The organism is Flavobacterium cellulosilyticum (assembly GCF_004349355.1).
GTDB lineage: Bacteria > Bacteroidota > Bacteroidia > Flavobacteriales > Flavobacteriaceae > Flavobacterium > Flavobacterium cellulosilyticum.
Window position 1 is genome coordinate 57,672 of the sequence record NZ_SMFK01000010.1, and the last position, 57,671, is coordinate 115,342.

The following is a 57,671-nucleotide window of genomic DNA, read 5'->3' on the forward strand; positions in this document are numbered from 1 at the left end:
TATACTAGTAATTCCTTGGTCAGTTTTAGAAAGTTTATTGTGAATTTTAATGGATTTAAATTTTACAAGAGATTTGTCAAGTAGGAATTGATAGATATGTTCGTCTTTTTTGACCCAAATAGAATGGTTGTCAATTTCAAAATCTCCTACAGATCTGGTATATCCTTTTATTTTACTTACATATTCCCAACGATTTGATTTTTTTTCAAACAATGAAAAGCCACTATAATTGGAACCAATCATAAAATTTGGTCGGTTTGGAATTTTTTTAAATATCCAATAACCTAAATTGTCTAATGTTTTTTGAGATTTTCCTCCCTCTATTATCATTGCCCCTCGGTTATGAGAACAAATTAATTCTTCGTCAATAACTTGTATGTTCCAGGCTTGCCCAGTTGTTCCTTCGACTAATTTAAATTCACTTTCTTTAAAGGGAATATCCCATGCATGGTAAAACACTCCTTGGTTTGTTGCAACGTATAGATTGCCTTTGAAAATAACAGAAGCATATACGGAGCTTAAGCCATAGGTCGAGCCAAAATAGGAGAAAGGTGAATTTTCATTAATAAACGCGATTCCGTTATCAAGTCCAAGCCAAAGATTCTTTTTGTTATCGACATAGGATGTGAGTATCGTATTATTTTGCAGTCCTTTTTTTTGATTAATATGTTGAATTATTTTTCCTTCTTGATCGCAAATAATGATTCCATTTAAAACAGAATTTAATGCAATGTTTTTTTTATTAATTGCTACGCCTCCTAAACCACTATTCTTTTTTATGAAAGTATTTGCATCGGTATTCCAAGCAGTTAATTTGTTGTTGCTATAAATAAATAATCCTTTGTCTAGTGTCGAAATCAAAAGTTTGTTCTCTGGCAAGGCAAACATTCCCCATACTTCGGTACTGTTTAATGTACGGGTATCATCAAGTATATGTAGCTTTCCTTCATTGTATTCGATTAGTCCTTTTGCAATGTCTTGAAAATAGATTTTATTTTCTACCTGAAATGAAAATTGAAAACGAGAGAAAGGATTAATAATCTTTATTTTATTGTTTTTGTACACATACGCTTTCTCAAAACCCTGAAAAATAACTTCGCCGTTGTAGATGTGAATTTTCCAAATAATGTCATTCACTTTGTTTTTATTGAGTAAGAATTTAGCAAGGGAGTGATACACTAACTTCCCCTTTGAATTGGCTAAGAAATAACCAAATTCTTGATACCCACTTACAAATATTTTTCCAGATTTGTCAACTTTTACATCTCTAACAACGGTAGGAAATGGAAATGTATAATTGTTCCACCCAGAGCCATCAAATTGAAATAAGCCATTATTATTTGCAAAATATAAATTTCCATTGGCGTCTTGGTCAATATTCCAATTTTGAGTTCCCCCATTATAATCGGTTTGTTTATAGTTTCTAATTTCTGGTAATCCAATTTTTTTTACCTGAGAATTCGCGTAATAACTACCTATAAAAAGCAAAAAACAGCTAAGGATTTGTCGTGTTAATGATTTCATAAATTTTTTTTAATAAAAGAGATAACTTAAAAATATTTGTTAAATATAGTTTAACAAATTACAATTATATAAATGTAGTGTTCTTTTTTGATGGGTAAATGATCTATGTAAAAAATAAAAATAGTTAAAATGTTTAAAATAAACACATTAAAACTTACATGATGGGTTTTTGTAATTTTAATAAAAAGTCTTTGATGAGTTTTTGTATAGTATAATAATTATCAATAATGAAATTATATCTTTAATATTGCAAGTAATTACTAATTTAATTAACCAAAAATTCAGAAAAATGAAATTAACAAAATCGTTTATTTTTTGTTTATTGTCTGTTCTATTCTCAGTTTATGCACAAGCGCAAGATGTTGTCATAAACGGAAAAGTCATTGACCAGAGCGGATTACCCATTCCAGGAGCTACCATTTTAATAAATGGAACTACTAACTCTACAATAACAGATTTGGATGGGAATTATCAAATAAAGGCTGCTTCTAGCGGTACTTTAGTGTTTAGTTATGTTGGATACACTTCGGCTCAGGAAGCTATTAAAGGTAGAAAACGTATTGAGGTAAAATTAAAACCTTCAACTGAAGCTCTTGAGGAGGTAGTAGTTGTAGGTTACGGAACTCAAAAGAAAAGTGTCAATACTGGAGCTATTTCTAGTGTTAAAGCAAAAGATTTAGAAAAAATTCCTAATGGTCGTATTGAACAAGCCTTACAAGGTAGAGTTTCTGGGGTTATGGTATCTGCTCAGTCAGGTCAACCTGGAGCAGCTTCTACTGTAAGGGTTAGGGGAATTACTACTTTTGATACTTATGGAGGTAACAATCCGCTTTGGGTTGTAGATGGTGTAATCATAGATTCTGGCGGAATTGGTTTTGTAAATCAATCTGATATCGAATCGATGGAGGTACTTAAAGATGCTGCTTCCTTAGCTATTTATGGAGCGCGTGCTGCATCAGGAGTTATAATTGTTACCACAAAAAAAGGTAAATCGGGTAAATTTAGTATCAGTTATACTGGATTTACAGGTGTTTCTGCTCCTGAAAAAACCCTTAAATTACTTAACGCCACTCAATATGGTGCAATTATGAATGAAAAAGCGGGTGCTGCGGGCCAGGCTATTCCTTATACAAACTTGAGTGCTTTAGGTACGGGAACCGATTGGCAAAAAGAAATTTTCAGTAATGACGCCATGCGTACCAGTCACGAATTAAGTTTGAGTGGTGGTAATGAAGTTTCTACGTTTTTTGCTTCATTTGGTATTTCGGATCAACAAGGTATTGTTTCAAAAGAAATATCCAATTTTGGTAAAAAGAATATCCGTTTGAACTCTACTCACAAATTGTCTAAAATGTTTACTGTTGGTCAAACCTTTGGCTTTACACATCAAAAAGGAGTAGGATTAGGGAATACTAATAGTGAATTTGGAGGTCCTTTGAGTTCTGCAATCAACCTTGATCCAACAACACCTTTGGTTGTTACTGATCCTATTGCAGCAAATGCGGCTATTTATGCCAATAATCCTGATGCATTTAGAGATGCTAATGGAAATCCTTACGGAATATCTTCTGTTGTAGGACAAGAAATGACTAATCCTGTAGCTTATGTTAAAACAAGATTAGGGAATTACAATTGGTCTGACGACTTTGTAGGTAATGCTTACTTAGAGTTTTCGCCTATTAAGGATTTAAAATTCAGATCTACTGTTGGCTTGAAAAGAGCTTTTTGGGGTGATGAATCGTTTACACCACAATATTTCTTAAGTTCAACTGTTAAAGCCACACAAAACAGTTTGAGCAGAAATACCAATCAAACTTATGCTTGGAATGTTGAAAATACCGCTTCCTATTCAAAAACTTTAGGGGATCACAATTTTACTTTGTTATTAGGTCAAGGGGCTTATGCTGATAATAACACTACTGGGACCTATGTTTTGTATCAAGATATTCCAACGAATAACTACCAAGAGGCTTCATTCAATTTTTCTATTCCTAATGCTAAGAAATTAGGTACTTCATATACTTCACAGCAACATAGGGTGACGTCATTATTTAGTCGTTTGAATTATGATTATAAAGAAAAATATTTGTTAACAGGTATAATTCGTCGTGATGGTTCAACCAATTTTGGTGGAAATAATAAGTATGGATTTTTTCCTTCATTTTCTACGGGTTGGGTTGTTTCTAAAGAAGGTTTCTGGAAAGATAACGATGTCGTAAACACTTTGAAATTTAGAGCAGGTTACGGAGTAACGGGTAATGATGCCATTGCGGCAAATGGGTATTTAGCTCTTATTGGAGGTGGAAGAAATTATACTTTCGGTAGTACTGGTTCAGTGGTCACTACAGGATACAGTCCTGATGCCCCAGCAAACCCAGACTTAAAATGGGAAGAAACTTCACAATTGAACATTGGTTTTGATGCTAAAATATTTAATGATTTTAATTTAACAGTCGAATATTACGATAAGAAAACAACAGGAATTTTACAGTATGTTGATTTACCAGGATATTTAGGAGCCAATGGAAGTCCGTTAGGAAACGTTGCTAATATGGGTAATAAAGGAGTTGAATTTGAATTGGGTTACCGTAAAAATTTCGGAAAATTAAATTTTTCTGCCAATGCGAATGCATCCTATCTTAAAAATGAAGTTACTTATTTAGGACAAGGAAAAAGTTTTATTGATGGTAATGCAACATTTCAATCAATGGAGGGTAGTGTAACTAGAACTCTTGTAGGACAGTCTTACAACTCTTTTTATGGATATAAAACTGCTGGAGTATTCCAAAACCTTGCAGAAGTTAATGCCTATAAAAATACTGCTGGTGCATTAATTCAGCCAAATGCGTTACCGGGTGATTTCCGTTGGACAGATACTAATGGTGATGGAGCTATTACAGATAATGACAAACAAATCTTAGGCAGCCCTCTTCCAAAATATACTTTTGGTTTCACTATTAATTTAGAATATAAAGGTTTCGATTTTATGGCTTTTGCTCAAGGAGCAGCTGGGAATCAAATCTTTCAAGGACTACGTCGATTAGATATTTTGAATGCCAATTACCAAGTAAAAGCCTTAAGTCGTTGGACGGGTGAAGGAACTTCTAATGATTATCCTAGACTCACAAATTCAGATGGAAATGGAAACTTTTCGAAAATGTCTGATTTCTATTTAGAAAACGGAGATTATTTGCGTCTAAAAGTGGTTTCTTTTGGTTATTCTTTACCAGAAAATTTAATCACTAAAATTAAAGCTTCAAAAGTAAGGCTCTTTGTTACAGCTGAAAATTTACTGACATTGACCAAGTACACAGGATATGATCCTGAAATTGGAGGTAATGTTTTTGGAATAGATAAGGGGTACTATCCTCAAGCAAGAACTTTTATGGTAGGAGCTAATGTTCAATTTTAATTTTAAAAAAATGAAAAATATAAAAATTAAGTCTTTATTTATTGCAACAGTAGTGATATTTACTACGATGTCTTGTAGCAATGAATTTCTAGAAGTAGCACCAAAAGGAACGAATCTAGAATCCAATTATTATACCAATGAAACACAGGCTTTTGCAGGAGTTGTAGCTGTTTATGATGTGATGAGAAAAAATTCTGGAGGGTTTGACAATATGATTACGATGATGAACGCAGGCTCAGATGATAATTATGCTGGTGGAGGAAATGCTACTGATGGCGCTGGAATTCAAGGATTCTCTAATTATACAATTAGTCCTTTTAATGTTCCTACAACTTTTTGGAGTGATCATTATAAAGGGATTTATAGAGCCAATTATTTGCTTACTAAATTACCTGCAATTCCTATGAGTGCCGATTTAATGGCGAGATATACGGCAGAATGTAAAGCATTGAGAGCTAATTATTATTTTAATTTAGTGAGAATGTTCAAAAACGTTCCCTTAATATTGACTCCTCTCTCTGTTTCAGAATATTATTCAGTGAAACAAGCTACTCAAGCGGAAGTTTATACTCAAATAGAAAAAGACCTTAGTGAAGCAATTACAGTATTACCAGCGACTGTTCCTGCAGCAGACGCGGGTCGTTTTACAATTGGAGCTGCTAAAGCTTTACTTGGAAAAGTGTATTTGTATGACCCGGCTGGAAAAAAAGCATTAGCAGCAACCGAATTGGCAGCTGTAAACGGAACTCCAGGTGGAACAAGTCAATACGGATATAAATTGTTGTCAAATTACAGTGATCTTTGGATTGTCGACAATAAATTTAATACCGAATCTATTCTAGATGTGGCTCATACCAATGTATCTAGTTCTGGATGGGGTAACTGGGGTAGTGATTCTGACGAGGGAGACACGGTTAATGTGATGTGCGGACCAAGAACTTATACCAAAATTGGTGCTTCTGCTCCAGATCTTCCATCGGGTTGGAGTTTTAATATATTCACACAAAATTTTTATGATGTAATCAAAACTGATCCAAGATTTGGAGCTACTGTTTTAGATTTGAAAGCATTGAGTGCAGCGAATCAAGCAAGTTATATAGCAGGTTACCAAGATACAGGGTATTTCTTAAATAAATTTATTCCTAGAAAATCCGATGTAACTAAGGGTACAGGAGAGCCAGTCTTGAATTATAGACAAAATTCGTATGTTATTCGATTAGCAGATACTTATTTGATGGAAGCAGAAGCATTAGGAGGAACTGGAACTAGAGCACAAGCCTTATTGGATGCCGTTCGAGCTAGAGTTGGTTTGGCAAGTACACCTGTTTCTATCGCTGCCATTAAAGCAGAAAGAAGGTTAGAATTAGCTGGCGAAGGACATCGTTTCTTTGATTTGGTACGATGGGGTGACGCAACAGCAGCCTTAGCAAGCAGAGGTTTTAAAGCAGGTAAAAATGAAGTTTTCCCAATTCCTTACTCAGAATTGCAAAACACTTTGTTGGTTCAAAATCCTGGGTATACTAATTAATAATAATATTAATAATATGAAAAATATAAAATTAATTTTCAGCTTTGTTTTGTTACTAGCTGTTACAATAAGTTGTAGTATTCCAGACGGAATCGATCAAGATACTTCTTTTTTGAATACTGCAGTTTCAGGAAACATTTCTAAAATTTTTGACATTAGTACGGATAATTCAGGAATAGTGAAAATAACACCAACTGGCGAAGGGGTAACTTCATATACAGTCAATTATGGACATGGCACTGGTGCTGCAGCTTCTGCTGTGGTTGTTCCGGGAGCAAGCACTTCGCATGTGTATCCAGAAGGATCTTATACTGTTTCGATTGTTGCTACTGATATTGCTGGACATAAAACAACCTCTACAGCACCATTAGTCGTTACCTATAGAGCTCCAGAAAATGTAACGATAACTATTTCAGGAGAAATGAAAGTGAAAGCAGTAGCATTATATGCTAAATCATTTTTGGTGTATTATGGTGATGTGGCGAATGAAGTTGGTACTCCAATGGCTATAGGTCAAGAATTGCCAGCACATATTTATCCTGCTTCAGGATCAACTCCATATACACTTAAAGTAGAAGCTTTGAGTGGAGGTGTAGCAAAAACTGCTGCAACTAAAACATTATTTGATTTGCCAATTGATTTTGAAACTGCCGATGTAGATTTCTTTGGGACTTTTGATGATATTGGACAACAGTTATTTTCTACTGTCGATAACCCTAGTAAAACAGGAATTAATACTAGTGCTAAAGTTGGAAAATATACCAATGGTCACGCTTCTTGGAGTGGAACGTATAGCCCATTAAATATTCCGATAAATTTTGCTTACGGAAAAAAAATCAAAGTGATGGTATATAATCCAAGTGCTGCTAATATTGGGAAAAAATTGAATATTGAATTAGAGGCAGCTATAGGAGGAACTCCTGCAAATGGTGTTGCAATTGTAAAAATGCCATTTACAACCTCAGGTGCTTGGGAAGAATTAACATTCGATTTCAGTGGTATTTCAGGTATTCCAGCAGGAACTAAATTTGGTCAACTCGTGTTGCGTTTTAATGATTCGCAGAATGGGTCTCAGGAAGTTTTCTATGTGGATAATTTCAAACTAACTAATTAATATAGATATGAAAACAAATATAAAATACATAATTGGTGCTTTTTTCTTGCTCTTTTTTCTTGTTACAAGCTGCACAGAAGAAACGTACTCTCTAGGAGAATTAAAAGCTCCAACGAATATTGTGATCAATACAGAAGTTGTTGGTAAGGATGCTACTCATCCTAATGGAAATGGTACTGGACAAGTAAAGATCAGCATTACAGGAGACAATATACTTGGAAGTAAAATTGATTATGACGCTAACAATGCTGTTGAATGGGTTATACTTCCTAGTAATTCAGTTACAAAAACTTTTGATTCGGCTACTGGTATAAATACATATAAAGTGACTGTTGTAGTTTCAGGAATTGGTGGCACATCGACAAACCTTACTAAAGATATTACAGTACGATATGATTTTACACCAGATCCAGTAATTGTTACTAATGTAACAAACAATTCCTCTAAAAGCTGGGTTGTAGATAAAAGTGTAGCTGGACATTTAGGCGTTGGGCCTTGGAGTGGTTCGGTAACGCCAGAATGGTATGCTGCCGCTATCAATGAAAAAGCAGCTTGTTGCAATTGTCTATACACTACAAAATTCACATTTGCTAAAGTGGCAGCTACGGGAACTTATACTCTTACAGTTGCTTCACCTGATGGTATTTTCACCAAGACCGGTGCTTTAGCAGGTGGACTTCCGGGTATTCCAGCTACAGGTGATGAAGGCTGTTATCCTTATGCTGGCGGGACATCAGATTTTGTTTTTTCGGGTTCATCAACGGGTATTGCAGCATCTACGCCTTCGACTCAAGTAGCCATAAAATTATCGGGCACTAACACTTTTATTGGATATGGTGCCACGCTAAAAGCGTATGAAATCATGGTTGTTACACCTACATATATGTATCTAAGAGTACAAGGTACCGAAACAGGAAATGCTTGGTATTTGAAACTAAAACCAGCACTATAAATTTTTTTAAGAAGACCCAGAATACTATTTTGGTTCTGGGTCTTTTTTTTCTTAATTAAAAATAATATTCAAATGATACAAAACACCAATGTCACTAAATTAAATACTTGGCGAACGACTATCTTGTTGAGTTCTTTAATCGTTTTTGCTTTTGGTTTGATTTCTTGTAGCTCAGACGGTGGTTCAGGGGGAGGATCAACGGTAACAACACCTTCTAATCTTGTGCTTACTGCACAAGTTTTTGGTACAAGTACACAGAATCCAAATGGTGATGGTAGCGGAACAGTGAATTTTAATTTTAACGCTACAAATGCAACATCCTATAAAATTGCACTTGGAGATGGTGTTACTCAGGATGTCTCTAGTGGAGTGTACTCCTATACTTATACCACATCGGGTACAACTAATTTTAAGGTATTTGTTTCTGCTTATAATGGAGCCAATTTTATTAGCACATCTATTACTATAAATGTATATGTTGCTCCGACAACTGTTTGGTCAGATGAATTTAACATCGATGGAGCACCCAATAATTCTAAATGGGGATACGATGTAGGTGGAGGTGGTTGGGGAAACAATGAAGCCCAAAATTACACCAATAGAGCCGATAATGTTATCATTCAAGGAGGCGTATTGAAAATTATTATTAAAAAAGAAAACTATCAAGGGAGTAATTATACTTCTGCAAGGCTGCTTACCAAAGGTAAATTTTCTTTTAAATATGGTAAAGTCGAAATGAGAGCAAAATTACCATCAGGTGGAGGAACTTGGCCCGCTTTATGGATGTTGGGAGACAATATTAGCACTACTCCTTGGCCAGCTTGTGGTGAAATCGACATGATGGAACATGTGGGAAATCAACTTAATAAAATTTTTGGCACCCTACATTATACCGGTCATTCTGGAGGCAATGCCGATTCTACAACTCTAACTGTATCTACAGCTACAACCGATTTTCATATTTATAGTATTGACTGGAGAGCGGATGCCATTAAATTTTATGTAGACAATCAATTGTTTAAAACTTTTGTAAATACATCTAGTTTGCCTTTTAATCAGAATTTTTTCCTGATTTTTAATTGTGCTATAGGTGGAGACTTTGGTGGGGCAATTGATCCAAACTTTGCGTCATCTACTTTCGAAATTGATTACGTTAGAGTATATAATTAATAGGTTTTGGTTAGTTGGGTTTTCATTAATTGCTTCCTTTTTATCATGAGGAAGCAATGGTGAAAACTTTCATCTAATACGATGATTAATTGAAAATAATTGATTGGTATTATAGTCCATTTATTTCGAATATTAATATTAAAAATAATTCTAAAATGAAATATATATTGACTTTAATTACAGCATTGACTCTTTTTTTTGGAAATGCACAATCCTTAAAGTTGATGACGTATAACGTACGATTAGATATTGATGGTGATGGTGAAAATGATTGGACGCATCGAAAAGATTTTTTTTCTGAGCAAATGCAATTTTACGAACCAGACATTTTTGGAGTTCAAGAATCGAAACCGAATCAAGTAAATGATATAGCTATAGCCCTTCCTCAATATGACAACATCGGAATCGGAAGAGAGGGTAATGGAAAAGGAGAGTCTTCATCTATATATTATAAAAAGGAACGTTTTAAAGTTTTAGAAACCAATACATTTTGGCTTTCAGAAACACCCGATAAAATATCCAGAGGTTGGGATGCCGCTTTCAATAGAGTGTGTACTTATGGATTATTTAAAGATGTAAAAACAAAAAAAATATTTTGGGTTTTTAACACCCATTTGGATCATATAGGAGAATTGGCCAGAACAAACGGAATTCAACTCATTCTTTCAAAAATGGAAGCCTTAAACACCAAAAAATATCCTGTTGTTTTTATGGGTGACTTTAATTCTAAACCTACAGATGATAGAATTGTTGCGCTAAAAAAAGAGATGAACGATACACGTGATATTTCGAAAGTAAAACCTTTTGGTCCATCTGGCACCTTCAATGGATTTAAACATAATGAAGCTGTTACTGACTTGATAGATTATATTTTTATTTCAAAAAACAGTAGTCTTCAAGTTAATAAATATGCTGTTTTAAGTGACTCCAAAGAGTTGAGATATCCATCGGATCATTTGCCAGTTTATGTTGAAATTAGTTATAAATAAAACAGAAATGAACAATATACAATCAATAATGAAAATTTTACTTTTAGCGATACTAACGAGCTTTGCGACGAATTGCTCTTCTTCAAATAATGCTTCAGAACCAACTCCAACACCGACACCAGTTCCTACCAATGAAGTCGATTTTTGGTTGACAAAAGGAGATCAATCAGTATTGCTTCAAAAGCAATCAAGTGTTATTGTCTTTGGCACTACTTACAATGCTTATCCAAGTATTGAAGTGGATGATACGCAAAGTTTTCAAACCGTTGATGGCTTTGGATTTACCTTGACAGGTGGAAGTGCACAAGTAATCAATCAAATGACGACTGCAAAAAAACAAGAATTATTAAAGGAATTATTTGGTTCTGAAAGCAATGCCATATCCGTAAGTTATCTAAGGTTAAGTATTGCTGCATCCGATTTAGATGCCACTACTTTTTCTTATGACGATATGCCAAGTGGGCAAACGGATGTTAAATTGACTAATTTTAGTATGAGTCCTGATATGACTCATTTAATTCCAATTTTGAAAGAAATTTTACTGATCAACCCCAATATAAAATTTTTGGCAGTGCCTTGGTCAGCACCCGTGTGGATGAAAGACAATAATAGTACTATTGGAGGAAGTTTACAACCCCAATATTATGCTGCGTACGCACAGTATTTTGTAAAATACATTCAGAAAATGAAAACAGAAGGAATTGCCATTGATGCAATTTGTCCGCAAAACGAACCGCTACATGGTGGAAATAATCCAAGTATGGTAATGACGGCCTCGCAACAAGCCACTTTTATAAAAAATAGCCTAGGTCCAGCATTTCAAACAGCAAATATTAAAACCAAAATAATTATTTATGACCATAATTGTGATCGGCCAGATTACCCCATTTCAGTTTTAAGCGATACTGATGCCAATCCTTATATAGATGGTTCAGCCTTTCATTTGTATGGTGGTGATATTGGTGTCTTATCAACAGTTCACAATACGTTTCCAAATAAAAATGTGTATTTCACAGAACAATGGACTTCTTCGGTCGGTAGTTTTAGTGAGGATTTAAAATGGCATTCCAAAAATGTAGTTATCGGTTCTATGCGCAATTGGAGTAAAGTTGCATTGGAATGGAATTTAGCTAATGATTCCTCTTTTGGTCCTCATACTACAGGCGGTTGTACTCAATGTAAAGGAGCAATTACCATCAATAGCTCGGAAAGTTTTGTTAGAAATGTGGCTTATTACATTATAGCTCACGCCTCAAAATTTGTTCCATCTGGATCCACAAGAATTGCTAGCACGACCCAAGGGAATATTAATAGTGTGGCTTTTAAAACGCCAAACGGAAAGATAACCGTTCTAGTTGTCAATGACGGAAACGCTAGTGCAATATTCAATATAAAATATAATGGACGATGGTTCAATACTTCATTAGACGGAGGAGCAGTTGGAACCTATGTCTTTTAAGAACCAAGAAAAATAAATTAGCAAACCATAAAAGCATTACAAATTATGGAAGCAAAATTTTTTCAATAACACTAATAAACTATCCCAAAAGATAATACACTATTTGTGGGTGTTTTTATGGAAAAAAAACCAAGTATAATTAAGCGTTCAAGCTTGAATGTATAAAATAAGTAGTAGAAAAACAGGAATACTTAATTGTACTGAAACAAATAAAATAACATATAATTTTATCATTAATAAAAAATTAAAATAACATGAAAGCTACAATCTTTTCCCTGATGCTACTAATCACAACTAGTGCATTCTCTCAACAAAAAAAGAAAACAATACCGATACCTTTTTCTACAAAAGACAAAGTAGTTCATGTTTATACCTCCGCTGACAGCACTAGTTTAAGATTAACAAACACAGACAATTTGAAATTTTCAGTGTTAAAGCAACCTATGGAAACTCAAACTTGTGTATTTGTGGATCCAAACAAAACCTATCAAACTTTTTTAGGAATTGGAGGAGCCATTACAGATGCTAGTGCTGAAGTTTTTGCAAAATTATCAGTAGAAAAGCAACAAGAAGTACTTAATGCATATTTTAGTAAAGACAAAGGAATTGGTTATACATTGATTAGAACAACTATTCACAGCAGTGATTTTGGTCCGAGTAGTTATACTTATATTACTGAGGGGGATAAGGAATTGAAATCTTTTAACATCGAACATGACAAAAAATATAGAATTCCATTAATAAAAAAAGCAATGGAAACCGCAGCTGGAAAAGCAATTTTGTACGCCACTCCTTGGAGTCCGCCAGCTTTTATGAAAGACAATAAAGATATGCTCCATGGCGGTAAATTATTGCCGGAATTCTATCAAACTTGGGCAAATTATTATGTAAAGTTTATTAACGCCTATGAAAAAGCAGGAATTCCGATTTGGGGATTAACGATTCAAAATGAACCAATGGCTCTTCAAATATGGGAGTCTTGCATTTATACTGCCGAAGAGGAACGTGATTTTCTTAAAAACTATCTTGGACCTACTTTAAAAAAGGCTGGACTTGGAGATAAAAAAATAACTGTTTGGGATCATAATAGAGACCTTATGACGCAACGAGCAAGTGTTATTCTGGATGATCCAGAAGCCAATAAATATGTGTGGGGAGTTGGTTTTCATTGGTATGAAAACTGGAGTGGAGGAGAACCAATGTTCGGAAATGTGGATGTAGTTCATAAGATGTATCCTGATAAAAATTTGCTATTTACGGAAGGATGTAACGAGCGATTTAATGCTGAAAAATACCAACTATGGAAAAATGGAGAACGTTATGGTAAATCAATGATTAATGATTTCAATAATGGAACTGTGGGTTGGACGGATTGGAATATACTTTTGGATGAAAATGGAGGGCCAAATCATGTGGGTAATTTTTGTTTTGCACCCATTCATGGAGATTTAAAAACAGGGGAATTAATCTATACGCCGTCGTATTATTTCATTGGTCATTTTTCCAAATTTATCGATAAAAACGCCAAAAGAATTAGCAGTGTTTCAAGTCGCAGCAATTTAATTTCTACCTCATTTATAAATCCAAACGGGAAAGTGGTTACCGTTGTTATGAATCTGAGTGGTAAAAAAGTAACTTATTCTTTATGTGTAGGTACTAATGCGACTGAGGTTTCTATATTGCCTCATGCTATTCAAACGCTTGTGTATTAAGTTTTATAATAAATCATGAAAAGACATCTTTATATATTCCTTTTTTTTCTTTCACTTTCCTCTTTTGGTCAGGGTTTTTTACATAGAAATGGACAAAAAATAGTGAATGGAAGCGGGTATAATGTTATTCTAAGAGGGTTAGGATTAGGTGGGTGGATGATTCAAGAAGGCTATATGCTAAAAACTGCCGATTCAACAAACATTGGACCACAGCATGTAATCAAACAAAAAATAACAGAATTAATTGGAGCCAAAAACACCGAAGAATTCTACAACGCTTATAAATCAAATGGAATAACGAAAAAAGATATTGACTCTCTAGCCGCTTGGGGATTTAATTCCATTCGATTACCAATGCATTTTAATCTCTACACTTTGCCCATCGAACTAGAGAAGGATTTAAGTCAAAACACTTGGCTAGAAGAGGGATTCAAAATGACAGATGATTTATTGAATTGGTGCGCTGCAAATAAAATATATTTAATTTTAGACTTGCACGGAGCTCCAGGAGGTCAAGGACGCGACGCCAATATATCGGATTATGACCCTTTAAAACCTTCCCTATGGGAAAGTACTGCCAATCAGGATAAAATGGTAGCACTGTGGGTAAAAATTGCATTGCGTTATAAAGACAGCCCTTGGATTGGAGGGTATGACATCATCAATGAACCCAACTGGAACTTTGATGGGAAAAATAAAAATGGTTGTGATGAAACTTCAAATGCCCCTTTGTGGGAGTTGCAAACTCGAATTACAAAAGCCATTCGAGAAGTTGATGCGAATCATTTAATTTTTATTGAAGGAAATTGCTGGGGTAACAACTATAACGGAATGCCACCACTTTGGGATGAAAATATAGCCTTGAGTTTTCATAAATATTGGAATCCAAATAACACAGAATCCATACAGAAATTCATGGATATGAGAACCCAATACAATGTGCCAATTTGGTTGGGAGAAACAGGAGAGAACTCAAATGTATGGTTTAAGGACGTAATATCATTAGCCGAATCCAATAACATTGGTTGGGCATTTTGGCCAATGAAAAAAATCGATAATATTGCTGGAATAACGTCAGTTGCAACAACACCCGAATACGAAAAACTACTTCAATATTGGAAAAAAGGAGGGGAGAAACCTAGCTCGGATTTCGCAAAAGCAGCCTTAACGCAAATAGCAGAAAATTACAAATTAGAAAATGTTACCATAAAACGGGATGTAATTGATGCTATGTTTAGACAAGTTCAAACTACTGAAACCAAAATGTATAAAAAACATTCATTGCCCGGAATTATTTTTGCTACCGAATATGATTTAGGTCAAAATGGTTACGCTTATTTTGATAATGTGGTTGCGAATTATAATGGAACGGCATTTACTAAATGGAACAAAGGCGCTGCTATGCGAAATGATGGAGTTGATATTAAATCGTGTAATGATACCATTACCAATGGGTTTAATGTCTGTTTTATAGATGACAATGAATGGCTGCAATTTACTATTGATTTAAATTCTGATAACGAATTTGATGTCGATATAAGGTATTCAAATGCAGTTGCTGGAGGTAAATTGTATTTGGAAGATGAAAACGGAAAAATTTCAAAAACTATTTCGATTCCTTTTTCGGCTGATGCAATAGTATGGAAAACTGTAACTTTAAAAAATGTGGCTTTAAAACAAGGAATTAATAAAGTGAAGGTTCATTTCAAAAAAGGGAATTTTGATTTAAATTATTTGGAATTCAAGAATGCGCAGGTAAAAGGACCGAAAAAATAGATAATTGATTTGTAAGAGTATAATTAGACAATAAGAAACTACACCTAACACATATGAAAAAAATAGTAACTACAACACTTTTATTAACATTCTTTTTTGCCTTTTCACAACAAAAAACAATAGATCAAAAAGTGGATGCTTTACTAAAGCTAATGACACTTGAAGAAAAAATAGGACAACTTAATCAATACAATGATGACTTGAAAGCTACTGGTCCAATAACGGTTGACAATGACAAAGCCAGTCAAATCCGTAAGGGACAAGTGGGTTCATTGTTGAATTGTCTTGGAACAGAACGTACAAGGAGTTGGCAAAATATCGCCATGGAATCTCGTTTAAAAATCCCGTTGTTATTTGGTCAAGACGTAATTCATGGTTTTAAAACAACATTTCCCATACCGCTGGGAGAAGCTGCAAGTTGGGATTTGGCAGCCATAGAACAAAGCGCAAGAATTGCCGCTATCGAAGCTTCGGCTTCTGGAATTCATTGGACATTTGCGCCTATGGTTGATATTTCCCGTGATCCTCGTTGGGGACGCGTAATGGAAGGAGCTGGTGAAGATCCGTATTTAGGTTCTAAAATCGCTTATGCAAGAGTAAAAGGTTTTCAAGGAAATAAATTGGGAGAAACCGATGCTGTTATGGCTTGCGTCAAACATTTTGCAGCTTATGGTGCAGCTGTTGGAGGAAGGGATTACAATTCGGTAGACATGAGCGAAAGGATGCTTTGGGAAGTTTATCTTCCTCCGTTCAAAGCCGCTCTTGATGCGGGTGCTGCTACTTTTATGAATTCTTTTAATGACTTGAATGGAATTCCTGCCACAGGAAATAAATATTTACAAAGGGACATTTTAAAAGGGAAATGGGGTTTTAAAGGATTTGTGGTTTCGGATTGGGGTTCCATTGGCGAAATGCAAAATCACGGTTATGCAAAAGACGGAAAAGAAGCAGCATATCTTGCTATCACTGCCGGAAGCGACATGGATATGGAAAGCAGATGCTACAAAAATAATTTGGAAGCTTTATTAAAAGAAAAAAGGATAGACATAAAATTAGTTGATGATGCTGTTAAAAGAATTTTGCGAAAGAAATTTGAGTTAGGATTATTTGATGATCCTTACCGTTTTTGCAATCCAGAACGAGAAAAAGCGGCGCTAAATAATCCTGAACATACAAAAGCAGCAAGAGAAATAGGAGCGAAAAGCATCGTTTTATTAAAAAACGAAAACAATTTATTACCTCTTTCAAAGAATATTAAAAGGATAGCTTTTATTGGACCTTTGGTTAAAGAATACAAACAAAATATGGGTTTTTGGGATGTAGATTTACCTGGAGTTGATTATGATAAATTGGTGGTTTCACAATGGGATGGTTTACAAAATAAAATAGGAAAAGACACTAAATTACTTTATGCTAAAGGTTGTGAAATCGAAGGTGATAATAAAGAGGGTTTTGCTGAAGCCATAGAAATGGCCAAACAAGCCGATGTTGTAATTATGAGTATTGGAGAAAAAAGAGACATGAGTGGGGAGGCTAAAAGTCGAAGTGATATACATATTCCAGGTGTTCAGGAAGAATTAGTAAAAGCCATTCAAGCCACGGGGAAACCAGTAGTTGTTTTGATCAACACGGGACGACCACTGATTTTTAATTATACTGCGGATAATGTGCCTGCTATACTTTATACATGGTGGTTGGGAACCGAAGCAGGAAACTCAATCGCCGATGTTTTATTTGGTGATGTGAATCCAAGTGCAAAATTACCAATGACTTTCCCTAGGGAAGTAGGTCAAATCCCAATTTATTATAATCATTTCAATACAGGAAGGCCGGCGAAAAACGATATGGATTTAAATTATACTTCTTCATATATTGATTTGTCAAATAGTCCGAAATTCCCTTTTGGTTATGGATTAAGTTACACATCTTTTAACTATTCCGATTTGAAATTATCTAAAAAGAAGATGAAAAATAATGAGACCATGGAAGTTAGGGTAAATATTACCAATACAGGAAAGTATTCCGGTGACGAAGTGGTACAATTGTATTTGCGAGATAAAGTTGGATCTGTAGTTAGACCCATAAAAGAATTAAAAGGCTTCGAAAAAATTAAACTAAATGTAGGGGAAACAAAAACAGTGAAATTTGTGATTGACAACCAAAAATTATCTTTTTACAATGATAAATTAGAATTCATTTCAGAACCGGGAGATTTTGATTTGATGATTGGTTCTTCTTCTGAAGATATTCGTTTGAACGACAGCTTCGAATTAGTAAATTAACTTTTTTGGATAAATAGTTACAATTGCTATGGAAAGAATAAGAACATCCTGCTTTTTGCAATAAACTATTTATGAGTATAGGAATATAAAATAGTCCATTTGCCTCGAATTTTCACTGTTTTTATATTGAATTCCAGAAAATATGATTTCAAGAGATCAATCTGGATCTCCCACCCTGAGTGTGTTTATGGTTTTTTAAGTAAATTTGAAATATGCCTATTTTGAATTTTTAGATAACATTTTATTAGTAATATTCCCGTTTTTTTTGTTTTTTTACTAGCACTAATTGCTAATGTTTTTAATCGAGTTACAACCTTCTATAGAAGAAAGCATTTTCTGTTTTAAAAGATTTTACGAAAAAAATAAAGGTGGATAGTTAATTTAATCAATATAAAAATGAACATTAAAGTTAGAATACTGTTTTTGTTGTTATTGTTTTCATTTGTTGGATGCAAAGTAAAGGATAAGCCATATTGGGAGGATATTCAGAAATTCAAAACAATTGATCAGCAAAATAGTCCAATCCAACAAAGAATTTTGTTTATAGGGAGTTCCTCTTTTACTTATTGGAAAGATGTTCAAGAATATTTCCCTAATCATTCCATAACAAATAGGGCTTTCGGAGGTTCAACCTTGTTGAATTTAATTGAATATAAGAATGACATTTTAAATCCATATCATCCCAAACAAATAGTAATCTATTGTGGGGAAAATGACATTGCTAATGACGATAAAGTTACAGGGGAAACTGTATATAATAGGTTTCTGGTGCTTTTTGAAATAATTAAACATAAATATCCAGATGTATTTGTTGCTTATGTTTCCATGAAACCAAGCCCATCCCGTTGGCATTTGAAAGATAAGATGATGGATGGGAATCGCAGAATCGAGACATTTTTAAAAAGCGAAAAGAATACTGTTTTTATCAATATCTGGGATAAAATGTTGGATGAAAAAGGAAAGCCTATGGGCATTATTTTTTTAAAAGACAGCTTGCATATGAATCCAAAAGGGTATGAAATTTGGAAAAAAGAAATAGCCCCAAATTTGAAATTTTAAATAATTAAAATTTGTAAAACTAGCATTTGAATTTGTTCCTTTGTTTGCTGTAAGAGTTTTGGGATAGTATTATTTATTAAAGTAAGTTTCAGATCACTATTTTTAGCTTTGCTAATAATTTTTATTTAGGATCTTTAAACAAATCAACTCTACTATTTCAGAACATAATTGGCAGAAAAAGTCACAATTCCCATCCATCCTTCACCCACTTTCTCGCCGTAAGTTATTACGTTTATTGCACTACCAAAACCTATTGAAGCCACTACATTCCATTTACTGGAGATAGGATATTGATAACCTGCATTTGCCCAAGGTTGCAACACTAAATTGTATGTTGTTCCTGTTGTTGGGTTTGAAGTTTGTAAACCATATTTCCATTTTGTCCACATATTCCAAGTATCTAAAGTTAGTCCTACAAAAGGTTGCCCTATTCCCCAAGTTGAAAAATATTTAACCACTCGAACACTTCCACCAAATCCTTTTGCTACTTCATTATCATTTTATCCTCTAAAATCCTGTCGGTTGGCAAAATTCCCACCCACACGAAATCGTAGTGCGCAATCTTCTTTCAGGAACACATTGGACGTTATCATTGGCATAAAACCAACTGGTTACCATTGTAATTCTGTACCAATTTCTATTTTTTTGTTGGTTTTAATTTCATCAGACTGTGAGTAAGAATACATTGAAATAAGTAATAATCCAACAAAAATCAGTTGGTTGTGTTTCATTGTGTTTCTATTTAAATTTATAAATGAAAGACACTTTCTTAGCCAAGAAAAAATCTGCCTCTCATCATAACAAAAACAGATTCAAAATTATTATTATTTATTGTTTAAGAAGCAATTTTCTTACCAAAATTGACCAAAATATGGGGTTCTATAAATCCTACTTGCGTGGCTACTTGTTTCCCTGTTTAAAAATTTATACTAATGTTGGCTCGTTTAAAACGCTTGCTTTTTCAATATTCCATTCGCCTTCAATCATTCTGTGTACAAAACAGGCATCTGCTTGGTTGAGTAATTCGGTTCTTTGTTCTTCAGTAATATCGCCTTCAATAGCGATTGTCACATTAACTGTTGTTGAAAGTTTTCCGTTTTCACCACGTTTCACTACTTGACCTAATTCGGCTTCTACGTTTCCAATTTCCCAACCGTTTTTGCGTGCAATAAAACGTACGGTTGCCACTTTACACATTCCAATACTTGATAAAATTAAGTCTTCGGGTGAAAATCCTAAATCAGTTCCTTTGCTTGCTATAGGTTCGTCTCCAATAATGCTGTGTCTTCCGTTGCTGATAATGGTTTGGTATCCTGTTGGTAGATTTTTGAGTTTAATGTTTGTAGCCATAATAGATCGCTGTTTATTGTGTTTAAATTATTTTTATATTGATATAGTCGAAGTAAAATGGATTTCCTGACAAAAAGAATGCGATTTTTACTTTTTAGGTTCTACAGTTCAAATTGTTAAAGATTTTTTTTTAAAACCATTAAGCAAATCAAGTTTTATTAAGGAATCATTTAAAACTTAATTTTCTTATCCCGAAGCTTCGGGACTTAAATACCTTAATGGTTTAATTTCTTTTTTAAAATTGTTTTTGATTTTCTAATTTCATACAAATACTATAAAGAATCACCTTTTATAAAAAATCAAAAATTAATTGTCAGGATGGTTTAATTGCTCCGTCTAAAAGATAGTTGTAGCTTTATAAAAAAAACAATCCATGGAAAAAACATATTATGACCCAGCAGACCTTAAAAAATTTGGAAAAATAACTGATTGGAATAAAGAATTAGGGGATACATTTTTTGAATATTACGGAAAAGTTTTCGAAGAAGGAAGTTTGACTGCTCGCGAAAAATCATTGATTGCCTTAGCAGTTTCCCACACAATTCAATGTCCGTATTGCATAGATGCTTATACTGGCGATGGCTTGAAGCGTGGTATTACCAAAGAAGAAATGATGGAAGCCGTTCACGTAGCAGCAGCCATTCGAAGTGGTGCAACACTTGTACACGGAGTTCAAATGATGAACAAATACGACAAATTATCAATGTAGTTTAAAATAAATTATGCTTTTAAAATCTTTACACGCACAACACAGCGCACTTTCTAAAACAGAGCGACAATTGGAAATTCTGTCCAACGGAATTTTCAAAGATGGTTATCTGCCCACTTTTGCCGACAAAATAAAATCGGTTGGTCAGTTTCCACTGCGTCCTAAAAAAATTGAAATTCTGCAACTCAACGTAGGGTATATGTGCAACCAAGTTTGTGCGCATTGCCACGTGGATGCTGGACCAGACCGTAAAGAAATTATGACTGTCGAGACAATGCAACATTGTCTTGACGTCATTAAAAACACAGGGGTACATACACTTGATTTGACGGGTGGCGCTCCCGAAATGAATCCTAATTTTCGTTGGTTTGTTGAAGAAGCATCCAAATTGGGAGTTCAAGATTTTATTGTCCGCTCCAATTTGACCATTATTTTAGCCAATAAAAAATACCACGATTTACCAGCGTTTTTTGCCAAACATAATATCCACGTTATTTCGTCTTTGCCTTATTATAAAAGAGAAAAAACAGACAAACAACGAGGCGATGGTGTTTTTGATAAATCTATCAAGGCATTGCAAATGCTAAACGAAGTGGGTTATGGAATGCCAAATAGTAACTTGAAACTCGACTTGGTTTACAATCCATCAGGTGCATTTTTACCAACGGATCAAAAAGCATTGGAACACGATTTTAAAATTGCTTTAAAAGAAGATTTCAATATTGATTTTCACAATTTATTTGCCATTACCAATTTACCCATCAGTCGATTTTTAGATTATTTGATCAATTCGGATAATTACGAAGACTATATGTATTCGCTAGTCGAAGCCTTCAACCCGAAGGCGGTCGACAATGTCATGTGTACCAATACCATTTCTGTGAGTTACGATGGCTGGTTGTACGATTGCGATTTTAATCAAATGTTGGGATTAAAAGTGGCCGTATCTGATAATCATATTTCTAAATTCAATGAAGAAATTTTGTCCAATAGAAACATTTTAATCTCTCAACATTGCTACGGTTGCACAGCTGGAGCAGGAAGTAGTTGCCAAGGTACAGTAGCTTAAATAATAATTTGGGCGTTCCCCAAGGGTCGGGCTTTTCGTTGCAATCTTTTTTGAGAAGAAAAATCTCAAAAAAGGATTTTCACTTCAAACGAAGTTCACTGAACTCCTATTTAAATAAATGTTTAGTGAAGTAATCCCTAACGCAAAAAAAAATAAAAATGAACATTGAAACGATAAAAGAAACCACAAAATTTTTAATCCAAAAAGGATTTCATTTCCCAGATGTTGGCATTGTGCTTGGCACCGGATTAGGACAATTAGTCAATCATATCAAAATAGAAGCAGAAGTCGATTATGCTGACATCCCCAATTTTCCAGTCTCTACCGTCGAATTTCATTCGGGTAAACTACTATTTGGCACATTAGAAAACAAAAAAGTAGTCGTAATGCAAGGACGTTTTCATCTTTATGAAGGCTATTCTTTGCAAGAAATTACATTTCCAATTCGGGTTTTAAAAGCACTCGGAATTCAGACGTTATTAATTTCAAACGCCGCTGGAGCAATCAATCTAAATTTCAAAAAAGGCGATTTAATGTTGATTGAAGATCATATTAATTTACAAGGCGGTTCGCCATTGGCATTCAAAAATGTATCCGAATTTGGAGAACGTTTTACCGATATGAGTGAACCTTATGATTTGAATTTACGTCATTCGATAATTGAAATTGCAAAAGCCCAAAACATTATATTACACAAAGGAGTTTACGCTGCCGTTGTTGGTCCACAACTGGAAACCAAAGCAGAATATCGTTATCTCAAAATAATTGGCGCAGATGCCGTAGGAATGAGCACCGTGCCCGAAGTTATTGTTGCGAACCATTTAGGTTTAGCCGTATTGGCTGTTTCTGTATTGACTGATGAATGCAATCCTGATGATTTAAAACCGGTAAACATTTCCGAAATTATTGCTTTAGCTGGGCAAGCCGAACCCAAAATGATTTCCTTATTTAAAGAATTACTAAAAGAATAATTATGAGCTATTTAAATGCCACAAACGATTTATACAAACAAGCGGCGCTAACTCCCGATGTTGGATTATGCTGTACCACAACTCCAATTTGGAAATTTCCAGGTCTTGAAATCCCCATCATCATGCAAGAAATGAATTATGGATGTGGAAGTACGATTTCAGCACAGGATTTAATCAACAACCCAAAAGTATTGTATGTGGGTGTTGGTGGCGGAATGGAATTACTACAATTTTCTTATTTCTCACGTCAAAAAGGAGGTGTTATTGGCGTGGATGTCGTTGATGAAATGTTGGAAGCTTCTCGCAAAAACTTCATTGAAGCCGAAGAACAAAACGAATGGTTCAAAAGTGAGTTTGTGGAGTTAAGAAAAGGCGATGCTTTGAAACTACCCATAGAAGATGCAAGTATTGATATTGCGGCTCAAAACTGTCTTTTTAATATTTTTAAAGCCGAAGATTTAAAGAAAGCGTTACAAGAAATGTATCGTGTTCTCAAACCACACGGGCGTTTGGTAATGAGTGATCCCACTTGTGAACAACCTATGAATGAAGCGTTGCGAAACGACGACCATTTGCGTGCATTGTGTTTGAGTGGGAGTATTCCAATTGCGGATTATATCCAAGCTTTGACTGATGTTGGATTTGGCACCATTGAAATTCGTGGTCGTCGTCCCTACCGAATTTTAGATACCGAAAATTATCCAACCGATGAACTTATTTATATCGAAAGCATAGAAGTTTGTGCCATCAAAGATCCAATGCCAGCTGATGGTGCTTGTGTTTTTACAGGAAAAGCAGCTATTTTCTTTGGAAAAGACGACTATTTTGATGATAAAAAAGGACACGTTTTGATGCGAAATCAACCTTTAGCTGTATGTGATAAAACGGCAGCCGCTTTAGCAAGTCTTAACCGAAATGATATTTTTATTAGCGAAAGTACGTTTCATTATAATGGTGGCGGTTGTTGTTAGGAAATTTTAATATTTAGAAAGTGCGATTGACAAGTCGCACTTTTTTATTTACAACAATCATTCTTCTCTTGAATGGAAGGACAAGCCGCAGTACGATAACTGCAAAATACAAGGCAATCGCCTTCTAATGGGCGTAAAGCCGTTTTGCAATTTTCGCATTCGTAGAAGAACTGACATGCTTCCGTTGGCATTGTTTCTTCTTTTTTATGACCACATTCTGGACAAGTTATCGTAGATATTAATTGTGTTTTCATCTTTTTATTTACCCCATTTAATTTGAACTATTTTCAATAAAAAGATAAGTTAAAAAACAGCAACGACCAATAACACATTGGGATTCCTGAACTTGGTTTGGGCAATATACAAATATTTAATTTCTACGAGGTATGCTCCGGTAGGAGCAAAATATTGGCATAAAAAGTCAACGCAATCCAATCCTAATGTCCCGAAGGGACTAAACCTGAGCAGTTTTATATAATAAGAAAAGGTTTTATCGGACAACAATTATTTATAATATTTTTTAATGATTGTTAAAGCGGGCTTTCCTTGAGGTGTAAAATCTATATATCTCCTTTCTTTATAGTAATCATCAGCAAACCATTTCCAAGCAAAACCACCTTTATACCAGGGTTTATTTTCAAAGGATTGAAATAAGGATTCATAGGAATTAGCTTGTGCTTGGTTGTTTTCTATCGCATTTGTTTCCGTCCAAGGTTCGTCTGCACAATTATTGGAGTTGCGATATCCAAATTCAGTAAAAACAACATTTTTTTTGTATTTCTTTTGAATCAATTCTATTTTTAAAATGTGTTTTTTCCAACTCAAATTGAGTTCTTCAACTGAAGGGGTTTCTGATTTTGACAATGGAAAGTAGGCATCAATTCCAATAAAATCCAATTCATTCCAAAATGGTATTTTATCAAATTCATCCCAATTGGCAGCATAAGTTAATTTACCCGAATAGACTTTTCTTATTTTCTGGATGAGTTGCAACCAATATTGGGGTCTTTTAAGAATAGGATTTTCCAATTCTGTACCAAAACAAAATATTGCTATCTTCTGGGATTCGGCTATTTGGGCGAAATTTAAAATGTATTTTTCGTATGCTGTTTCCCATTTTTGCCAATCGGATTCCGTTTTAAAATCTAAATGCCCCGTAAACGTATTATGATTTATCCATAAATGAGGTTTGAGCATTAGCTTAAAATTATTGGCATGCGCTTGCTGTATACACTCTTTTATTCCTTCTGATGTTTCTCCCCACCATTGCCTACCATTATCATAATTAATAGTTATTTCATCTGTATTTACAAAAGCATACGGAATAAGAGATATCGAATTGATATTGTTGTCTTTCAACTCTTCAAAAGTTTTGCTTTTTAGTTCTTTAATTGGTGCAACCAAATTCATTCCTTTATAAGTAATAGTATTGGTAGATGAAGCGATTTTAGCTGGAATTAAGTTTTTAAAAACGGCATAACTACTCATTATCAAAAGTAGAATTGGAATTAAAAAGTATTTTAAATTTTTAAACATAAAGGTACTTCTAGATTTGTTGTGAATATAATTTTCTGGTACTTCTGGATTTGTTGTGAGTATGCTTTTTTAATGGTTTAAATGTTTTTTCACCTAAATTGTTTTAGGTTTTTCACACAAATATCTTTAAAACCAACATAAGTAATTAATAGTTGTAATTTTCTAAATGGCTTTCCGAACTGTATTCGATAAAAAAAAGTTTGCAGGTATTCAATTGTAATGTTAAAATTTGTTGTAAAACCTGTTTAATTGCTTAGACTCCACCAAAATCGCCTCTATACCAATATAGTTACAAAAAGATATTAATCGCAATAAAATTTAAAACTTTTTCAAATGCACTTAAAATTATCGTGCAAATTTTTAATGTGTTTACTTGGATGAATGTCTTTGGCCTAATTGTTTGCAACAGTTTGCGTTATTACTTTTGCTTTTTTGCTTTTCATAAAAACTTTTGCAATTTGGATTAACGCCAAAACAAGAAATAAAGTAGCAAATAGTGGATTGAGATACTTACTCATTTCAATATTATTTTCTACCAAAAAGTATTTCGCTGTGTGAGCAAAAAGCAGCATTCCTATCAAGGTTCCTATCATTGCTCCCATAATAAAAATTCTATTGTCATTGCAACGAGGATCTAATTTATTGGTTCGGAATAGGTAAATATAAATTCCAGACCAATACGGCCACTGAATAAAGTTTAAACTATTCAAGAGTAATCCTAGAATGAATGGGAATTGAGCCAATAGCAATTGCGACAAACTAAAGTTTTTATCGCTGCCAATATTTGTAATGAAATAAATCGCAATTCCTAAAAAAAAAGTATGGTAAAAACATCAATAAATACTAATAATTTCTTTTGCTTTACCAACCATTTTGCTCCGAAACTCACAGCTCTTAATACAAAAAACTCGATGAATACAATTCCTGAAATAAAGGAGACTGTTGCCCAATTACCTTGCTCTAACAATAGTTGTAAGCTTATTACATTGATGTAGCCCAAAGGTAATGCCCCCATCAAACTGATAAGAAATCCTAAAAGAAAAGGACTTTTTTGGGGTACAATCTTATCTAAAATTTTCATTTATAAAATGGCTTTTAAGGAATTGGTTCAATTTATATTGTCGGTTACTAATTATCTTGTTTGTATTAGATTCAAAAAAGGAATAACTCTTTTGAAGATTTTAATTCCATCTGTTAAACTGGATAAATAGACTACCGATTATTTAATTCCTGACAAAAAAAATAAAAAAATGACTGTCCGCTATTTGTAATAACTCTTTTTTATAGGCGTAAATTTAGCTGTCTTGTCAGAAATAACAAAATCATATTGTATGTATAAGGCACTGATAATCATTAAAATGACAGCTACTTTTCGACACAAAAAAACACCTCGATTTCTAGAAGTGTTTCTGTTTCAATACTAAATATTTAATATAATTTAAGAATTATTTATTTCTTCCAAAATTTTATTCTTTCTTTCTTTGGCTAGTTTTTCCTTGGTTTTAGAATTACCATTAAACCAATTACTTATTATTTTATCAATAAATTTAGATTGGTGTTCATAAGCTTGACAAGTTTTACACATTGATTTGTGTACTTTCAATTGCATTTTTTCTATTGTTGTTAATGGTTTAAATAGCTGTTTGTCTATCAACTCCGTAGTTTTTTTACAAGAATTCACCATCATATTCATTATTTTTTGCATAAGCATTTCTTTAAAATTTTAAAGGATTATTATACCCATTTCATTTCTAAACAATTTTTTAAAAGTAATTTTGCTCTGTGTACTATCTGCCAATAATTGGACGTTGTAATTTCTAATTCCTGACAAATTTCATCTGCTTTTTTATCTGTTAAATATTTAGAAGTCACAGCAAACTTCCATTTTTGAGGCAAATCATCCATACAGTCCTGCATAACGATGTTGAATTCTGGATTGTCTAATAATTCTTCTTCCTGATTCCAAATAGGATTCATGTCGTTATTTTTCCAACCTCCATTTTCGTTAAACATTCCATCAGAAAGTTCGTAACCGCTATTTTCAGAAATACTAAAGGTTTTTTTTGTGGTCTTGGCACTCAAACGATAATAATCAATCACTTTATTATTTAATATAGAAAACAACCAAGTTTTAGGTTGGCTTTTTCCTTGAAAAGTATCTATTTTATTAAAAGCGGCCAAAAATGTTTCCTGAACCAAATCTTCGGCAGTTTCCTTTGATGAGGTCTTATATAATGCCCAAGAAAAAAGTTCATCGCTAAATTGGTTTACCCAACTTTCAACTATTTTTTTTGAATCTTCTTTAATCTCCTTCATTAACATCTTTTTTAATTTGTGTCTAACAAATATAGTTTATTAATTTATTCTTAAATTGTAAAGTAACTGACATATAAGTTGATAAAAGTATACTTACTTTGTATATAATTAATATACAGAATTATGAAAACGAAAATTTTAAAATATTCAATATTACTTTTAGGTTTATGCAGTTGTAATTCAAATGGACAAACAAAAAAACTGTCCACACAACCTAAACCTGGAAAAGCTATAGCAGTATTTGCCGAAGGTTGTTTTTGGTGCAGTGAGCACATCTTTGAGGCTGTGGCTGGAGTTCAAGATGCAGTTTCGGGATACTCTGGTGGAAACACCAAAAATCCGTCTTATGAACAAGTTGGAAGCGAGACAACAGGTCACGCGGAGTCAGTTTTGGTTTACTACGATCCCAATGTGGTTAGTTACAGCCAGCTGGTCGATGCGTTTTTTGCGTCTCAAGATCCAACAACTCCTAATCAGCAAGGACCAGACAGAGGTTCTTCTTATCGATCAATTGCTTTTTATAGAAATGATGTTGAAAAGAAAATTATCAAAGACAAAATTTTGGAACTAGAAAATAAAAAAGTTTTTTCGAAACCTATTGTTACAGAAGTTTTGCCTTTGTCTGATTTTTATCAGGCGGAAGACTATCATCAAGATTATATTAAAAAGCATGCAAACGGAGAAAATCCGTATGTGACAAATGTATCCATTCCTAGATACGAACTTTTTAAAAAAACATATAAAGGAAAGTTAAAACATTAATCTTAAAAACAAAAAAAATGAAATTTTATATAAAATTAGCAACCATTCCAGTATTGTTTATCACAATTATTGCCTGTATGGGCTCTAAAAAAAAGGAAAGTAATGTAAGTGTACCTAATAGTATTCAAGAAGGATTGTCACTTACGGATACTTCGCTTAAAAAAGTGGTTAAAAGTGATGCTCAATGGAAAAAAGAACTTACACCAAATCAATATTTTATACTAAGAGAGAAAGGTACAGAACCTCCTTTTAAAAATGAATATAATGATAATCATCAAGTGGGTAATTATTTTTGTGCGGGTTGTAAATTGCCCCTTTTTTCTTCTAAGACAAAATTTAATTCTGGAACAGGTTGGCCTAGTTTCTATGCTCCAATAAATAAAAATAGGGTTCAAGAAGTGGTTGATAGAAGCTATGGAACCGTAAGAGGTGAAATAGTTTGCGCTAGGTGCCATGGGCATTTAGGTCATGTTTTTGACGATGGTCCAGCTCCAACAGGATTAAGGTATTGCTTGGATTCTGGGGCGTTATTATTTATGAAAACGAAATAACCTTAAAATTATAAGTTTTTTCAATAGGTCATATTTTTATAAAAGCAGTAAATCATTTGTGATATTACTGCTTTTATATTTATAATAGAAATTGAAACGCGTTATTTTAATTATATCGCGTTTTGGTTTTTATAATTAGTGTTGCTCATTTAATTTTTTTTACAGAGTAAGCAACTTTCTTTTAGCTGATTTGATGTTTTTTTGATTTATCAAAATAATGCCTTTTCATTTCATAAAATAACATTCCATAAACGAGTATATATTCGATAAATAATAAATAAAAATTCTCCTTGAACACCGTATTGGAGTAAGCACTATAGCTCAAAATTGCAGTTAAACTCCAAACTATTGGATATTTAAATTTTGTAAAAATACCAATCAAAACCAAGTTGATGATATACCAAGGATGAACGGTTGTAGATGAAAAGAAATAGACACTTAATACCAGTAAAAAACTATTCAATAAATCAGGCGTGGTTCTGTTATTTCCTTTGAATGCTTGATAAATAATAAAAATAACAATTAGAATAGGCATAATTCTGCCTGATATTTGAATGATATTGTAACCTGTAATCCAAAATCCAATTTCGCGAATAAGGTAATATATACTAGCATTAAACTCAAAATTAGTGAACCACAAACCAATGGTTTCTGTATAATTAGTAATAAATTCTGAAGAAAGAAAAGGTAAGAATAGCAATGCATTTACTCCAATAACAAGTGCATAAAAAACAATACTTTTTTTCCAACCCAATTTTTGAAAAAATAAAGGCAGCAATAATAAAGGCAATAGTTTAGTTGAAATGGATACGGCTAAAACTACGGCCGCTGTTTTCCATTTGTTTTTATGCAATAAATACATACTACAAACCAAAAAGAACAACATCACACCTTCAAAATGAAGGTTCCCCGTAAGTTCAATAATCACCAACGGATTTAATAAATACCAAAAAACACGGTGTTTTTCTAATCCTATTCTTTCCAATAATTTATTTCCAAAATAAAGCGTTCCAAAATCAGCTGCTACAATAATTATTCGGAGAATAACAGCTGCACCCATAATGGAATGATTGCTCAAAAAACCTGCAATTATAAAAAATAATTGATTGATTGGCGGATAATTGGAGTAATGAGATGCGCTTAAACTTCCCATTCCATTAACTAATTCTTGAGCTTGTGAGAGAGTGAAATCTGGATTTGAAATTAAATCTTTTGGCAAATACAAATACGGATTCAGTCCTTCTAAAATCAATCTTCCGTCCCAAATAAACCTGAAATAATCTTGGGATAAATTAGGCAAAGCAACTATGAAAATTAATCGAAAAGATAGTGCAGCTCCAATTAGAAAATTAAAATTAGCCTTTTGTAATTTGATTAATTGAAATGTCAAAAAAAACAAAAAACTGTAGGAAACGACCAGAGAAACAAATTCGGTTCGTTCCAGTTCATAACCTATAAAGCCATAAACAAGAATACTTATAATAAGAATGATGTATGATTTTCTGGTATTTGAAACTGTAAAACTCATTTGGAATCAGTAATGGATTTTACGAATACAAAGCCGAAACCAAAAAACAACATCAAATGAATAGGATACAATCCAAAATCATTTAATTTGTAACCACTGTACAATCCGAAAAGGAAATACAATACAAGAATGCCTTCGATAATGGTGTTTTTTGATATTTTTTTAGAGATATAGATATTGTCTTTCCATTTCTCTTTTAAATCTTCAATATTGAATTTGGGCGTTCTAATAAATTCACTTTTCTTTCCCCACAATCCTTCTAATACTGCAATTGTATTGTGAAAAGAAAATCCCATTGCAATGGTATAAAAGGTAAAAAACAAGCCAATGTATTTCAGGAAATTCTTAAATCCACCACCTTGAATGTTTTTGAAAGCAACCCAATAACTGATAAAAAACAGAATGGAAGTAATGACAAAAAATATCAGAACATCAAAAAGCAGTGCCAAATTTGGATTGTTTTTTTTAATGAATAAAATAGGGACACTTAAAACCGCCATTATGAAAACAGAAAGAAACATTGAACTATTTAGCAAATGAAAAATACCGTGAATTTTGGTTTTTAAAGGGATTGCTTTTGATGTAATGACTCTCCAGTTCATTTTTCTGAAATTTTCAGCTCCTCCTTTGTTCCAACGAAATTGTTGTGTCCGTGCGGCACTTAATAGTACTGGGAGTTCCGCTGGAGTTTCTACATTTTCTAAATATTTGAATTTCCAGTTTTTTAATTGTGCTCTGTAACTTAAATCCAAATCTTCGGTGAGGGTATCGCTTTCCCAGTTTCCGGCATCGATGATGCATTCTTTTCGCCAAACCCCTGCTGTTCCATTAAAGTTGATGAAATGGGATTGTGAACTGCGACCAACTTGTTCCAAAGTAAAATGCGCATCCAGAGCAAATGCCTGAATTTTTGTCAAAATGGAATAATCTCTGTTCAAATGTCCCCAACGTGTTTGTACAACACCTATTTTTTTATCTTTAAAATAGGGAATAGTTTGAAAAAGCCATTCTTTTTGAGGTACAAAATCGGCATCAAAAATGGCAATGAATTCTCCTTTTGCGATCATTAATCCTTCTTTTAAGGCTCCCGCTTTAAAACCACTTCGGTTGGTTCTCGTAATGAGTTTGATGTCTAAACCTGATTTATATAGGTCATCAATTATTTTTTTTGTTTCAATAATACTGTCATCGGTGCTATCGTCAAGTACCTGAATTTCTAATTTTCCCCTTGGATATTCGAGTTTTGCAATGGTTGTAAGCAATCGTTCTACCACATATTTTTCATTGAAAATAGGGAGTTGAATGGTTATAAAAGGAATTTCATCTGCATTTGTAAAATCGAATTTAGGGGAATTATCAATTTGTTTTTTACTTTTTAAATAGTTAATAAGCAAATTAAATTGAGCCAATCCGTAGAAAAAAATCAATAGAATAGCAAAGCTATAGAGAAAGAGCACAATGTATGAGAGTACTATCATTTTATTTAAAAGCGTATTTAAAAATCCAACCAATTATTTTTATTCCAGCCATAATAGTTCCTTTTACAGTTCCGGAAACTTTAGAAACACCAATTCTGTTTTTATAACGAACAGGAATTTCCATGTAAGAAATCCGTTTTTTTAAAACCTTTAATTGCATTTCAACTGTCCAACCGTACGTTTTGTCTTGCATTTTCAAATCTAAAAGAGTGGAATATTTTATCGCACGAAACGGGCCTAGATCGGTAAATTTAGAATTAAAAAACAATTTCATTAAGAAAGTAGCCAATCTATTTCCGAAAACTTGTTGTGGAGTCATTGACCCACTTTCTCGAAGATTTGAATCTCTTGTTCCAACAACAAAATCTACATTTTGATCGAGAATTGGAGCGATAATTTTTGTTAATTCTTCTGGAAAATCTGAATAATCCCCATCTAGAAAAACTATAATATCGGGTTTTATTATTTGACGTGAAATGTATTCCATTCCTTTGAGACAAGCAAAACCATATCCTTTTCTATTTTCGAAAAGTACAGTAGCTCCATTTTCAAAAGCTATTATAGCCGTATTATCAGTTGAATTGTTATTGACTATAATAATCTCAGAAACTATTTTCGGGATTTCTCGAATAACATTTGCTATGGCTTTTTCTTCGTTATAGGCCGGAATGATTACTTTTATAATTGGCATTTAATTTTTATTTTTTAATAAATCCATCAAATTTACATCGTTACCCAATAGGATTTCATTTGTGTTTATTCTTCCTTCTTCAGCACCATTTTCTAGTTTTAAAACCCCTCTTGGACAAACTGCGGCACAAATTCCGCAACCTACACAAGAGGAACGAACAATATTTTCGCCTTTTTGGGCATAACTACGCACATCAATTCCCATTTCGCAATGGGTGGTACAGTTTCCACAAGAGATGCATTGACCGCCATTGGTCGTAATTCTAAATCTTGAAAATAATCGTTGTTGCAATCCCAAAATCGCTGCCATTGGACATCCAAAACGACACCAAACTCTATTTCCTAAAAGTGGATAGAAACCTACTCCAATAACACCACTAAACATAGCGCCAATCGCAAAACCATACGATTTACGCAATGTATTACTATCTACAAAAAGTATGTTTTGATTTCCTGAAAAAAGATTTATGAGTATTGAAATAATGATTATTGCAACCAAAGTAAGCATTGTAAATTTGGCATCAGTATCTAAATCGTTTCTTTTAAATAGGAATAATGTGCCAGTAAACACAATTAAAAAGGCTGCAATGCCATATATAAATTGGTTTCTTGTAATGAAACTCATTTCTGGATTATTGGACAAGAATGTAAAAATTACTGCAATTGTCATTACAAATGAAAATACTAAAACCGAATGGATCAACCAGCGTTCTAATTTCCAAACCTTTTGTGTGGAATTAGATAAATGACGAAAACTATCACCAGCTGTTTCTGCTAAACCACCACAACCACAAACCCAAGAGCAATACCACCGCTTACCGTAGAAATAGGTTAATATTGGCGATATTATAAATATCATTGCGATACCGAAAACGAGCATAAATAGTCCTAAATTACCTCCTTGCAGCATATTGGTCAAATGCCAATCTTCAAAAAAATAATAATTTAAGGGCCACATATTTTTTATATCCTTTGCAAAATAAGGCAACTCAGGATTTAATTTTGATAAGATTTCGGGCATTAAAAAGGCAAAACCCAATTGAAAAAACATTACAGAAATCGTTCGTACTAATTGGTATTTATTGTGGCGGTATTTCAAAATAAATTTGTACCCGAAGCCCAAGATTGCAATGGTGTAAAGCGTTCCATAAACAAACCATTGACTGGCAATTTTGCCATTCAAGGCTAAACTAAATGGGTCAAAAAAGCCAACAATTCCAGAATTAGGGTTGCCATTTTCTCCCAAACCTAAGTATTTTGGAAACCAATATAAAACAATGTAAAATAAAGTCAATATAATTCCAATTATCCAAGCAATAACACCTTTGTTCGTTAATGATTTATGATAAATTCCGTTATTGCTGATACCTTCGGGTCGCGATAAATAGGAAGCTCTTGCATAGATTACTATTCCAACTAATATGGAGGTGATTGAAATAGACAGCCACATTGTTGTATTAGGAAAATTAACATTAAAAAAAGCCAATGTTAAAATAAAAAGCCCAGTAAAACCAATTGCTAATCCCAATTTTTGAAATGTAGTGAGCTCATTGTTTTGATGTGATGCTATAGATAAGTTCTGTGTTGAATTGCTCATAATTACATAATTTTAACTCCTATAAATTGTTTTACAAATTGCTCTTGGATTTCTTTTTTGTGTGAGGTGAATAATTCAGGGTCAAAATTGGCTTCCGCCAAATGATGAATAACATAATCAACTGATTTATTTTTGGTCAAAACTGTATCAAAAAATTCATGACGCATTCTAATTCCAAAAGTATTTATGCCTAAAAACACTCTAGTTTCTTTATGGAATGAAATGCGAATGGCTTTTTTGCCAGAAGAATGCTCCCAATAAAATTGCTCTTCATACTCTTTTTTTTGAGCCCAGACCCAGCCGTAAGTTTGGTATTCGATATCCAAAAATTTAGCAGAATTAAACCAATGCCCCGGATTGTATTGGGTTGGATTTCCCGTCAAAGTTTGGGCTAATGCTTCTCCCATCATTCTGCCTGTATACCAAACGGCTTCAATTGGACGGCGCAAACCAATGCCTTCATGTTGCTCAGCACAATCGCCAATAGCATAAATATCTTTGGAATTTGTTTCTAAAAAACGGTTTACTTTTACTCCACGTCCCAATTCAATTCCTGAAGTTTTAAGAAAATCGATGTTTGGCGAAACTCCTGCTGTTACACCTACAATTTGACATTCAATCGTTTCGTTTTTATCGGTCACAACGGCTCTTGCATTGCCATTTTCATCAGAGAGTATTTCTGTCAAATTAGTATTTAAACGTAAATCTATATGATGCTCGCTAATATGTCTGTTTATCATTTGGCTTTCGCCACTTGGCAAAACACCATCCCAAAAACTCATTTCACGAACTAAAAAAGTAACCTGAATATTGCGAGAACGGAGCATTTCGGCAAGTTCAATTCCAATTAATCCGCCGCCAACAATAACGGCTCTTTTACAAGTTGGCGCAAAAGCTTCCAAGGTTTCTAAATCTTGTTTGCTATACAAACCTGTAACTCCTTTTAAATCCTGACCTGGCCAATTAAATTTATTCGATTTGGAACCTGTTGCAATCACCAATTTGTCATAGTTGATAACAGAATCATCATTTAAAATAAGTGATTTCTCTTTTGTGTTCACGTGTTCAACCGAGGCACTTATTAAATTGATATTGTTTTTTTTCCAAAAATCATTTTCATAAGGTTGGGTGTGTTCAAACTTCATATGTCCCATAAACACATACATCAGCGCCGTTCTAGAAAAGAAGAATTCTGCTTCAGATGAAATGATGGTAATTTTTGAATTCGATTTTTTGCGGATGTGACACGCAAGCGTAATCCCTGAAATACCGTTACCAATGATGACTATGTTTTCCATTTGTATGTAATTAGTTGTTATTGTAGTCGAAAAAAAGAATAAACCTGACAATAAATTTAATTTTTAGGAACAATTATTCACTAAGAAATACTTTTAAAATCAGCATCTGGTGTAAATGTATCTTCGTCTACTGAAATGAATTGGATATCAGATAATGTTGCATTTCCAATTTGTTTCATAAGGCCTTTTCCTTCTTTCCATTCCCAAAACAACCATTTTGTAGCAATCGGAACACCATTGATATTTTTATAATCTAAATATTGAATGGCGTGAGGATTTTTTTCAGCTTCTTCTTTATTTCCATTTACAGTAACGATGTAAGCTGCTTTTTCAATTAGGTTATCCGATTTATTAGCATATACAACATACCAATCATCTGGTGCGTCGCCAGTTCCGGATTCAAAAGTTAATTTCTGAGTTAGATAATCATTATGATTTTCTTCTTTATTGTCATAGGTATTCCATTTTGTACCTGGATCACTTAGTTTAAAAGGGAAAAGAAAAAAGTACTCCCAAGTATAAGCATCAAAGCGAACGGATTTCTCGTTAGGAATGGTAGAAGAATAAAAAACTTTATCTTTGTTAAAAATGATTTTAGCTCCGTTTTTAAATTCTAATACGCCCTTACTAGAATTCGTCAAAAGGGTCATTTTTGCATTTAATCTTTCTTTTCCTCCAAACGCTAATATAATATTAAATTTAATGGCTTCATTTGAAAGAAAATGTTGTTTTTGATGTGCAAGTTCGATTTTCTCTGCGAAACCTTCTTTTTCATTGGTTGATTTACATCCTACAAAAGCAAGTGTCGAAATTAGGACTGTAATAAGTATTTTTTTCATTGTATTTTCTTTTTGAAATTGTGATTTTATTATTTAATCCAAATAAAAATTTGGATTAAAAATTTAATAATTGTCAATGTAAAGGAACTATTCTAAATAAAATAATTAGATTGATTATTTTATCTTTTTTTTATAATAGTCAAGCATGCTTTCTGCAGAATGTCCTAATCGTCGTTTGAGATGAATAACTGCAAAAAGATATTGTAATTTCCAAACTCCATTTATTAAATATCGTCTGGCAGAAGTAATAAGGTCTCTCGAAATTACAACAAACTTCCCTTTTTGATACAATCGTTTGACGATTTCATTGTCTTCATAAATAATATAAAGCTCATTATAACCGCCAATTTCAGTAAACAATTCTTTGGTAACAAATAAGGATTGGTCTCCTCCACGGCAGGAAATATGGTTTATCCTTGTAAACCATTGCGAAACAAATAAAACGGGATGCAAATGATCAAATTTCATTCGGAAACAACCTGATTTATAGCCGTTTTTAACTTGTTCTACTATATATAAATCGAAGTTTTCGGGTGGAAAGCTATCACAATGTAAAAAGTATAATACGGTTCCTGAAGCTATTTTTGCTCCACTATTTAATTGTTTTGCTCGTCCTTTTTCGGAAGTAACAAGTATTACATTTTCATGATTTTGAATTTCCTTTTGTGAACCATCAGTACTACCACCATCAACCACAATAATTTCGTAATCAATGGTTTTTGAGATTGTATTTTCTATATGCAACAAAAGCCGATGGATTGCATCGACTTCGTTGAATATGGGAATGAGGATGGAAATTTTATTCATTTAAATTCCAGTTGTAGTCTTTGTATTTTACTTTTGCTTTGGTATTGATTTTTATAGTACTGTATTTATTTAGAAAATCAATCAATGTTCCTTTTGTTTTAAAATCGCCAGAAAACCAATCGAAAATACTCGAAATCTCAATTCTATCAGATGTAAATGTATTTTTAGTTGTATCGTTTACAAATGATTTTGCAGCAGCGTCTAATTGTTTGTCCAATTCTGTTTCACTATAAGCTTTGTTCGACAAATTTGGACAAGAATAGGAAGCGCAATTGATGGCAAAATGAATTCTTGGTTCGTTCATTTTACGCAGTATTTTATGTTCAATTTCACCTAGACTGTATTTCTTGTCGCCCAAAGTAAAAAAGTCCTTATCCCAAGGATTGTCGATTTTTTTGATGCTTTTTACAGGATAATTATCTAAGATTAATTTAACGGTATAAGCATTGTAAGCATTTATCCAATAAGCAAGAACAGCGTTTTTTGACCAGGATTTTTGAGGGAGATTTTTTGCCAATAAATCCAAGTAGGATTGTAAAGCAACTGCATCTTTCTGGAAGCCTTTATAATCAACATTTCCATTGGTGGAAACATGTTTTTGCAATAAATCATTCCATTGACTGTGATTGATAGTTTTCGCATCAGAAGTAATTTCTCTTGGTGTACCATAAGCAATTTCAGGAATGGTCGAACTATTATTGGCGCAAGATATAAATGGTATAAATGCCAAAAGCAAAACTATTTTTTTACTCAAGCAAACTGTTTTTTGTTGGTATTCGTACATCTTCGATTTCATATTAAATTTATTTACTATTATAAAAATAGACGTATTATCTTTGCAATCCTGACAGATTATTTTTTAAAAGGATAAAATTCTTGTTTAATAAATTCTTTGGGAAAGCTATTTTCATCATTAAATCCTAATTCAATGTCTCTTCCATCTGATGGAATAAAATTGGTTTTAAAAAGATAATCCCATAGACTTAATGAAATTCCGAAATTTACACCATACTTTGAAGGTAACTTTTTACTGTGATGCCAAATGTGCATTTTTGGATTGTTGAAAATGTATTTAAGAAAACCATAATCCCATCCAATATTGGCGTGGTTCAAATGTCCAATCGCAATGGAAATAAAGTGAACTATAAATACATCTTCTAAAGAAAACCCACCAATTAGTATTAACGGAATATACAAAATGATTTTATATACAATAGGTTCCATCCAATTATATCGAAAATGAGCCGCAAATCCCATTTCTTTTACGGAATGATGTGTTTTGTGAATTTTCCATAAAAACGGAACTATATGTAGTAACCTATGGGTATTCCATTGTATGAAATCGCTTAATATAAAGAAAAGAAGTAATGCAACAGGTTTTGAAAAATCAGATAATGAAAACAACTGAATAGAGGTTAATTGCAAACCAAAAATCGAAAGAAAATCATTAAAAAATTGTACTGATAGATTAGACAAAGCGATTAATAAAATGAGGTTTAAAAGGAAGAAATTGAAAAATAGATAAAATAAGTCTAGCCAAAAATCTTTTCGAAATAAAGCTTGATTTTTTCGCCATGGAAAAGCAATTTCTAACAACCAAACCACTAATGAGATTGCTAATAATCCATAAAAGTAATTATCCCATTTCCAATACAGAATTTCGTTTTTCAAGTAATTGAAATAGCCACCATAAGAATTGAATATAATGCCGATGTATTTTTCCATATTAAAGCTTTGTATAAACCCCTAAATTAAATGTTGGAGCCAATGGCGCATTGTCAATGCCAAAAGCACCAAAAGTAGAGAAGTTGACTCCAAGCTTATCTTTCTTGAATTCATAATTTAATTTTAAACCAACGGCGTTGTAAGTTTGTCTATCTAAATAAGAAGCCCATTGATTAGTATCATTGTAGTAAGCACTTTCCTTTGAAACAACATTTCGGGTATCAAGAACTAACATAATATGACCATTCTGGATAGCGTTATAACCAACTTCCGCAGTGAACTTAATATAATCAGAATAATTATTGTCCATATATCCGTAACCAATAGTACCAAAATAATACCACTTTCCAGAACTCGTACCCGCAGTTACATAAGGTAAAATTGTGTTGGCGTTAAAACCAGTTGAAAGTCTTTTTACAGCATCTTTTGTGATGGAGTTTGCAGCATATTGAATTCCAGTACTTACTTTCCATTTTGCATCGTAAATTTTATATTTTAATCCTAAAGTTAGGTTTCCAACTCCAGATAGATTTTCGGAATTATTGCCTACAATTGCTTTATAACCCACAAATTTGAAAGGTATAATTAATTGAGCTTCTAAATTATTTGTAATTCCATATTCGCTATAAATTTGTGTGGTTATATCGGTATAATCTGAATTTAAATTACTTTTTTTTCCATCAAATTCTATTGAGTTGTAAAATAATCCTGTTAATCCTAATTGAACATAAGCTTTGCCTTTTTCTCGTGTCCAAGGGCTTTGGGCATTGGTGCTTTTTACTATAAAAAACAGGGTGATGATCGCTAAAAGGGTTGTTTTTTTCATTTGTAAATAGTTTTAAATATATAATTACTCTTCTCTAAATCTTCAAAGGTGTCAATGTCATTGAGGGTTTCTGTGAATTCAATTTTATGATTTACTAAATCTTTCAAAGTGGATGATAAAACAGTAGACGTTCCCCAATTTTTATTTTCAAAAATCGAAGGAATTACTTTTTTCAATCCTAACAGATAATAACCGCCATCTTCCGCTGGACCTATAACGACATCATTTCGCTCTAATTTATGGAAAGCTTCGTTGATATGATTGGCTCGTAAATCAAATAAATCGCTGCCAACTATAATGCAATTTTGATACCCTAAATCAAATAATGTTTGAAAAGCATTGTGCATTTTCGCGCCTAAATCGGCTCCAAATTGCATTCTCTTTTCATATAAAGCTCCTGACCATATGTCATTTATGTCAATGTCTTCATCATAAAAAACAAATTTATCACAAACTAAATTTTGGGTTTCAGTCATTGTATGAAAGAGCAAATCTTTATAGACTTCCAATGCTTTTTCATTTCCAATGGTTTTTGCCAATCGAGTTTTCACTTTTCCTAATTGAGGATTTCGGGTAAAAATTATCAGTACGTTAGTCTTCATAAACTTTAGTTCCCTTTTTTAGATAAACACTCCATTCTTTATTGAAAGTATGAATTTTATCGGTTTTAATATTTTGATTAGTTACTACTTTTCCGCCTTTATTTTTCCATTCAAAAATCCCTCCATATAAGTTGAAAACATTTTTGTAGCCCAATTTAAGCAATTTTTCGCCAATTTTTTCACTTCGAACACCAATCGAACAATACACTACTATTGTATCTTTTTTATCTTTTAGAATTGAGGTAACTTTTTTGCTGTTGAATTTATCAAAACCTACATTTATGGCGTTCTCAATATGGCTAACATTGAATTCTTTGATTTCTCTGGCATCCAATAAAACAATATTCTCCTTTGATTGAAGTAATTCAACACTAATATAAGGAACCGATTTATTGTTAAATTTCTCTAATACCTTTGGAATTGTATTTTGAGAAAAACACCAGGTTGTTAGAATTATCGCAATTGTAGTTATATAATATCTCATCTCATTCATTTAATAATTGTTAATATTAGACGAAATAAATGTAAACTCCTGACAAATTCCAATAAAATTAAATTAATTTTCTTTTAAAAGTTTAGTAATTTATTCTCCTGGCGTAAAATAGTGGCAGCAGTACTTCCGATATAATAATATTAGACTTTTGATTGATGAACAGTGTAAATGTGAGGGAGAAAAACAGTTTAGTACCTTCTTTAGTCTTAAAAATATTTATGCTTAATTTTTGTAGCTCCACAGGTTTTGGGATTGATCCAGAATTAATAAAATCTATTAGCTAAAAATAAAAAAACTCCAACATTTCTGTTGAAGTTTATTAGTGGGCGATGAGGGGTTCGAACCCCCGACCCCCTCGGTGTAAACGAGGTGCTCTGAACCAGCTGAGCTAATCGCCCTAATACTTCACTAAACTTTTATTTTTATAATTGTTCAGTGAACTTGTTTGTGGGTGCAAATATAGGGTGGTTTTTCACTTATACAAAACATTTTTATAGAAATTTTAATAAATTTTTTGAGTGATTTGTATTTCGTTGGTATTTAATTTATTATAGTTTAATTCTAAAATTAGAATCTCCATTTTCTAATCGTAAACGGAGATTCTTATGTGGTTTTTGAGAATTATTTCGCCATTGAGGGTACATTTGTATAGATATAATCTCCATGAATGCCGGTAAATGCTTTATTCATTTCGTCCATAAAAGATTTTCTATCGGCTTCTTTAGGCCAAGCTGCCTTTGTTAACTCATCATTTTTATCGAATGATTTCTCGATATCTCCCATGGAGTCAAAGAAAAAGGCTTCTACAAATTCACGACTATCAGCTCCCCAAGCATGTCGGTGTGGGTAGTATGCTTTAATATAAGGATTTTTCAGAGTTACTTTTTCATTAAATTCCTTTAAACCTTTCCCTTGTCCGTTCATACTTAATTGTAACTTGCGAACATATACAATCATTGGCTCTTTTGAATCTGTTTTTAATTCTTTTTCTCCAACCATTGGTTGTGATGTGTAGATCTCATCAGAATGCATAGTTGTATAATAGCTTCTTTGTTTGTCAAAAAAGGCTTTTCGTACTTTCTCATCTGGCCAAGCCTTTTTTATTAATTCATTGGTAACGTCATCTGATTTTTCAATGTCTTGCCAAGTTTTATACACATTTACAAATAATACTTCAGAACTGTTAGCCGTAAAATAATGGTTTAATATTTCGGAACCTATTATTAAATCATTTTTACTAGTAACTTGATCATAGTATTCCTGCTCCGTTTTTTGCCAATCTTTCCTATCAGTATCTGGATTACGATGCACTGTAGTAACTGTAATATATGCAGGTTTTGTTTCATCTTGAGCACGGACTTCCGTATTCAATAGAAATGTAAAAATTAACATTCCTAACACTAAAATATTGTTTGTTTTCATAAAAAATAAATGTTAAATGGTTAATAATTAAACAATTGAATTTAAATATAACACATTTTTTCTTATTTTTTAAGATTAAAATAAGGTAATTTTTATTAAATAAAGAAGCCGAAAATTAAGGCCTTTAATTTAAAGGCAATCCAGCGACAATAAAAGTGCTTCCACCAATATAAATAAAGTCATCCTTTGTAGCGTTTATCTTAGCTGAAGTGTAAGCATCTGATATAGAGTTATATGAGTTTCCAGAAAGATCGTATTTTCGAGCTTCATCTTGCAATATACTTGCGTCTAATCCGCGAAAATTGGTAGGCTTACAGAAATAATAAACAGCTTTTTTAGGAAATAGAGGTAAGATTTCATTTAGATCTTTGTCGTTTACAAATCCCAATACAATATGTAGCGTTTTAAATTTTTCTTTTTGGACTTGCTTCATCACAATCTCAATTCCATTTTTGTTATGCGCTGTATCACAGATAATTTTTGGAAACGCACCCAATTGTTGCCATCTACCTAATAATCCAGTGTTTTTTACGACACTCGATAAACCAGTAATAATATGCTCTTTAGCAACTGTAAATTCTTTTTGTGAATTTATAACTTCAATGGTTTGAATGACTGTTTTTTTGTTGTGCACTTGATATTCGCCCAATAAATCGGAAGGTGTTTCTGTCGCTATTAATTCTGATGCAAAATAAATATCCGAGTGATTCTCTTTGGCTTTAGCTAGAAATACAGACTTTGTTTCATCTGTATATTCACCTATAACGACTGGAATTTGAGGTTTTATAATTCCTGCTTTTTCAATCGCTATTAATTCAAGTGTATTTCCTAGAAATTGGGTATGATCTTTACCAATATTTGTAATAACCGATACAAGAGGTGTAATAACATTTGTTGCGTCTAGTCTTCCTCCCATGCCTACTTCTATTATAGCGAGGTCTACTTTTTCTTTTACAAAATAGTCAAACGCTAAACCTATGGTCATTTCGAAGAAACTCATATCGTTTTCTTCAAAAAAAGTTTTGTTTTTGGTTATAAAATCAAATACAAAATCTTCCGAAATTTCTATTCCATTAATTTTGATGCGCTCTCTAAAATCTATTAAATGTGGCGAAGTATATAAGCCTACTTTATAACCGGCTTCTTGAAAAATAGACGCCAACATGTGTGAAGTGGAGCCTTTGCCGTTTGTTCCGGCAACGTGTATGCAACGTAATTTTTGCTGTGGATTGTCAAGATGATTAACCAATAAAAGGGCATTAGTTAAATCTTTTTTATATGCCGATGCACCTTTCATTTGGTACATTGGGAGTTGATTAAACATCCAGTTTATGGTTTCTTGATAGTTCATATCTTGAGATAGTATTGACAAATGGTTATTGTGTCAATTTGAAATTATAGATAATCTTGCCAATTTGTGTACTTGGGGCGTTATCATCAGATTGCCATTTAGTATTCATAGCAGCTATTTTCGCTTGGTCTAGCAAGCATTTAGCAGTATTAGTAGTTCCTTTGACTCCTGGATTAGCGCTTGTCACTTTACCATTTTGATCTACTGCAATTTGTACGACAACAGTTCCTTGCTCATTACAAAGGTATCTTGGTTCAGGTGTGTTTAATGCTTTTCTGTTGCCTAATTGATAGTTTCCATTACCTGTTCCGCTTCCAGAACCGTTACCATAACCACCTCCAGAACCTAAACCACTACCAGAGCCATTTCCTCCACCAGTTCCAGATCCTGAACCACCGCCACCACTATAGCCTTTTGCATTTGGATCACCGCTAAGTTTTCCCTTGTTTCCTCCAGTTCTATCATTTCCATCTCCTGCTGAATTCGAGCCGTTTAATAGGCTTGATAAGGCATCAGAAGTTGATTTTGATGGTTTTGGAGCTTCTTTTACAACGGGTTTTGGAGTGACAACTCTTTCTGTGTTTTTTGTTTGTGAAATTACAGGTGCTTCGGATGTTTCTTGTGTCAAAATTTTCTCTTCTTGAGATACTGTTTTAATAGGAACTGACTTAGCTATTGGATTCGACAAATTTTTGGATCGATAGTTTTTTCCTGAACCTACTGCGCTATTTCCAAAATTTATGGCAATTTCACCACCGCCACCGCCACCTTCTAATTCATCGGGTATAGGGTCGATAGTGAGTTTCATAAATAGCAACAACAAAAACAGCAGTATGAAAAATGCTGTAGTTATTGCAAAGGATTTTTTTTCGTGTTCGGTTTCTAAAATCATCATTCGATAGCTATTTTGGACTTACAGCCAAAACAATTTTGAATTTATTTCTGTAAGCTATATCCATTACACTTACGGCTCTTTCTATTGGCACGCCTTCTTCTACATGTAATAGTATGGTTGGATCGGCTTGATTCGCAAGCATCATTTTTAGTTTTTCTTCTAAAGTGTCTTCAGCAAATTTATCTTTATCAATATAGTATTCTAATTTTTTATTGACACTAACAGAAACATTTTTCACCTCATCTGTCTTGCCAGAAGATTTTGGTAAAACTAAATCTAAAGCATTATTTGATGTAATAGTTGTTGATGCTATCATAAAAAAGATAAGCAACAAAAAAACGATATCCGTCATCGACGACATATTAAATTCTGCCGAGACTTTATTTCTTCCTCTTAAATTCATATCTAGGTTGGTTCGTTTAATAAGTCCAGAAATTCAACCACATTCGCTTCCATTTGGTTCACGATTTTATCCGTTTTAGTAACTAAGTGATTGTAGCCAACATAAGCAATAATTCCTACTATCAAACCAACAACAGTGGTCATCATTGCGGTATAGATACCTTCGGATAGCGTACTCATTTCAATCTTATTATTGCCGCTTTCTGCCATTTTATGAAAAGCAATAACCATTCCAACTACGGTACCAAGAAATCCTGTCATTGGTCCGGCACCTGAAATTGTAGCTAGCATACTTACATTTTTCTCTAATTTGTATATTTCTAATTTTCCGGCATTTTCAATTGCAGTGTGGATGTCGGCTAAAGGTTTTCCGATTCTAGAAATCCCTTTTTCAATTAAACGTGCTACAGGAGAATTAGTGTGAGCGCAAAGTATTTTTGCCGATTCAATTTTCCCGTTCATAATATTCAATTTAATATTATTCATAAAATTGGAATCGATTTTTGAAGCGGCATTGATTGCCAATAACCTTTCGAAATAAAGATAAATGGCAAAAAACAGCATTATAAAAATAACCGACATTATAATTTGACCTACCATTCCTCCGCTAAAAACGATATCTATTACAGATAATTCTGCTTTTGGTGCAATTTGATCAAGGGCCTGTACAGCAACAGCTGTTGTGTCAATTTGAAGAAAAGTTATCATTTTTTGATTGATTTTAATATATATTCAATGAATTAGTGGATTCTGTTTTAAAGAACGTTAGAAAGTCTTAAAAATTGTTACCTGAAATAATGTTCTATAGCAATGAAACAAAGTGCTCCTGAAATAAATCCAGCAAATGCAAGCCAAGTTATTTTTTTAAGATACCAAATAAAGTCAATTTTTTCCATCCCCATAGCCGCAACACCTGCTGCAGAACCAATGATTAGCATACTACCTCCAGTTCCTGCACAATAGGCAATAAAATGCCAAACTGGACTGTCAGTTTCAAAGGCATACATTCCCATAGTAGCGGCAACTAAAGGTACGTTATCAATTACAGACGAAAACATACCTAAAAGAATAACTACTAAATCCATATTGGGTATCGCATTTGATAAACTTTCGGCAGCAAAATGTAATGTTCCAACTGGCTCATTATGAATTGTGCCAAAGACCATTACTTCAAGTGCTCCCACTGCCATTAATATTCCTAAGAAGAATAAAATACTTGAAAATTCGATTCTTGATAATGCAGTATGTACAGAATATCTTGTGTTTTGTTTTTTATCAAAATTTTCTTCTGGATGGATAAATTCAGATACTAACCACACAATACCCAAACTAAAAACCATTCCTAAATAAGGAGGAAGATGGGTAATGGTTTTAAAGATGGGTACAAAAATAATAGCTCCTAAACCTAAATAGAGCATTTTTTTACTACTCAATAATTTGTCGTCAGATTGTTTCGTTTCGGGTATATTGACATTTCCTTTGAATATTTTTAATCGAGATGCAATTGCAAATGGCACAGCAAAACATACAATTGATGGAATTACAACATATTCCATTAAACCATTTGCAGTTAATTTATTTGCAATCCAAAGCATTGTAGTGGTAACATCACCAATAGGGGACCAAGCTCCACCTGCATTTGCTGCAATAATTATTAAGGAAGCAAACCAAATACGTTCCTCTTTATTATGGATTAATTTTCTTAAAACAGTAACTAAAACTATTGTAGCTGTTAAATTGTCAATAATTGCCGAAAGGAAAAAACCAACAATTCCCAATGTCCAAAGTAATTTAACTTTGCTTTTAGTTCTAATGAAATTTTTTAATACATCAAATCCTTTGTGTAAGTCAATGAGTTCTACTATTGTCATTGCTCCAATCAAGAAAATTAATATTTCGGCGGTAGCACTAAATTGGTGTTTTAAAGTGCTTAAAAAGCCTTCATGTTGAGCCTCTATATTTCCTTTTAAAACATTAAATATTTCGCCTTTTTCATTAATTATTGAAAACCAACCATTGTTAAACCCGATGGATAAGAATCCCCACATTATTGACGCCATTAATAAGGCTGGTACAGATTTGTCCAATTTTAATGGGTGTTCTAATGTAATTAACAAATAACCGATAACAAATAATAATACAATAATAACTTCCATGCAATATTTTTTTTTAATAAATGGTAATAGATTTGCAAATGTAATTTTTTGAGATTTAAAACTCGAATTATTTGGCGATTATTGGATAATAATCTTAATAATTTTCACCTTTTAATGGATTAAAAATCTAATTATTAGATCAAATAGAAAAAATTTCTCCCGAACTATGATCTGCTTTTGCTCCTGTCACACTACTTAACACATTTATTTCGCCTCGCAGTTTCAATACACCAAGCAAAGCAAAGATTAAAGCTTCCTTAAATTCTAATATTTTGGTAGAGGGAATAAGAATATTCATTTCAGGCAAATAATATTGTATGCGTTCCATTAAAAAATTATTGTAGGCTCCACCACCAGTCACTAATATTTTACCTTTTTTAATGGGTAAAGCCAATGAAATTTGTACAGCAACATGTTCAGTAAATGTTCGTAATTTATCTTCAACAGACATGTCGAAACTTTCTATTATGGGTAAAACTATTTCTTTTACAAATTCGAAACCCAATGATTTCGGATGTTTTTGATGGTAAAAATCCAAAACATTTAATTTAGTTAGCAAGATTTGATTGCATTTTCCAGTTCTTGTAATAGCACCTTTATCATCATAATTCAATCCCAATTGGTTGGCATAATAATTCAAAACTGTATTTACGGGCGAAATATCAAATGCGATTCTCTCTCCGCATTCTTCGAAAGAAACATTCGAAAAACCACCTAGATTCATGCAATAGTCATAATCTGAAAACAATATTTGGTCGCCAATGGGAACTAAAGGCGCTCCTTGACCACCCAGTTTTACATCCTGAACCCTGAAATCGCAAACTACTGTTTGATTTGTCAACGATGAAATTTCGGGTAAATTACCTATTTGTAGTGTCAACCCTTTTTCGGGTTGGTGTAGTATGGTATGTCCATGGGAACAAACAGCATCAAGATTCTTAATATTATACTTTTCGATAAAGTCAGTAATGATTGCTGCAAGTAGTTCGGTATAGGATTTATTTAATTTTTGAAGCTCAATCGATGAAAAATCTACTGCCGATTTTAGATTGCTAATCCAGTTTTTCCCATAGCTAATGGTTTCACATTCAGTCATTTCGAATGTCCATTTGTCATTGTTTAAACGGAATTCGATGTGAGCTAAATCAACGCCGTCAAGAGAGGTTCCAGACATTACGCCGATAACGTTGAAGTGTGTTTTTTTCATTAGCCAAAATTACGAATCAAAATTGAAAATTTCAGTTTAAAAAAGTATCTTTGAGTAGATTTATATAACAAAAACTATCATTTATTTTATATTATTATGGATTTTAATCTAAACGAAGAACAATTGATGGTGCAACAAGCCGCGAGAGATTTTGCTCAAAATGATTTATTACCAGGTGTAATTGAACGCGATGAAAAGCAAATTTTTCCTTCTGAGCAAATAAAAAAAATGGGAGAACTAGGGTTTATGGGAATGATGGTAGATCCAAAATACGGTGGAAGTGGACTCGATGCTATTTCTTATGTTTTAGCAATGGAAGAAATTTCAAAAGTAGATGCTTCTGCATCGGTAGTAATGTCTGTTAATAATTCACTTGTTTGTTGGGGTTTACAAGAATTTGGGACAGAGGAACAAAAGCAAAAATGGTTGCCTCAATTAGCTTCTGGTCAAATTCATGGTGCTTTTTGTTTGAGCGAACCTGAAGCTGGAAGTGATGCAACATCACAAAAAACATCGGCAATAGATAAGGGAGACCATTATTTAGTAAATGGAATGAAAAACTGGATAACTAACGGAAACACCGCTTCGCTTTATATTATCATAGCACAAACTCATGCCGAAAAGAATCACAAGGGAATAAACGCCTTGATAATGACTAAGGATATGCCGGGTTTCACTGTTGGTCCAAAAGAACAAAAGATGGGAATTCGAGGTTCTGATACCCATTCCTTACAATTCAATGACGTCAAAGTTCCAAAAGAAAATAGAATAGGGGAAGATGGCTTTGGTTTCAAATTTGCCATGAAAACCTTGGCAGGTGGAAGAATTGGTATTGCTTCACAAGCCTTGGGAATTGCTTCTGGTGCTTATGAATTGGCTTTGAAATATTCGAAAGAGAGGAAAACTTTTGGAACTGAAATTTGTAATCATCAAGCGATTGCTTTTAAATTGGCCGATATGGCAGTGAATATTGAAGCGGCAAGACATCTTTGTTTGAAAGCTGCTTGGGACAAAGACAACCAAAAAAATTATGACATTAGTGGTGCTATGGCAAAACTATTTGCTTCGCAAACTGCGATGGACACAACTATTGAAGCCGTTCAAATACATGGAGGAAATGGATATGTGAGGGAGTATCACGTTGAAAGAATGATGCGTGATGCCAAGATCACTCAAATTTATGAAGGCACTTCCGAAATTCAGAAAATAGTGATTTCAAGAAGCATTATTAACGGATAATTATAGTGTATCGCTTAGTTTAACCCTTTTGGTAATTTGAAACTGAAAGGGTTTTTTAATTTAAATTTTATATACTTTTGCAATAATCTATTCTAGCTTATGTACGACGAATTAAAATATTGGTATATTAGGGATCACAAATTGTTTCGGACCTTGAGTATGTCTCAAATAAAACAATTGTGCATTATAACGGGTTTTAAAAAAGCTACAAAAGGGGAGATTATTTATTTTTCTTCATCGGATTTACCTCGAATTTTTCTTCTCAAAAAAGGACATATAAAAATTGTTACTGTGGATGAGGAAGGAAATGAAACAATAAAAGACATTATTCAAAAAGGAGATTTGTTTGGTGAATTGACTTTAGAAACAGACAATCAAGTCAATGAATATGCAAAAGCTCTTTCTGATGATGTGACCATTTGTAGTTTTCTGATGTCTGATTTTGAAGATTTATTACTTCGAAATCCAAGTTTGGCACTTTCATATACTAAATTTGTGGGTCTAAAATTGAAACGAATTAGAAACAGTTATTCTAATTTAATTTTTAAAGACGCCAGAACGCGATTACACCAATTTCTTAAAGATTGGGCTGAAAGTGAAGGAATAAAAACCGAGAATAAAGTAGTTATTGAGAATTACTTGACTCAAAACGATATTGCGCAAATCATTTGTACTTCAAGACAAACAACTACTCATTTGCTCAATGAAATGGAAGAAAATGAATTGTTACAGTACAACCGAAAAGAAATTAGCATACCAGATATTCGAAAATTGTGATTATTTTACTGTCATTGTAAACTAACTGACAATTAGTGTTTTTGTTTTGATTTACCTTTGGTTTAATAAAAACAAACATTATGAAAACAATTTTTATACTATTTCCATTTTTACTACTTCTAACTTCATGTGAAGTTCAAGGAGATTTAACTCGTGATAATGAACAGTTTGTCTCTATTCCAAAAGACATTGCGGTATTGAAATATTCTGGATCATTTGTACCTACTTCGGGCATAAATGCCGCTGGGATGGCGAAAATTTATATTGAAAATTCGCAATATAAATTGGAATTAAGTAATTTCAGTGTAACAAACGGTCCTGATTTAAAAGTGTATTTGTCAAAATCAAATGCACCAACTGATTTTGTAAACTTAGGTAATTTAACTTCTAGCACGGTATATTTAATACCTCAAAATGTTGATGTTTCAACATATAAATTTGTCCTCATTCATTGTCAACAATACAATCACTTATTTGCAATTGCAGAATTAACTAATAATTAAAAAATGAAAAAGATACTTTTAACAACTGGAATCGTTTTGACCACCGCCTTTACTTTTGGACAAGGTTGTAGCGATGCTGGAATTTGTTCCATTGGACACGGTTTTCAATCTACTGATAAAGAGTTGAAAAACACAATTGAAGTGGCTAGTATTTTTGGAGCAGGAGAATCGGACGTCACCTATTTTTCGCCTTATGTTTCTTATTCAAGAAAAATTAACGATAAAATTGCTTTGAGTGTCAAAGTTACTTTTTCGTCTGCCAATGGCGATTTTGGTACTCGAGCTGCTTTTGGTGATGCTTTTCTGATTGGGAATTATTCATTTGCCGCAAACAACAACAAACAATGGAGTGCTTTATTAGGTTGGAAACTTCCTTTTACAAGTTCTAATTTAAAGATTAATGAACATTCCCTTCCTTTAATATACCAGTCGAGTTTAGGAACTTTCGATTTGTTTCTTGGTACTAATTATAAATACAATAAATTGGATTTTAATGTAGCAGTTCAGATTCCAGTATTCAACAATAATAAAAATTCCTATTTTAAGGAATATGCTGGAACGAATGATTTTCCGTCGACTAATTTATTTGAACGAAAACCAGACGCCTTGTTTAGAGCTACTTATACTGTAAATACAAAAAACCAGAAATTCACTTTTAAACCAAACGTTTTGTTTATTTATCATTTAGGTGAAGATAGTTTCGAGAATATTTATGGTAAAAGAGAAAATATTATTGGTTCAGATGGATTGACAATTAACGGAAATCTGATAAGCACCTATAAATTAAGTAAACAAAAAAGTATTGAACTTTCGATTGCAGCTCCGTTTGTGATTCGTGATATTCGTCCTGATGGATTAACAAGAAGTTTCGTTTTGGGACTTCAATACAACTATTCGTTCTAATTATTATCAAATAAAACTAGCAAAATAGAGGAGTTTCTAATTCTAACTTCTTTTGATACTATTTAAAAACAACAATTATGAAAAACGCATTCTTAACTTTATCCTTGCTAATTTTTTCAATAGTGACATCAGCACAATCAGAATTGCCTAAAACAGCAAATGATGTTTCACCATTATTAATAGGAGAGAAAATACCAAATCTTACTTTAAAATCAATTGAAGGCAATGACATTAATTTATCTGACACATTCAGTAAACAAAAAACAATATTGGTATTTTATCGCGGTGGATGGTGTCCGTATTGCAACTTACAATTGGGTGCCTTAGGAGAATCAGAAAAAGAATTATTGGAATTAGGATATCAGATAATTGCAGTTAGTCCCGATTCGCCAAAAAATCTAAAAGTGACAGACGAAAAAGATGCTATAAATTATATGTTATTATCGGATAGTAAAGGAGAATTGACAAAAGCTGTTGGGATTGCATTTCAAGCTCCTACGAATTACGAATCGATGCTTTCTAAAAGTTCTGATGGCTTAAATAAATCTTTCTTGCCTGTACCAACGGTTTTTATTTTAAATGAAAATGGAGAAATCCAATTCGAACACATAACACCAGATTATAAGCATAGAATTACGACCGAATTGTTAATTGCTGCTGCAAAATCTCTCCAATAAAATGAAAAATAGTGTCATCATCTTAGCACTTTTGTTTGCCGTTTTAAGTTTTGGACAAAACGATGTGAAACGTTTAACGCATTTCAATTTAGAAAATAAAATAGCCATTCAAGGATACGATCCTGTAGCTTATTTTATGAAAAAAAGTGCAATTAAAGGGAAAAAGGAATTGAATGTAAGCTATCAAGGTATTATTTATCTTTTTTCTTCTCCAGAAAATAAAGATGCGTTCAATAAAAATCCTGCCAGTTTTGAACCACAATTTGGTGGTTGGTGTGCTTATGCGATGGGAAATTCAGGAGAAAAAGTAGCAATTGACCCTGATACATTCAAAATTATTGATGGTAAATTGTATTTGTTTTATAATGCCTATTTCAATAATACCTTGAAAAGTTGGAATAAAGATGAATTGAATTTAAAGAAAAAGGCAGAAGCGAATTGGAAAAAATTTATAAACTAAGAATTATGAAAACACTCATTTGGATTGCCAAAATAGTTGCATCAGTTATTTTTCTTCAAACCCTATATTTTAAGTTTACAGGTGCTGAAGAAAGTGTTTATATTTTCTCGACTTTAGGGATAGAACCCTATGGTAGAATTGGATCAGGAATAGCCGAATTAATAGCGACTATTTTAATACTTATACCAAGAACGACTTTGCTAGGCGCTTTAATTGGATTAGGAGTTATAACCGGAGCTCTTCTTTCTCATTTTTTTGTTTTAGGTATCGAAGTGCAAAACGATGGAGGAACACTTTTTATATTGGCAATAATTACGTTTCTTTGTTGTGCATTTTTGGTTTTTCAGAATAAAAATAAAATCCCGGATTTATTAAAATTAAAATTTTAAAAATGTTACTCACTTCTATAAATAATAATCTCGACGAGTTAATAAATCTACTCCAACAGCTATCAAATGCTGAATATGCAGCTCCTTGCATTCAATTGAGCAATAGCAGTATCGGCGATCATACCCGACATATTATTGAATTGTTTCAATGTCTTGAAAATCAATACGAGTCTGGTGTGGTGAATTATGATAAAAGAGAACGAAATGTACTAATCCAAACCGATACTGATTTTGCAATTCAGCAAATAATTTCTATCCAAAATAATTTGGGTAAAGAGAACAAAAACATTGTCTTGCAACAACAAATTGAGGGCTACGATATTCAAACAGAAAGCAATTATCACAGAGAATTACTCTATAATTTTGAGCATTGTATCCATCATCAAGCTTTGATAAAAGTAGCCGTATTACAACTCGCAACCATTTCAATAAATGAAAATTTTGGTGTTGCCCGTTCCACAATCGAATACAGAAGTCAATGTGCACAGTAAGTTTTGTAACGTCGAATGGAAAAACCATCATAAGTTCCAATCGTGATGAGGCGATTCATAGACCCATTGCCATCGAACCCCGAAATTACCTTATTAATAATAAGAATGTCATTTTTCCAAAAGATCCAAAAGCTGGTGGAACTTGGTTTGCGGTAGATGAAAAGGGAACTGTATTGGTTTTGTTGAATGGGGCTAATGAAAAACACCATCATCAACCACCTTATCGAAAAAGCCGAGGGTTAATTGTCCTGGATATGATAGGTAGTAAATCGCCAATACAATTTTGGCATGAAATAAATTTGATCGACATCGAACCTTTTACTATAGTTTTATTCCAAAACGGTGCGCTTTTTCAATTACGATGGGATGGCGTCAATAAAGAATCGACCCAATTAGATATAAAAAAAAATCACGTTTGGTCTTCTACAACTTTATACCAAAAAGACATAAGAGAAAGTCGTTCCGAATGGTTTTATGCTTTTTTGGAATCCAATCCCAATGCTTCAGAAAAAGAAATGCTCTATTTTCACCGCTATACCGAAGAAGGAAATCAAGAAAATGGCTTGGTTATTAATCGTAATGAGGAGTTGAAAACCTTGAGCATTACACAATCCATTTTAGAAAAAAATAAAGCAACCATTTTGCATTATGATTTAATAGCAAATAAAGATTTCGAAACCTCCTTCATCATAATTTAAGTCACTCCAATTTGAAACTTCAAACTGTAAACTACAAGCTTTTACTGCATAAAATATTTCATTGGGAATATTGGCCTTTCCAAATAGTTTATATTCCTATATTTTTTCTGTGGACCTATTATTCCATTAAAGCCAAATCATTGTTTTTCTTTAATGCATCCAATCCCACAATTAAAAACGGTGGATTTATAATGGAATCTAAAAAGGCAATTTACGATCTGATTCCGCAACAATATTACCCAAAAACTGAATTGATTGTTGAAGGTACTTCGTTTCAAGACATTCAAAAAATCATCGAAAATTCAGGAATTCAATATCCATTTATTGCAAAACCAGATATTGGTTTAAGAGGTTCGGCGGTTAAAAAAATTCACAATTTAGAAGAAATGGAATCCTATGCCAACAAAGCTAATTTCGATTATTTAGTACAAGATTTAATTCCGTTCGAAAATGAAGTGGGGATTTTTTATGTACGTTATCCCGATGAAAAAGAAGGTAGAATAACAGGAATTGTTTCCAAAGAATTTATGATTATAACTGGAGATGGTGTTTCGTGCATTGAGGAATTAATCAAAAAAAATCCACGTTACGAATTGCAGTTGAAAGCTTTGCAATTAGAATATGGCAAGCAATTATTGGACATTTTGCCAATGGGCGAAAAAATAAATTTAGTTCCTTATGGTAATCACGCTCGTGGTGCCAAATTCATTGATGGAAGTCATTGGATTAGTCCGAAATTAACTGAAATGATCAACGAAATTTGTATTCAAGTTCCAGACTTTTACTTCGGGAGATTGGATATTATGTACAATAATTGGGCGGAATTAGAAGATGGTCAGCATTTTTCAATCGTAGAGCTAAATGGGGCTGCGAGCGAACCAACACATATTTATGATTCAAGTCATTCTCTGTTTTTTGCATGGAAAGAGCTAGCACGACATATTACCTATATGTATGAAATAAGCATTATAAACCGTAAAAAAGGATTTCCTTATTTGGCACACAAGCAAGGAATGAAGGAATATCGTTTGCATTTAGAGCAATGCAAAAAAATCGTTAATTTCTAAAAAATGCAATCATTAAAAAATATAGTATTTGGTTTTATAGTCAGTTTCCTGGGCTCATTACCACTTGGATATTTAAATATTGTTGGTGTAGAGATTCTTTCTAAATGGGGATTGAATCCTTTAGTTTCTTATATATTAGGTGTGATATTGGTCGAGGCAGTAGTTATTTATTGCACTGTAATTTTCGCAACTAAATTAGCAGAAAACAGAAAGTTAATGAAGTTTATTGATTTTTTTGCGATCTTTTTTCTTTTGTTGATTGCCTGTTTGTTTTATACCTATTCCAACCAAAGTACTAACGATACTAATTATTTAGAGCAATATGTTCAATATTCACCTTTCATCATTGGAATGGTTTTGTGCGGATTGAACTTCCTTCAAATCCCATTTTGGATGGGTTGGAATTTGTATTTAATGAATGCTAATTATATTTTTTTAATTAAAAAGCTTCAATTTTATTATATTTTAGGAACAGTAGTGGGAACTTTTTTCGGGATGCTGTTAGCAATAGTTATACTTAATTCACTGTCACAGCAGTTATTGGATTATTCTAAATTGATCATTCCAATTGTAATTCCTTTGTTTTTTATTGGTCTAGCAGTATTCCAAATAAATAAGGTTTATAAAAAATATTTTAGAATATAAGTCAACCAACTGGTTTTTAAAGATGTCTTATTCTTTATGATTGACAAACAAATTGTATTTGGAGCGGAAAATGAAGGAGCTTTTGAGACTTTATTAAAGTGTTTTTTTTAAAGTTTTTGCTTATTTTCGCTGAATGAAAAACATTATAATCACAGGTACTTCAAGAGGTATTGGTTACGAACTGGCTTTGCAGTTTGCCAATGCGGGCCATAAGGTATTGGCAATTTCTAGAAAAACACCTCAGGCACTGATTGAAAATCAAAATATAAGCTGTCTTTCCATTGATTTATCCGTTGAAAAAGAAATGAATAAAGTAGAAGCATTTCTCTCTCAGTCATGGAAAAACGTAGATATTATAATTCATAATGCAGGAAGTTTGTTGCTAAAACCTTTTGCTGAAACCTCGCAAGAAGATTTTGAAAACATCTATAAAGTAAATGTTTTTGGGGTGGCCAATTTAACTCGGGTTTGTGTGCCCTATTTACAAAAAGGAAGCCACGTGGTTACCATAAGCTCCATGGGAGGAATTCAAGGAAGCTTGAAGTTCGCTGGATTGGCGGCATACAGTTCCAGTAAAGGAGCGGTAATTACATTATCGGAATTATTGGCCGAAGAATACAAAGAAAAAGGAATTTCGTTTAATGTTTTGGCTCTTGGAGCAGTTCAAACTGAAATGTTGCAAGAAGCTTTTCCTGGTTACGAAGCGCCAACTTCTGCAAAAGAAATGGCGAACTATGTTTTTGATTTTGCTTTGTCCGGGAATAAATATTATAATGGAAAAGTGTTACAAGTTTCATCAACTAATCCTTAGGTTCAAAAAATTCAACTTTTTACAATCATGAAACAACTAGATGCCATTCAATTATTTGAAAACAAAAAAGTAAGGACGGTTTGGGATGCAGATCAGGAAAAATGGTTTATTTCTATAATTGATGTCGTTGCTATATTAACTGAAAGTGTTGATTCAAATGCTTATTGGAGAAAGTTGAAACAACGATTAAAGCAAGAAGGAAATGAAACCGTGACGAATTGTCACGGGTTGAAAATGCAAGCTCCTGATGGAAAAATGCGACTAACGGATGTTGCAGATACAGAACAACTTTTTAGATTAATTCAGTCCATTCCTTCTCCAAAAGCAGAGCCTTTTAAACTTTGGTTGGCACAAATTGCTGCAGAACGATTAGATGAAATGCAAGATCCTGAAATCACAATTGACAGAGCTTTAGAGCAATATCTAGAATTGGGTTATTCTGAAAATTGGATAAATCAGCGTTTAAAAAGTATTGAGGTTTGT

The 57,671-nt window shown here is 33.1% G+C and carries 58 protein-coding genes and 1 tRNA gene (2 of these 59 cut by a window edge); 30 read left to right on the top strand and 29 right to left on the bottom strand.

Annotation, left to right across the window (positions count from 1 at the left end; genetic code table 11):
• On the bottom strand, window positions 1-1,524 hold the 5' portion of the coding sequence (locus E0F76_RS13675) for a triple tyrosine motif-containing protein (protein ID WP_132007118.1). 1,350 nt of this gene lie to the left of the window's left edge; 1,524 of the gene's 2,874 nt are visible here — the first part of the coding sequence; the start codon lies at window positions 1,522-1,524; the stop codon falls past the left edge of the window.
• Between the two features lie 289 nt (window positions 1,525-1,813).
• Between E0F76_RS13675 and E0F76_RS13680 the strand changes: the two genes are divergently transcribed.
• The 11 genes from E0F76_RS13680 to E0F76_RS13730 all read left to right on the top strand — a co-directional run bounded on the left by E0F76_RS13680 (window position 1,814) and on the right by E0F76_RS13730 (window position 18,977).
• Entirely contained in the window at window positions 1,814-4,936 is a 3,123-nt protein-coding gene (locus E0F76_RS13680; protein ID WP_132007121.1) for a SusC/RagA family TonB-linked outer membrane protein, read from the top strand.
• A 10-nt stretch (window positions 4,937-4,946) separates the two neighbouring features.
• Window positions 4,947-6,464 (top strand): RagB/SusD family nutrient uptake outer membrane protein, encoded by a 1,518-nt coding sequence (locus E0F76_RS13685; protein ID WP_132007124.1) that lies wholly within the window; start codon window positions 4,947-4,949, stop codon window positions 6,462-6,464.
• A gap of 16 nt (window positions 6,465-6,480) precedes the next feature.
• Entirely contained in the window at window positions 6,481-7,578 is a 1,098-nt protein-coding gene (locus tag E0F76_RS13690; RefSeq protein WP_132007127.1) for a hypothetical protein, read from the top strand.
• Window positions 7,579-7,585: 7 nt separating this feature from the next.
• Window positions 7,586-8,530 (top strand): hypothetical protein, encoded by a 945-nt coding sequence (locus tag E0F76_RS13695; RefSeq protein ID WP_132007130.1) that lies wholly within the window; start codon window positions 7,586-7,588, stop codon window positions 8,528-8,530.
• Between the two features lie 72 nt (window positions 8,531-8,602).
• Window positions 8,603-9,700 carry a glycoside hydrolase family 16 protein gene (locus E0F76_RS13700; RefSeq protein WP_132007133.1) on the top strand — a complete coding sequence of 366 codons (1,098 nt, stop codon included), beginning with the start codon at window positions 8,603-8,605 and terminating at the stop codon, window positions 9,698-9,700.
• Window positions 9,701-9,855: 155 nt separating this feature from the next.
• Window positions 9,856-10,689 (top strand): endonuclease/exonuclease/phosphatase family protein, encoded by an 834-nt coding sequence (locus E0F76_RS13705; protein ID WP_181954046.1) that lies wholly within the window; start codon window positions 9,856-9,858, stop codon window positions 10,687-10,689.
• Window positions 10,690-10,696: 7 nt separating this feature from the next.
• Window positions 10,697-12,148, top strand: a complete 1,452-nt coding sequence (locus E0F76_RS13710) for a glycoside hydrolase family 30 protein (RefSeq protein ID WP_220398927.1) — start codon at window positions 10,697-10,699, stop codon at window positions 12,146-12,148.
• Between the two features lie 254 nt (window positions 12,149-12,402).
• Window positions 12,403-13,860, top strand: a complete 1,458-nt coding sequence (locus E0F76_RS13715) for a glycoside hydrolase family 30 protein (RefSeq protein ID WP_132007136.1) — start codon at window positions 12,403-12,405, stop codon at window positions 13,858-13,860.
• A gap of 15 nt (window positions 13,861-13,875) precedes the next feature.
• Entirely contained in the window at window positions 13,876-15,636 is a 1,761-nt protein-coding gene (locus E0F76_RS13720) for a cellulase family glycosylhydrolase (RefSeq protein ID WP_132007139.1), read from the top strand.
• Window positions 15,637-15,689: 53 nt separating this feature from the next.
• Complete coding sequence (locus tag E0F76_RS13725; protein WP_132007142.1) at window positions 15,690-17,918, top strand: glycoside hydrolase family 3 N-terminal domain-containing protein; 2,229 nt, start codon at window positions 15,690-15,692, stop codon at window positions 17,916-17,918.
• 396 nt (window positions 17,919-18,314) lie between these two features.
• Complete coding sequence (locus tag E0F76_RS13730) at window positions 18,315-18,977, top strand: GDSL-type esterase/lipase family protein (protein ID WP_132007145.1); 663 nt, start codon at window positions 18,315-18,317, stop codon at window positions 18,975-18,977.
• A gap of 152 nt (window positions 18,978-19,129) precedes the next feature.
• Here E0F76_RS13730 and E0F76_RS13735 read toward each other — a convergent pair whose 3' ends face one another.
• Together E0F76_RS13735 and E0F76_RS13740 are read right to left on the bottom strand one after the other, a co-directional pair.
• Window positions 19,130-19,435, bottom strand: a complete 306-nt coding sequence (locus E0F76_RS13735; protein ID WP_132007148.1) for a hypothetical protein — start codon at window positions 19,433-19,435, stop codon at window positions 19,130-19,132.
• A 466-nt stretch (window positions 19,436-19,901) separates the two neighbouring features.
• The gene (locus E0F76_RS13740) at window positions 19,902-20,327 is read right to left on the bottom strand and encodes an OsmC family protein (RefSeq protein ID WP_132007151.1); all 426 of its coding nucleotides are present in this window, start codon (window positions 20,325-20,327) and stop codon (window positions 19,902-19,904) included.
• Between the two features lie 373 nt (window positions 20,328-20,700).
• Here E0F76_RS13740 and E0F76_RS13745 point away from each other — a divergent pair, with 373 nt between their 5' ends.
• The 4 genes from E0F76_RS13745 (at window position 20,701) to arsM (ending at window position 24,047) form a co-directional block, all read left to right on the top strand.
• Window positions 20,701-21,036, top strand: coding sequence for an arsenosugar biosynthesis-associated peroxidase-like protein (locus E0F76_RS13745; protein ID WP_132007154.1), 336 nt, complete (start codon window positions 20,701-20,703; stop codon window positions 21,034-21,036).
• Window positions 21,037-21,049: 13 nt separating this feature from the next.
• The gene (arsS, locus tag E0F76_RS13750) at window positions 21,050-22,105 is read left to right on the top strand and encodes an arsenosugar biosynthesis radical SAM (seleno)protein ArsS (protein WP_132007157.1); all 1,056 of its coding nucleotides are present in this window, start codon (window positions 21,050-21,052) and stop codon (window positions 22,103-22,105) included.
• 158 nt (window positions 22,106-22,263) lie between these two features.
• Window positions 22,264-23,076 carry a purine-nucleoside phosphorylase gene (locus tag E0F76_RS13755; RefSeq protein WP_132007160.1) on the top strand — a complete coding sequence of 271 codons (813 nt, stop codon included), beginning with the start codon at window positions 22,264-22,266 and terminating at the stop codon, window positions 23,074-23,076.
• 2 nt (window positions 23,077-23,078) lie between these two features.
• Window positions 23,079-24,047, top strand: coding sequence for an arsenosugar biosynthesis arsenite methyltransferase ArsM (gene arsM, locus E0F76_RS13760; protein WP_132007163.1), 969 nt, complete (start codon window positions 23,079-23,081; stop codon window positions 24,045-24,047).
• Between the two features lie 44 nt (window positions 24,048-24,091).
• On the opposite strand, the gene E0F76_RS13765 is transcribed toward arsM, so the two are convergent.
• The 6 genes from E0F76_RS13765 to E0F76_RS13790 form a co-directional block, all read right to left on the bottom strand.
• On the bottom strand, window positions 24,092-24,301 hold the full coding sequence (locus E0F76_RS13765) for a GDCCVxC domain-containing (seleno)protein (RefSeq protein ID WP_132007166.1): 210 nt from the start codon (window positions 24,299-24,301) through the stop codon (window positions 24,092-24,094).
• Between the two features lie 250 nt (window positions 24,302-24,551).
• On the bottom strand, window positions 24,552-25,583 hold the full coding sequence (locus tag E0F76_RS13770; RefSeq protein WP_132007169.1) for a glycoside hydrolase family 113: 1,032 nt from the start codon (window positions 25,581-25,583) through the stop codon (window positions 24,552-24,554).
• A gap of 392 nt (window positions 25,584-25,975) precedes the next feature.
• Window positions 25,976-26,341 (bottom strand): hypothetical protein, encoded by a 366-nt coding sequence (locus tag E0F76_RS13775; protein ID WP_132007172.1) that lies wholly within the window; start codon window positions 26,339-26,341, stop codon window positions 25,976-25,978.
• Between the two features lie 50 nt (window positions 26,342-26,391).
• On the bottom strand, window positions 26,392-26,664 hold the full coding sequence (locus tag E0F76_RS13780) for a hypothetical protein (RefSeq protein ID WP_132007175.1): 273 nt from the start codon (window positions 26,662-26,664) through the stop codon (window positions 26,392-26,394).
• Between the two features lie 357 nt (window positions 26,665-27,021).
• Window positions 27,022-27,288: a hypothetical protein gene (locus tag E0F76_RS13785; RefSeq protein ID WP_132007178.1), complete on the bottom strand. Its 267-nt coding sequence runs from the start codon at window positions 27,286-27,288 to the stop codon at window positions 27,022-27,024.
• 29 nt (window positions 27,289-27,317) lie between these two features.
• A complete protein-coding gene (locus E0F76_RS13790) occupies window positions 27,318-27,899 on the bottom strand; it encodes a sigma-70 family RNA polymerase sigma factor (RefSeq protein WP_132007181.1) in 582 nt (193 codons plus the stop codon).
• A 123-nt stretch (window positions 27,900-28,022) separates the two neighbouring features.
• On the opposite strand from E0F76_RS13790, the gene msrA reads away from it, so the two are divergent.
• Window positions 28,023-28,661, top strand: coding sequence for a peptide-methionine (S)-S-oxide reductase MsrA (gene msrA / locus E0F76_RS13795; protein ID WP_132007184.1), 639 nt, complete (start codon window positions 28,023-28,025; stop codon window positions 28,659-28,661).
• 17 nt (window positions 28,662-28,678) lie between these two features.
• Entirely contained in the window at window positions 28,679-29,212 is a 534-nt protein-coding gene (msrB, locus tag E0F76_RS13800) for a peptide-methionine (R)-S-oxide reductase MsrB (RefSeq protein WP_132007187.1), read from the top strand.
• 181 nt (window positions 29,213-29,393) lie between these two features.
• On the opposite strand, the gene mptB is transcribed toward msrB, so the two are convergent.
• From mptB to E0F76_RS13900, 20 genes are all read right to left on the bottom strand, one after another.
• Entirely contained in the window at window positions 29,394-30,740 is a 1,347-nt protein-coding gene (gene mptB / locus E0F76_RS13805; protein ID WP_132007190.1) for a polyprenol phosphomannose-dependent alpha 1,6 mannosyltransferase MptB, read from the bottom strand.
• Window positions 30,737-32,218: a cellulose synthase family protein gene (locus E0F76_RS13810; protein ID WP_132007193.1), complete on the bottom strand. Its 1,482-nt coding sequence runs from the start codon at window positions 32,216-32,218 to the stop codon at window positions 30,737-30,739. Before E0F76_RS13810 ends, mptB begins: the two co-directional genes overlap by 4 nt.
• A gap of 1 nt (window position 32,219) precedes the next feature.
• A complete protein-coding gene (locus E0F76_RS13815; RefSeq protein ID WP_132007196.1) occupies window positions 32,220-32,909 on the bottom strand; it encodes a glycosyltransferase family 2 protein in 690 nt (229 codons plus the stop codon).
• Window positions 32,910-34,505, bottom strand: a complete 1,596-nt coding sequence (locus tag E0F76_RS13820) for a 4Fe-4S binding protein (RefSeq protein ID WP_132007199.1) — start codon at window positions 34,503-34,505, stop codon at window positions 32,910-32,912.
• A 2-nt stretch (window positions 34,506-34,507) separates the two neighbouring features.
• On the bottom strand, window positions 34,508-35,803 hold the full coding sequence (locus E0F76_RS13825) for an NAD(P)/FAD-dependent oxidoreductase (protein WP_132007202.1): 1,296 nt from the start codon (window positions 35,801-35,803) through the stop codon (window positions 34,508-34,510).
• 80 nt (window positions 35,804-35,883) lie between these two features.
• Window positions 35,884-36,642 carry a hypothetical protein gene (locus E0F76_RS13830; protein ID WP_132007205.1) on the bottom strand — a complete coding sequence of 253 codons (759 nt, stop codon included), beginning with the start codon at window positions 36,640-36,642 and terminating at the stop codon, window positions 35,884-35,886.
• A gap of 114 nt (window positions 36,643-36,756) precedes the next feature.
• Entirely contained in the window at window positions 36,757-37,449 is a 693-nt protein-coding gene (locus E0F76_RS13835) for a TIGR04283 family arsenosugar biosynthesis glycosyltransferase (protein ID WP_132007208.1), read from the bottom strand.
• Window positions 37,442-38,245 (bottom strand): DUF547 domain-containing protein, encoded by an 804-nt coding sequence (locus E0F76_RS13840; protein WP_246022067.1) that lies wholly within the window; start codon window positions 38,243-38,245, stop codon window positions 37,442-37,444. Before E0F76_RS13840 ends, E0F76_RS13835 begins: the two co-directional genes overlap by 8 nt.
• A gap of 56 nt (window positions 38,246-38,301) precedes the next feature.
• The gene (locus E0F76_RS13845; protein WP_132007211.1) at window positions 38,302-39,174 is read right to left on the bottom strand and encodes a sterol desaturase family protein; all 873 of its coding nucleotides are present in this window, start codon (window positions 39,172-39,174) and stop codon (window positions 38,302-38,304) included.
• A gap of 1 nt (window position 39,175) precedes the next feature.
• Window positions 39,176-40,000 carry a hypothetical protein gene (locus E0F76_RS13850; RefSeq protein ID WP_132007214.1) on the bottom strand — a complete coding sequence of 275 codons (825 nt, stop codon included), beginning with the start codon at window positions 39,998-40,000 and terminating at the stop codon, window positions 39,176-39,178.
• Window positions 39,997-40,602, bottom strand: coding sequence for a TIGR04282 family arsenosugar biosynthesis glycosyltransferase (locus E0F76_RS13855; RefSeq protein ID WP_132007217.1), 606 nt, complete (start codon window positions 40,600-40,602; stop codon window positions 39,997-39,999). The genes E0F76_RS13850 and E0F76_RS13855 overlap by 4 nt, the downstream gene beginning before the upstream one ends.
• Window positions 40,592-41,086: a rhodanese-like domain-containing protein gene (locus tag E0F76_RS13860; protein WP_132007220.1), complete on the bottom strand. Its 495-nt coding sequence runs from the start codon at window positions 41,084-41,086 to the stop codon at window positions 40,592-40,594. The genes E0F76_RS13855 and E0F76_RS13860 overlap by 11 nt, the downstream gene beginning before the upstream one ends.
• Before the next feature lie 332 nt (window positions 41,087-41,418).
• Window positions 41,419-41,493 (bottom strand) — tRNA-Val (locus tag E0F76_RS13865).
• Window positions 41,494-41,716: 223 nt separating this feature from the next.
• On the bottom strand, window positions 41,717-42,517 hold the full coding sequence (locus E0F76_RS13870; protein WP_132007223.1) for a hypothetical protein: 801 nt from the start codon (window positions 42,515-42,517) through the stop codon (window positions 41,717-41,719).
• 124 nt (window positions 42,518-42,641) lie between these two features.
• Entirely contained in the window at window positions 42,642-43,868 is a 1,227-nt protein-coding gene (locus E0F76_RS13875; RefSeq protein ID WP_132007226.1) for a bifunctional folylpolyglutamate synthase/dihydrofolate synthase, read from the bottom strand.
• A gap of 25 nt (window positions 43,869-43,893) precedes the next feature.
• Window positions 43,894-44,763, bottom strand: a complete 870-nt coding sequence (locus E0F76_RS13880; RefSeq protein WP_132007229.1) for an energy transducer TonB — start codon at window positions 44,761-44,763, stop codon at window positions 43,894-43,896.
• Window positions 44,764-44,770: 7 nt separating this feature from the next.
• A complete protein-coding gene (locus E0F76_RS13885) occupies window positions 44,771-45,166 on the bottom strand; it encodes an ExbD/TolR family protein (RefSeq protein ID WP_132007232.1) in 396 nt (131 codons plus the stop codon).
• A 2-nt stretch (window positions 45,167-45,168) separates the two neighbouring features.
• Complete coding sequence (locus E0F76_RS13890) at window positions 45,169-45,873, bottom strand: MotA/TolQ/ExbB proton channel family protein (RefSeq protein ID WP_132007235.1); 705 nt, start codon at window positions 45,871-45,873, stop codon at window positions 45,169-45,171.
• A gap of 77 nt (window positions 45,874-45,950) precedes the next feature.
• Window positions 45,951-47,321: a sodium:proton antiporter NhaD gene (gene nhaD / locus E0F76_RS13895; RefSeq protein ID WP_132007238.1), complete on the bottom strand. Its 1,371-nt coding sequence runs from the start codon at window positions 47,319-47,321 to the stop codon at window positions 45,951-45,953.
• A 139-nt stretch (window positions 47,322-47,460) separates the two neighbouring features.
• A complete protein-coding gene (locus tag E0F76_RS13900; RefSeq protein WP_132007241.1) occupies window positions 47,461-48,528 on the bottom strand; it encodes an anhydro-N-acetylmuramic acid kinase in 1,068 nt (355 codons plus the stop codon).
• A 96-nt stretch (window positions 48,529-48,624) separates the two neighbouring features.
• On the opposite strand from E0F76_RS13900, the gene E0F76_RS13905 reads away from it, so the two are divergent.
• The 13 genes from E0F76_RS13905 to E0F76_RS13965 all read left to right on the top strand — a co-directional run.
• Entirely contained in the window at window positions 48,625-49,767 is a 1,143-nt protein-coding gene (locus tag E0F76_RS13905; protein ID WP_132007244.1) for an acyl-CoA dehydrogenase family protein, read from the top strand.
• A 177-nt stretch (window positions 49,768-49,944) separates the two neighbouring features.
• The gene (locus E0F76_RS13910) at window positions 49,945-50,544 is read left to right on the top strand and encodes a Crp/Fnr family transcriptional regulator (RefSeq protein ID WP_246022068.1); all 600 of its coding nucleotides are present in this window, start codon (window positions 49,945-49,947) and stop codon (window positions 50,542-50,544) included.
• An 80-nt stretch (window positions 50,545-50,624) separates the two neighbouring features.
• Window positions 50,625-51,047, top strand: a complete 423-nt coding sequence (locus tag E0F76_RS13915; protein WP_132007250.1) for a DM13 domain-containing protein — start codon at window positions 50,625-50,627, stop codon at window positions 51,045-51,047.
• Between the two features lie 3 nt (window positions 51,048-51,050).
• A complete protein-coding gene (locus E0F76_RS13920; RefSeq protein WP_132007253.1) occupies window positions 51,051-51,950 on the top strand; it encodes a hypothetical protein in 900 nt (299 codons plus the stop codon).
• A gap of 77 nt (window positions 51,951-52,027) precedes the next feature.
• The gene (locus E0F76_RS13925) at window positions 52,028-52,627 is read left to right on the top strand and encodes a peroxiredoxin-like family protein (protein ID WP_132007256.1); all 600 of its coding nucleotides are present in this window, start codon (window positions 52,028-52,030) and stop codon (window positions 52,625-52,627) included.
• Window position 52,628: 1 nt separating this feature from the next.
• Window positions 52,629-53,087, top strand: a complete 459-nt coding sequence (locus E0F76_RS13930) for a YHS domain-containing (seleno)protein (RefSeq protein WP_132007259.1) — start codon at window positions 52,629-52,631, stop codon at window positions 53,085-53,087.
• A 5-nt stretch (window positions 53,088-53,092) separates the two neighbouring features.
• The gene (locus E0F76_RS13935) at window positions 53,093-53,476 is read left to right on the top strand and encodes a DoxX family protein (RefSeq protein WP_132007261.1); all 384 of its coding nucleotides are present in this window, start codon (window positions 53,093-53,095) and stop codon (window positions 53,474-53,476) included.
• 2 nt (window positions 53,477-53,478) lie between these two features.
• Window positions 53,479-53,967: a DinB family protein gene (locus E0F76_RS13940; protein WP_132007264.1), complete on the top strand. Its 489-nt coding sequence runs from the start codon at window positions 53,479-53,481 to the stop codon at window positions 53,965-53,967.
• Window positions 53,955-54,665 (top strand): NRDE family protein, encoded by a 711-nt coding sequence (locus tag E0F76_RS13945; protein WP_132007267.1) that lies wholly within the window; start codon window positions 53,955-53,957, stop codon window positions 54,663-54,665. The genes E0F76_RS13940 and E0F76_RS13945 overlap by 13 nt, the downstream gene beginning before the upstream one ends.
• A gap of 191 nt (window positions 54,666-54,856) precedes the next feature.
• Window positions 54,857-55,732, top strand: a complete 876-nt coding sequence (locus tag E0F76_RS13950; RefSeq protein WP_246022069.1) for an ATP-grasp domain-containing protein — start codon at window positions 54,857-54,859, stop codon at window positions 55,730-55,732.
• A 3-nt stretch (window positions 55,733-55,735) separates the two neighbouring features.
• A complete protein-coding gene (locus tag E0F76_RS13955; protein WP_132007270.1) occupies window positions 55,736-56,377 on the top strand; it encodes a hypothetical protein in 642 nt (213 codons plus the stop codon).
• 133 nt (window positions 56,378-56,510) lie between these two features.
• Window positions 56,511-57,188 (top strand): SDR family NAD(P)-dependent oxidoreductase, encoded by a 678-nt coding sequence (locus E0F76_RS13960; RefSeq protein ID WP_132007273.1) that lies wholly within the window; start codon window positions 56,511-56,513, stop codon window positions 57,186-57,188.
• 27 nt (window positions 57,189-57,215) lie between these two features.
• On the top strand, window positions 57,216-57,671 hold the 5' portion of the coding sequence (locus E0F76_RS13965) for a BRO-N domain-containing protein (protein WP_132007276.1). 381 nt of this gene lie beyond the right edge of the window; 456 of the gene's 837 nt are visible here — the first part of the coding sequence; its start codon is at window positions 57,216-57,218; the stop codon falls past the right edge of the window.

Excerpts from the sequence above, each read along its gene's own strand:
- E0F76_RS13890 (WP_132007235.1), bottom strand. The coding sequence starts at position 45,873 with ATGATAACTTTTCTTCAAATTGACACAACAGCTGTTGCTGTACAGGCC.
- E0F76_RS13915 (WP_132007250.1), top strand. The coding sequence starts at position 50,625 with ATGAAAACAATTTTTATACTATTTCCATTTTTACTACTTCTAACTTCA.
- E0F76_RS13730 (WP_132007145.1), top strand. The coding sequence starts at position 18,315 with ATGAACATTAAAGTTAGAATACTGTTTTTGTTGTTATTGTTTTCATTT.
- E0F76_RS13875 (WP_132007226.1), bottom strand. The coding sequence starts at position 43,868 with ATGAACTATCAAGAAACCATAAACTGGATGTTTAATCAACTCCCAATG.
- E0F76_RS13810 (WP_132007193.1), bottom strand. The coding sequence starts at position 32,218 with ATGATAGTACTCTCATACATTGTGCTCTTTCTCTATAGCTTTGCTATT.
- E0F76_RS13720 (WP_132007139.1), top strand. The coding sequence starts at position 13,876 with ATGAAAAGACATCTTTATATATTCCTTTTTTTTCTTTCACTTTCCTCT.
- E0F76_RS13955 (WP_132007270.1), top strand. The coding sequence starts at position 55,736 with ATGCAATCATTAAAAAATATAGTATTTGGTTTTATAGTCAGTTTCCTG.
- E0F76_RS13925 (WP_132007256.1), top strand. The coding sequence starts at position 52,028 with ATGAAAAACGCATTCTTAACTTTATCCTTGCTAATTTTTTCAATAGTG.
- E0F76_RS13740 (WP_132007151.1), bottom strand. The coding sequence starts at position 20,327 with ATGGCTACAAACATTAAACTCAAAAATCTACCAACAGGATACCAAACC.
- E0F76_RS13870 (WP_132007223.1), bottom strand. The coding sequence starts at position 42,517 with ATGAAAACAAACAATATTTTAGTGTTAGGAATGTTAATTTTTACATTT.
- E0F76_RS13835 (WP_132007208.1), bottom strand. The coding sequence starts at position 37,449 with ATGAATAAAATTTCCATCCTCATTCCCATATTCAACGAAGTCGATGCA.
- E0F76_RS13685 (WP_132007124.1), top strand. The coding sequence starts at position 4,947 with ATGAAAAATATAAAAATTAAGTCTTTATTTATTGCAACAGTAGTGATA.
- E0F76_RS13940 (WP_132007264.1), top strand. The coding sequence starts at position 53,479 with ATGTTACTCACTTCTATAAATAATAATCTCGACGAGTTAATAAATCTA.
- E0F76_RS13695 (WP_132007130.1), top strand. The coding sequence starts at position 7,586 with ATGAAAACAAATATAAAATACATAATTGGTGCTTTTTTCTTGCTCTTT.
- E0F76_RS13825 (WP_132007202.1), bottom strand. The coding sequence starts at position 35,803 with ATGGAAAACATAGTCATCATTGGTAACGGTATTTCAGGGATTACGCTT.
- E0F76_RS13755 (WP_132007160.1), top strand. The coding sequence starts at position 22,264 with ATGAACATTGAAACGATAAAAGAAACCACAAAATTTTTAATCCAAAAA.
- E0F76_RS13765 (WP_132007166.1), bottom strand. The coding sequence starts at position 24,301 with ATGAAAACACAATTAATATCTACGATAACTTGTCCAGAATGTGGTCAT.
- E0F76_RS13885 (WP_132007232.1), bottom strand. The coding sequence starts at position 45,166 with ATGAATTTAAGAGGAAGAAATAAAGTCTCGGCAGAATTTAATATGTCG.
- E0F76_RS13845 (WP_132007211.1), bottom strand. The coding sequence starts at position 39,174 with ATGGAAAAATACATCGGCATTATATTCAATTCTTATGGTGGCTATTTC.
- nhaD (WP_132007238.1), bottom strand. The coding sequence starts at position 47,321 with ATGGAAGTTATTATTGTATTATTATTTGTTATCGGTTATTTGTTAATT.
- E0F76_RS13830 (WP_132007205.1), bottom strand. The coding sequence starts at position 36,642 with ATGAAAAAAATACTTATTACAGTCCTAATTTCGACACTTGCTTTTGTA.
- mptB (WP_132007190.1), bottom strand. The coding sequence starts at position 30,740 with ATGAGTTTTACAGTTTCAAATACCAGAAAATCATACATCATTCTTATT.
- msrB (WP_132007187.1), top strand. The coding sequence starts at position 28,679 with ATGAAATTTTATATAAAATTAGCAACCATTCCAGTATTGTTTATCACA.
- E0F76_RS13855 (WP_132007217.1), bottom strand. The coding sequence starts at position 40,602 with ATGAAGACTAACGTACTGATAATTTTTACCCGAAATCCTCAATTAGGA.
- arsS (WP_132007157.1), top strand. The coding sequence starts at position 21,050 with ATGCTTTTAAAATCTTTACACGCACAACACAGCGCACTTTCTAAAACA.
- E0F76_RS13950 (WP_246022069.1), top strand. The coding sequence starts at position 54,857 with ATGGAATCTAAAAAGGCAATTTACGATCTGATTCCGCAACAATATTAC.
- E0F76_RS13815 (WP_132007196.1), bottom strand. The coding sequence starts at position 32,909 with ATGCCAATTATAAAAGTAATCATTCCGGCCTATAACGAAGAAAAAGCC.
- E0F76_RS13840 (WP_246022067.1), bottom strand. The coding sequence starts at position 38,245 with ATGAAATCGAAGATGTACGAATACCAACAAAAAACAGTTTGCTTGAGT.
- E0F76_RS13905 (WP_132007244.1), top strand. The coding sequence starts at position 48,625 with ATGGATTTTAATCTAAACGAAGAACAATTGATGGTGCAACAAGCCGCG.
- E0F76_RS13850 (WP_132007214.1), bottom strand. The coding sequence starts at position 40,000 with ATGAAAAAAACAACCCTTTTAGCGATCATCACCCTGTTTTTTATAGTA.
- arsM (WP_132007163.1), top strand. The coding sequence starts at position 23,079 with ATGAGCTATTTAAATGCCACAAACGATTTATACAAACAAGCGGCGCTA.
- E0F76_RS13930 (WP_132007259.1), top strand. The coding sequence starts at position 52,629 with ATGAAAAATAGTGTCATCATCTTAGCACTTTTGTTTGCCGTTTTAAGT.
- E0F76_RS13680 (WP_132007121.1), top strand. The coding sequence starts at position 1,814 with ATGAAATTAACAAAATCGTTTATTTTTTGTTTATTGTCTGTTCTATTC.
- E0F76_RS13780 (WP_132007175.1), bottom strand. The coding sequence starts at position 26,664 with ATGAAAATTTTAGATAAGATTGTACCCCAAAAAAGTCCTTTTCTTTTA.
- E0F76_RS13715 (WP_132007136.1), top strand. The coding sequence starts at position 12,403 with ATGAAAGCTACAATCTTTTCCCTGATGCTACTAATCACAACTAGTGCA.
- msrA (WP_132007184.1), top strand. The coding sequence starts at position 28,023 with ATGAAAACGAAAATTTTAAAATATTCAATATTACTTTTAGGTTTATGC.
- E0F76_RS13705 (WP_181954046.1), top strand. The coding sequence starts at position 9,856 with ATGAAATATATATTGACTTTAATTACAGCATTGACTCTTTTTTTTGGA.
- E0F76_RS13785 (WP_132007178.1), bottom strand. The coding sequence starts at position 27,288 with ATGCAAAAAATAATGAATATGATGGTGAATTCTTGTAAAAAAACTACG.
- E0F76_RS13745 (WP_132007154.1), top strand. The coding sequence starts at position 20,701 with ATGGAAAAAACATATTATGACCCAGCAGACCTTAAAAAATTTGGAAAA.
- E0F76_RS13790 (WP_132007181.1), bottom strand. The coding sequence starts at position 27,899 with ATGAAGGAGATTAAAGAAGATTCAAAAAAAATAGTTGAAAGTTGGGTA.
- E0F76_RS13710 (WP_220398927.1), top strand. The coding sequence starts at position 10,697 with ATGAACAATATACAATCAATAATGAAAATTTTACTTTTAGCGATACTA.
- E0F76_RS13945 (WP_132007267.1), top strand. The coding sequence starts at position 53,955 with ATGTGCACAGTAAGTTTTGTAACGTCGAATGGAAAAACCATCATAAGT.
- E0F76_RS13860 (WP_132007220.1), bottom strand. The coding sequence starts at position 41,086 with ATGAGATATTATATAACTACAATTGCGATAATTCTAACAACCTGGTGT.
- E0F76_RS13880 (WP_132007229.1), bottom strand. The coding sequence starts at position 44,763 with ATGATGATTTTAGAAACCGAACACGAAAAAAAATCCTTTGCAATAACT.
- E0F76_RS13725 (WP_132007142.1), top strand. The coding sequence starts at position 15,690 with ATGAAAAAAATAGTAACTACAACACTTTTATTAACATTCTTTTTTGCC.
- E0F76_RS13920 (WP_132007253.1), top strand. The coding sequence starts at position 51,051 with ATGAAAAAGATACTTTTAACAACTGGAATCGTTTTGACCACCGCCTTT.
- E0F76_RS13820 (WP_132007199.1), bottom strand. The coding sequence starts at position 34,505 with ATGAGCAATTCAACACAGAACTTATCTATAGCATCACATCAAAACAAT.
- E0F76_RS13770 (WP_132007169.1), bottom strand. The coding sequence starts at position 25,583 with ATGTTTAAAAATTTAAAATACTTTTTAATTCCAATTCTACTTTTGATA.
- E0F76_RS13690 (WP_132007127.1), top strand. The coding sequence starts at position 6,481 with ATGAAAAATATAAAATTAATTTTCAGCTTTGTTTTGTTACTAGCTGTT.
- E0F76_RS13700 (WP_132007133.1), top strand. The coding sequence starts at position 8,603 with ATGATACAAAACACCAATGTCACTAAATTAAATACTTGGCGAACGACT.
- E0F76_RS13935 (WP_132007261.1), top strand. The coding sequence starts at position 53,093 with ATGAAAACACTCATTTGGATTGCCAAAATAGTTGCATCAGTTATTTTT.
- E0F76_RS13960 (WP_132007273.1), top strand. The coding sequence starts at position 56,511 with ATGAAAAACATTATAATCACAGGTACTTCAAGAGGTATTGGTTACGAA.
- E0F76_RS13900 (WP_132007241.1), bottom strand. The coding sequence starts at position 48,528 with ATGAAAAAAACACACTTCAACGTTATCGGCGTAATGTCTGGAACCTCT.